Annotated in this window: 47 protein-coding genes, 2 tRNA genes and 1 pseudogene; 41 read left to right on the top strand and 9 right to left on the bottom strand. The window is 49.6% G+C overall.

Features of this window, described 5'->3' with window-relative positions:
• Positions 1 to 174 precede the first annotated feature (174 nt).
• Positions 175 to 951 (top strand): GNAT family N-acetyltransferase, encoded by a 777-nt coding sequence (locus LIZ87_RS16960; RefSeq protein ID WP_178315064.1) that lies wholly within the window; start codon positions 175 to 177, stop codon positions 949 to 951.
• A gap of 56 nt (positions 952 to 1,007) precedes the next feature.
• Positions 1,008 to 2,087, top strand: coding sequence for a DUF3829 domain-containing protein (locus LIZ87_RS16965; protein WP_178315066.1), 1,080 nt, complete (start codon positions 1,008 to 1,010; stop codon positions 2,085 to 2,087).
• Positions 2,088 to 2,144: 57 nt separating this feature from the next.
• Here the strand turns inward: LIZ87_RS16965 and LIZ87_RS16970 are convergent, their stop codons facing one another.
• Positions 2,145 to 2,684 carry a hypothetical protein gene (locus LIZ87_RS16970; protein ID WP_227148562.1) on the bottom strand — a complete coding sequence of 180 codons (540 nt, stop codon included), beginning with the start codon at positions 2,682 to 2,684 and terminating at the stop codon, positions 2,145 to 2,147.
• Between the two features lie 385 nt (positions 2,685 to 3,069).
• On the opposite strand from LIZ87_RS16970, the gene LIZ87_RS16975 reads away from it, so the two are divergent.
• From LIZ87_RS16975 to LIZ87_RS16990, 4 genes are all read left to right on the top strand, one after another.
• Positions 3,070 to 4,311, top strand: coding sequence for a DUF3798 domain-containing protein (locus LIZ87_RS16975; RefSeq protein WP_227148563.1), 1,242 nt, complete (start codon positions 3,070 to 3,072; stop codon positions 4,309 to 4,311).
• A gap of 162 nt (positions 4,312 to 4,473) precedes the next feature.
• The gene (locus LIZ87_RS16980; RefSeq protein ID WP_178316479.1) at positions 4,474 to 6,084 is read left to right on the top strand and encodes a sugar ABC transporter ATP-binding protein; all 1,611 of its coding nucleotides are present in this window, start codon (positions 4,474 to 4,476) and stop codon (positions 6,082 to 6,084) included.
• The gene (locus LIZ87_RS16985) at positions 6,081 to 7,946 is read left to right on the top strand and encodes an ABC transporter permease (RefSeq protein ID WP_227148564.1); all 1,866 of its coding nucleotides are present in this window, start codon (positions 6,081 to 6,083) and stop codon (positions 7,944 to 7,946) included. Before LIZ87_RS16980 ends, LIZ87_RS16985 begins: the two co-directional genes overlap by 4 nt.
• Positions 7,939 to 9,180 (top strand): ABC transporter permease subunit, encoded by a 1,242-nt coding sequence (locus LIZ87_RS16990; protein ID WP_227148565.1) that lies wholly within the window; start codon positions 7,939 to 7,941, stop codon positions 9,178 to 9,180. Before LIZ87_RS16985 ends, LIZ87_RS16990 begins: the two co-directional genes overlap by 8 nt.
• Positions 9,181 to 9,297: 117 nt before the next feature.
• On the opposite strand, the gene LIZ87_RS16995 is transcribed toward LIZ87_RS16990, so the two are convergent.
• A complete protein-coding gene (locus LIZ87_RS16995) occupies positions 9,298 to 10,158 on the bottom strand; it encodes an NAD(P)-dependent oxidoreductase (RefSeq protein WP_178315278.1) in 861 nt (286 codons plus the stop codon).
• Positions 10,159 to 10,346: 188 nt separating this feature from the next.
• Here LIZ87_RS16995 and LIZ87_RS17000 point away from each other — a divergent pair, with 188 nt between their 5' ends.
• The 19 genes from LIZ87_RS17000 to LIZ87_RS17090 all read left to right on the top strand — a co-directional run bounded on the left by LIZ87_RS17000 (position 10,347) and on the right by LIZ87_RS17090 (position 28,481).
• Complete coding sequence (locus tag LIZ87_RS17000) at positions 10,347 to 11,069, top strand: DUF554 domain-containing protein (protein ID WP_227148566.1); 723 nt, start codon at positions 10,347 to 10,349, stop codon at positions 11,067 to 11,069.
• 29 nt (positions 11,070 to 11,098) lie between these two features.
• Entirely contained in the window at positions 11,099 to 12,268 is a 1,170-nt protein-coding gene (locus tag LIZ87_RS17005; protein ID WP_227148567.1) for an aminotransferase class I/II-fold pyridoxal phosphate-dependent enzyme, read from the top strand.
• A gap of 70 nt (positions 12,269 to 12,338) precedes the next feature.
• Positions 12,339 to 12,788, top strand: coding sequence for a VanZ family protein (locus LIZ87_RS17010; protein ID WP_227148568.1), 450 nt, complete (start codon positions 12,339 to 12,341; stop codon positions 12,786 to 12,788).
• Positions 12,785 to 13,534 (top strand): tRNA pseudouridine(38-40) synthase TruA, encoded by a 750-nt coding sequence (truA, locus tag LIZ87_RS17015; RefSeq protein WP_227148569.1) that lies wholly within the window; start codon positions 12,785 to 12,787, stop codon positions 13,532 to 13,534. Before LIZ87_RS17010 ends, truA begins: the two co-directional genes overlap by 4 nt.
• Positions 13,531 to 14,709 carry a cation diffusion facilitator family transporter gene (locus LIZ87_RS17020; RefSeq protein WP_178315832.1) on the top strand — a complete coding sequence of 393 codons (1,179 nt, stop codon included), beginning with the start codon at positions 13,531 to 13,533 and terminating at the stop codon, positions 14,707 to 14,709. Before truA ends, LIZ87_RS17020 begins: the two co-directional genes overlap by 4 nt.
• A gap of 58 nt (positions 14,710 to 14,767) precedes the next feature.
• The gene (locus tag LIZ87_RS17025) at positions 14,768 to 15,310 is read left to right on the top strand and encodes an RNA polymerase sigma factor (protein WP_227148570.1); all 543 of its coding nucleotides are present in this window, start codon (positions 14,768 to 14,770) and stop codon (positions 15,308 to 15,310) included.
• Positions 15,311 to 15,391: 81 nt separating this feature from the next.
• A tRNA-Gln gene (locus LIZ87_RS17030) sits at positions 15,392 to 15,464 on the top strand.
• A gap of 389 nt (positions 15,465 to 15,853) precedes the next feature.
• Positions 15,854 to 17,038, top strand: a complete 1,185-nt coding sequence (locus tag LIZ87_RS17035; protein ID WP_227148571.1) for a M20 family metallopeptidase — start codon at positions 15,854 to 15,856, stop codon at positions 17,036 to 17,038.
• A gap of 2 nt (positions 17,039 to 17,040) precedes the next feature.
• On the top strand, positions 17,041 to 18,474 hold the full coding sequence (locus LIZ87_RS17040; RefSeq protein WP_178313289.1) for a YfcC family protein: 1,434 nt from the start codon (positions 17,041 to 17,043) through the stop codon (positions 18,472 to 18,474).
• A gap of 98 nt (positions 18,475 to 18,572) precedes the next feature.
• A tRNA-Gln gene (locus LIZ87_RS17045) sits at positions 18,573 to 18,645 on the top strand.
• Between the two features lie 101 nt (positions 18,646 to 18,746).
• The gene (locus LIZ87_RS17050; RefSeq protein WP_178314188.1) at positions 18,747 to 19,475 is read left to right on the top strand and encodes an acyl-[acyl-carrier-protein] thioesterase; all 729 of its coding nucleotides are present in this window, start codon (positions 18,747 to 18,749) and stop codon (positions 19,473 to 19,475) included.
• Between the two features lie 45 nt (positions 19,476 to 19,520).
• Complete coding sequence (locus tag LIZ87_RS17055; RefSeq protein ID WP_178314185.1) at positions 19,521 to 20,354, top strand: CvfB family protein; 834 nt, start codon at positions 19,521 to 19,523, stop codon at positions 20,352 to 20,354.
• A 202-nt stretch (positions 20,355 to 20,556) separates the two neighbouring features.
• Positions 20,557 to 21,402, top strand: a complete 846-nt coding sequence (locus tag LIZ87_RS17060) for a YitT family protein (protein ID WP_442912232.1) — start codon at positions 20,557 to 20,559, stop codon at positions 21,400 to 21,402.
• A 335-nt stretch (positions 21,403 to 21,737) separates the two neighbouring features.
• On the top strand, positions 21,738 to 22,850 hold the full coding sequence (locus LIZ87_RS17065; protein WP_178313510.1) for an ABC transporter ATP-binding protein: 1,113 nt from the start codon (positions 21,738 to 21,740) through the stop codon (positions 22,848 to 22,850).
• Between the two features lie 143 nt (positions 22,851 to 22,993).
• Complete coding sequence (locus LIZ87_RS17070) at positions 22,994 to 24,082, top strand: PucR family transcriptional regulator (protein WP_178313508.1); 1,089 nt, start codon at positions 22,994 to 22,996, stop codon at positions 24,080 to 24,082.
• A 13-nt stretch (positions 24,083 to 24,095) separates the two neighbouring features.
• Positions 24,096 to 24,776, top strand: a complete 681-nt coding sequence (ftsE, locus tag LIZ87_RS17075) for a cell division ATP-binding protein FtsE (protein WP_178313506.1) — start codon at positions 24,096 to 24,098, stop codon at positions 24,774 to 24,776.
• Positions 24,776 to 25,684: a cell division protein FtsX gene (locus LIZ87_RS17080; RefSeq protein ID WP_178313516.1), complete on the top strand. Its 909-nt coding sequence runs from the start codon at positions 24,776 to 24,778 to the stop codon at positions 25,682 to 25,684. The genes ftsE and LIZ87_RS17080 overlap by 1 nt, the downstream gene beginning before the upstream one ends.
• Before the next feature lie 25 nt (positions 25,685 to 25,709).
• Positions 25,710 to 26,915: a murein hydrolase activator EnvC family protein gene (locus tag LIZ87_RS17085; RefSeq protein ID WP_442912237.1), complete on the top strand. Its 1,206-nt coding sequence runs from the start codon at positions 25,710 to 25,712 to the stop codon at positions 26,913 to 26,915.
• Positions 26,916 to 27,104: 189 nt separating this feature from the next.
• Positions 27,105 to 28,481: a S41 family peptidase gene (locus LIZ87_RS17090; RefSeq protein ID WP_442912234.1), complete on the top strand. Its 1,377-nt coding sequence runs from the start codon at positions 27,105 to 27,107 to the stop codon at positions 28,479 to 28,481.
• 82 nt (positions 28,482 to 28,563) lie between these two features.
• Here the strand turns inward: LIZ87_RS17090 and LIZ87_RS17095 are convergent, their stop codons facing one another.
• The 3 genes from LIZ87_RS17095 to LIZ87_RS17105 all read right to left on the bottom strand — a co-directional run bounded on the left by LIZ87_RS17095 (position 28,564) and on the right by LIZ87_RS17105 (position 32,369).
• Complete coding sequence (locus LIZ87_RS17095) at positions 28,564 to 30,285, bottom strand: FMN-binding protein (protein ID WP_227148575.1); 1,722 nt, start codon at positions 30,283 to 30,285, stop codon at positions 28,564 to 28,566.
• Between the two features lie 205 nt (positions 30,286 to 30,490).
• Positions 30,491 to 31,861: an MATE family efflux transporter gene (locus LIZ87_RS17100; RefSeq protein ID WP_227148576.1), complete on the bottom strand. Its 1,371-nt coding sequence runs from the start codon at positions 31,859 to 31,861 to the stop codon at positions 30,491 to 30,493.
• Positions 31,862 to 31,940: 79 nt separating this feature from the next.
• Positions 31,941 to 32,369: a MarR family winged helix-turn-helix transcriptional regulator gene (locus tag LIZ87_RS17105; protein WP_227148577.1), complete on the bottom strand. Its 429-nt coding sequence runs from the start codon at positions 32,367 to 32,369 to the stop codon at positions 31,941 to 31,943.
• Between the two features lie 161 nt (positions 32,370 to 32,530).
• Here LIZ87_RS17105 and LIZ87_RS17110 point away from each other — a divergent pair, with 161 nt between their 5' ends.
• Positions 32,531 to 33,676, top strand: coding sequence for a DUF6070 family protein (locus tag LIZ87_RS17110; protein WP_227148578.1), 1,146 nt, complete (start codon positions 32,531 to 32,533; stop codon positions 33,674 to 33,676).
• A gap of 14 nt (positions 33,677 to 33,690) precedes the next feature.
• Here LIZ87_RS17110 and LIZ87_RS17115 read toward each other — a convergent pair whose 3' ends face one another.
• Positions 33,691 to 35,175, bottom strand: a complete 1,485-nt coding sequence (locus tag LIZ87_RS17115) for an AAA family ATPase (protein WP_227148579.1) — start codon at positions 35,173 to 35,175, stop codon at positions 33,691 to 33,693.
• A 249-nt stretch (positions 35,176 to 35,424) separates the two neighbouring features.
• On the opposite strand from LIZ87_RS17115, the gene LIZ87_RS17120 reads away from it, so the two are divergent.
• Together LIZ87_RS17120 and LIZ87_RS17125 are read left to right on the top strand one after the other, a co-directional pair.
• Entirely contained in the window at positions 35,425 to 35,943 is a 519-nt protein-coding gene (locus LIZ87_RS17120) for a nitroreductase family protein (RefSeq protein WP_227148580.1), read from the top strand.
• 332 nt (positions 35,944 to 36,275) lie between these two features.
• Entirely contained in the window at positions 36,276 to 36,599 is a 324-nt protein-coding gene (locus LIZ87_RS17125) for a metalloregulator ArsR/SmtB family transcription factor (RefSeq protein WP_330664668.1), read from the top strand.
• Here the strand turns inward: LIZ87_RS17125 and LIZ87_RS17130 are convergent.
• Together LIZ87_RS17130 and LIZ87_RS17135 are read right to left on the bottom strand one after the other, a co-directional pair.
• Positions 36,582 to 38,483: pseudogene (locus LIZ87_RS17130) on the bottom strand (heavy metal translocating P-type ATPase). The gene LIZ87_RS17125 and the pseudogene LIZ87_RS17130 overlap by 18 nt on opposite strands.
• A 102-nt stretch (positions 38,484 to 38,585) precedes the next feature.
• Positions 38,586 to 38,804 carry a heavy-metal-associated domain-containing protein gene (locus LIZ87_RS17135; protein WP_227148582.1) on the bottom strand — a complete coding sequence of 73 codons (219 nt, stop codon included), beginning with the start codon at positions 38,802 to 38,804 and terminating at the stop codon, positions 38,586 to 38,588.
• Between the two features lie 419 nt (positions 38,805 to 39,223).
• Between LIZ87_RS17135 and LIZ87_RS17140 the strand changes: the two genes are divergently transcribed.
• The 9 genes from LIZ87_RS17140 to LIZ87_RS17180 all read left to right on the top strand — a co-directional run bounded on the left by LIZ87_RS17140 (position 39,224) and on the right by LIZ87_RS17180 (position 48,628).
• Complete coding sequence (locus LIZ87_RS17140; RefSeq protein ID WP_227148583.1) at positions 39,224 to 40,597, top strand: MATE family efflux transporter; 1,374 nt, start codon at positions 39,224 to 39,226, stop codon at positions 40,595 to 40,597.
• Between the two features lie 302 nt (positions 40,598 to 40,899).
• A complete protein-coding gene (locus LIZ87_RS17145) occupies positions 40,900 to 41,853 on the top strand; it encodes an AraC family transcriptional regulator (protein WP_330664667.1) in 954 nt (317 codons plus the stop codon).
• A gap of 430 nt (positions 41,854 to 42,283) precedes the next feature.
• Entirely contained in the window at positions 42,284 to 42,796 is a 513-nt protein-coding gene (locus LIZ87_RS17150; protein ID WP_227148585.1) for a metallophosphoesterase family protein, read from the top strand.
• Between the two features lie 71 nt (positions 42,797 to 42,867).
• A complete protein-coding gene (locus LIZ87_RS17155; protein ID WP_227148586.1) occupies positions 42,868 to 43,023 on the top strand; it encodes a hypothetical protein in 156 nt (51 codons plus the stop codon).
• Positions 43,024 to 43,428: 405 nt separating this feature from the next.
• Positions 43,429 to 43,602, top strand: coding sequence for a winged helix-turn-helix domain-containing protein (locus tag LIZ87_RS17160; protein ID WP_227148587.1), 174 nt, complete (start codon positions 43,429 to 43,431; stop codon positions 43,600 to 43,602).
• A gap of 66 nt (positions 43,603 to 43,668) precedes the next feature.
• Complete coding sequence (locus LIZ87_RS17165; RefSeq protein WP_227148588.1) at positions 43,669 to 43,818, top strand: hypothetical protein; 150 nt, start codon at positions 43,669 to 43,671, stop codon at positions 43,816 to 43,818.
• A gap of 281 nt (positions 43,819 to 44,099) precedes the next feature.
• Entirely contained in the window at positions 44,100 to 45,140 is a 1,041-nt protein-coding gene (locus LIZ87_RS17170; RefSeq protein WP_227148589.1) for a PDDEXK nuclease domain-containing protein, read from the top strand.
• A 199-nt stretch (positions 45,141 to 45,339) separates the two neighbouring features.
• Entirely contained in the window at positions 45,340 to 47,334 is a 1,995-nt protein-coding gene (uvrB, locus tag LIZ87_RS17175; protein WP_227148590.1) for an excinuclease ABC subunit UvrB, read from the top strand.
• Positions 47,335 to 47,446: 112 nt separating this feature from the next.
• Positions 47,447 to 48,628: an N-acetylmuramoyl-L-alanine amidase family protein gene (locus tag LIZ87_RS17180; RefSeq protein WP_227148591.1), complete on the top strand. Its 1,182-nt coding sequence runs from the start codon at positions 47,447 to 47,449 to the stop codon at positions 48,626 to 48,628.
• Positions 48,629 to 48,752: 124 nt separating this feature from the next.
• Here LIZ87_RS17180 and LIZ87_RS17185 read toward each other — a convergent pair whose 3' ends face one another.
• A complete protein-coding gene (locus LIZ87_RS17185) occupies positions 48,753 to 49,517 on the bottom strand; it encodes a type III pantothenate kinase (RefSeq protein WP_227148592.1) in 765 nt (254 codons plus the stop codon).
• Between the two features lie 135 nt (positions 49,518 to 49,652).
• On the opposite strand from LIZ87_RS17185, the gene coaBC reads away from it, so the two are divergent.
• From coaBC to pepV, 4 genes are all read left to right on the top strand, one after another.
• Positions 49,653 to 50,855, top strand: coding sequence for a bifunctional phosphopantothenoylcysteine decarboxylase/phosphopantothenate--cysteine ligase CoaBC (gene coaBC, locus LIZ87_RS17190; RefSeq protein WP_227148593.1), 1,203 nt, complete (start codon positions 49,653 to 49,655; stop codon positions 50,853 to 50,855).
• Between the two features lie 255 nt (positions 50,856 to 51,110).
• Positions 51,111 to 52,715, top strand: a complete 1,605-nt coding sequence (locus LIZ87_RS17195) for a peptide chain release factor 3 (RefSeq protein ID WP_227148594.1) — start codon at positions 51,111 to 51,113, stop codon at positions 52,713 to 52,715.
• 315 nt (positions 52,716 to 53,030) lie between these two features.
• Entirely contained in the window at positions 53,031 to 53,477 is a 447-nt protein-coding gene (locus LIZ87_RS17200) for a GatB/YqeY domain-containing protein (RefSeq protein WP_227148595.1), read from the top strand.
• 159 nt (positions 53,478 to 53,636) lie between these two features.
• The gene (gene pepV, locus LIZ87_RS17205) at positions 53,637 to 55,040 is read left to right on the top strand and encodes a dipeptidase PepV (RefSeq protein ID WP_227148596.1); all 1,404 of its coding nucleotides are present in this window, start codon (positions 53,637 to 53,639) and stop codon (positions 55,038 to 55,040) included.
• The last annotated feature ends 67 nt before the right edge of the window (positions 55,041 to 55,107 follow it).

Consider the following 55,107-nt stretch of genomic DNA (forward strand, 5'->3'; position numbering starts at 1 on the left):
GTGGAGCACCACCTTGCCAAGGTGGGGGCCGCGGGTTCGAATCCCGTCTCGCGCTTTTTAATATGTGAAAAGGCTTTGATTATATCAAGGCTTTTTTCTTTTTTGTGTTTTCCTGGATGGAAGACACCTTGAAGACATGTTTGATCTTGTTTTAAGGAAAGTCTGGTAGATGATATGATTCAAAGAATTTTTCATGGGGATGATGTTCGTTCCGTATTCGGTGATTGGGAGGAGACGATCATCTGGTCCTGTTTAGATGGAACAATGGGTGAGCTGTATGGCAGGGAAAAACGTTCTGTCATGGCGGCTCTGGGAGATTTTATATTCCTTGCAGGGGAGCCGGACAGGGAGCTGGTGCTGTTTAGGCCGGAAGGCAGCAAGAAGGAATTTGTGATCATGGTTCCGCAGAATGAACAGTGGGCCGCACTGATTGAGGATGTTTATGGGGAAAAGGCCAGAAAGATACAGCGCTATGCTACGAAAAAGGAGCCGGAAGCCTTTGACAGAAAAAGGCTTCAGAGATTGGCTGCCAGGCTGGAGGATGGTTATCTTCTAAAGAATATCGATAAAAGCCTGTACGAGGCCTGCAGGTTATCTGATTGGAGCAAAGATCTGGTATCTCAATTTGCGGATTATGAAGCTTTTTCAAAAACAGGCCTGGGTATTGTGGCTTTAAAAGATGGGAAGATCGTATCCGGCGCATCTTCCTATTCCAGATATAAAATGGGGATCGAGATTGAGATCGATACTGATCCGCTTTTCCGCAGAAAAGGCCTTGCCACTGCCTGCGGAGCCAGCCTGATCTTAGAGTGCCTGGACAGAGGCTTATATCCAAGCTGGGATGCACATAACCTATGGTCAATCGCTTTGGCAGAAAAATTGGGCTACCATCGCAGCGAACCCTATATAGCTTACGAGATATTCTCAACATTCTCTTTTACTTTTCGATGATTTGTAGTAATATGGATAGACAGGATATAAAATCCATGTGCGGAGGAGGATATGTAATGAAAAAGCAGGTAATGGCAGCAGTCTGCGCAGCCGCGATGACCGCATCCATGATAACCGGGTGTGGTGGAGATGGAGAATCCAAGAAGGCCTTTCCGGTAGAGGCATTGACCGCCGAGGAGACAAAAGAGAAGAAGGAAGAGGAGGCCGGTACAGAGTCAGCAGAGGAAGCAGAGGCAAGTGCATTGGAGGAAGAGGCAGCTGATCTGGAGCTGTACAATTTATATATTGATATTAATAATATCATGGTGGATCGCTTCAGTGATGTTATCGCAAGCTATTTTAAATATGTGGATTTCCAGGAGGAATTTGTGCCGTTGGATGAGGACTACTGGTGCCTTTCTTCCGTGAGCACCTTTTATACAAAGATGGATGACGCAAAGGAGCTTGCAGAGCAGAAGAAAGAAAAGGATGAGCTGGATGAAATTTTCCTGTCTCTTTATCCCGCGATGTATGAGCTGGCAACGACTCTGGATGAGGTGGAGGAGTACACCGATATGAAGTCCTATCTGGATGATGACTATGCAAAGGGAAAAGAACTCCATGCAGTCATTTGGAAGGATTATGCGGAGTATGAGACTCTGGGCAATGCATTTTTAGATAAGCTGTCAGCAGTTGCAGCGGAGAGGCGTGAGGCCAGTATGGAGCAGCTGAAGGCAGACGGCTATGAAGCAACCTATGCGATCAACAAAATGATCGACACAGCTCAGGAGATCCAGACTGCGATCTATGAGCAGGGTATTGACGATACCTGCATATTGGAGTTGGATATCGAAGCTCTCCAGGAGCTTTATGACCAATATGTGGAGGAGGTACAGATCTGCCTGGACTATCTGGCAGACGAGGACGGCATGTACGAGGAAGGCTACCCGATCAATTCTGGCTATTTCAGCCTGTTTGATGATGCGATCAAGGAGTCCAAAACAACGCTCACTGAGCTGTTCCAGCGAGTAAGGGAACAGAAGCCGGTGGATGAGTTCATGCTGAGGAGCAGTTTCGCAGAAGATGGTACGATCCAGAAATTTAATGAGACGATATCTGAGATCATTGACGACTATAATAAGATGCTCAGCTATTAAAAAGTAAAGATAGAAAGAAGACAGAGAGTGGAAGCCCCGCCCTCTGTCTTTTTGTCATCAGACCGTATCACCACAGAATACAACGATCTCATCCGGCGTTGTCTGAGCCGGGATGCTGCGCGTTGTGGCGCCGTAGATCACTAACAGCAGCTTTCCTGACAGGACTCCGCCAAAGGGCTGGCCGTTGGGCAGAACAAGCTGGGTCTGGTTGGAAAGGTTTAAACGAAGGGTATCGTCAGAATTTACCAGCTGTCTGCCATAAAAGCTCTGGGTGAAAGTATCCAATGCAGCATAAACGCCTGCAGGAGTGTGGACAATGGCAACTCCCTGATATTGGGGAGGATAGATCAGGGGAACAGGTGCAAGAGTAGAATAAAAGCAGGTAACAGTATCACCTGTGTTTAAGGGCGTATTATGGAAAACATAGGTGGAGCCATCCACGAGGATGTTTACAATGCCCTGATCCTGGCTCTGCAGGGTCAGCATCAGGCCACAGCCGATCTCAGCCGGGTTTGTGCTCTGCCAGTTAATATCAACGATCGTACCTGTTGTTGGTGTGTATTGGGACATAGCAGCCTCCATTTGATCTGTTACCATATCTATATGAAAAAGAGAAGTTATTTGCCAATGATTTTCCAATAGCCATTTCTGGAAAAGGGAAAGAACTTTAGAAAATAAAGTAAGACTGCAGTCTTTTAAAATACTGATTTGATGATTTACTTAAATAAAGCACGAAACTTTAGATAAAAAATTTTTTGAAATATTTATAAAAAACAGAAAATATTATCATTTTAGTTATTATTTGGATACAATTTTTATTAGAAAAGTAAGGAAAATGTAAAAATAAAATATTTTTAGTAGACATAAAGTATATTTTTATGCTATAATGTTTACTATGGTTTTTGCCCATTTATCATAACTTTGTGAAATATTCAAAGGGTGGATAATAGCAGGACCGAAGAAAGTAAAAAGGAGAGAGAGAATGAAAAAAAGATTATTAAGCCTTACTCTGGCAGCTGTAATGGCATTCTCCATGGTAGGATGCGGCTCTAAGACAGCAGCAACAGAGGCACCGACAACTGCAGCACCTGCAGCAGAGACAACAGAAGCAGCAGCTGAGGAAGCTGTAACGGAAGCAGCAGAGGCTGCATCAGAGTCCGACGGCAACTGGAAGATTGCTATTTTAACAGGTACTGTATCCCAGGGCGAGGAGGAGTTCCGCGCTGCTGAGAAGGCATTAGCTACTTATGGCCCAGAGCACATTGTAACTGCAACCTATCCGGACAACTTCATGTCTGAGATGGAGACAACCGTTTCCCAGATCGTATCCTTCGCATCTGATCCTGATGTAAAGGCTATCGTTATGTGTCAGGCAGTTCCTGGTGCAAAGGCAGGTTTTGATAAGGTCCGTGAGATGGGCCGTGATGATATCCTGCTGATCGCTGGTACTCCTCAGGAGGATCCGGCCGTTATCGCGGCAGCAGCTGATATTGTTATGTACGCTGACGAGGCTGCGCAGGGCGACACCATCATGGAGAAGTGCGCTGAGTGGGGCATCGATGTACTTGTTCACTATTCCTTCCCACGTCATATGGCGATGGAGCTGATCGTAGCACGTCATGAGCTGCTTCAGAAGAACGCAGATGCTCTTGGCATTGAGCTGGTTGACGTAACTGCTCCAGATCCAACTGCAGAGGCTGGTCTGTCCGCATCCCAGCAGTTCATCCTGGAGGATGTTCCTCAGCAGTTAAAGAAGTACGAGGGCAAGAAGGTTGCTTTCTTCACCACCAACTGTGGTATGCAGCCATCTCTGCAGGCCGCTTGTCTGGATGAGCCGAATGCTTACTATCCACAGCCATGCTGCCCAAGCCCATACCATGCATTCCCGGCAACTCTGGGCCTTGAGCTGGCTATCGGCGGAGATGACGAGGAAGCATTAACTCAGATCGCTGCTAAGCTGCAGGAGCATGATGCAGTAGGACGTTTCTCTACATGGGCTTCTCCAGTTGCTATGACCATCATCGAAATAGGTGTTGAGTATGCAAAGGCTTACATCGAGGGTGAGGTTGCTGAGAAGAATGATTCCGAGAAGCTGAAAGAGATGTTCAACAACAAGGTTGAAGGCGCTAAAATTGGTTTCTACAAGAATGCAGAGGGTACAGAGTTTGACAACTACTACACCATCCTTCTTGCTCCGATCGATTTCAACGATTATCTGAAATAAATCTTCCATGAGTATGCGAACAGGCTCATCCAACCTGACGGATGAGCCTGGTTTTTTAGAGCGTATTCAAGTACGCTCAAGGATAGCTACCGTACCTGCGCCGGAACATGCAGGCGCACGGGCAGGAAAAACCCCTGCCCGTTGAGAGAAAGGGGTTTTGACATGAACAGTGAATATGTTCTTGAAATGAAGAACATTACGAAACGCTACGGTGAGAATACCGTTCTGAGCGATGTTTCGCTCTCTGTGAAAAAGGGTGAGATCCATGCACTGCTTGGTGAAAACGGAGCAGGAAAGTCCACATTGATGAACATCCTTTTTGGTATGCCGGTGATCCATAATACCGGCGGTTTCGAAGGACAGGTCCTTCTTGACGGAGGAGATGCACATATTCTCTCTCCTCATGATGCGATGCAGAAGGGCATCGGCATGGTACACCAGGAGTTTATGCTGCTTCCTGGATTTACCATTACAGAAAATATCAAATTAAACCGTGAAATCACACATCCTAATCCGGTAAGCCGCGTTCTGGGTAAGAATCTGGAAACCCTGGATATGAAGGCGATGTCAAAGGATGCCCGCAAGGCATTAGACAGCGTGGGCATGAACATTGACGAATTTACGATGGTACAGGGACTGCCTGTTGGATATATGCAGTTCGTAGAAATTGCAAGAGAAATTGATAAAACCGGTATCAAGCTGCTGGTATTTGATGAGCCCACCGCTGTTCTGACAGAGTCTGAGGCAACGCAGCTGATCTCCGTTATGAAGAAAATTTCAGAGAGTGGCATTGCCATTATCTTTATTACCCACCGCTTGGATGAGGTTATCGCTGCCTCCAATAGCATCACGATTCTCCGTGACGGCAAGCTTGCAGCGACCCGCAAGACCAGCGAGACTTCTATTGTGGAGCTGGCAGAGCTTATGATCGGACGAAAAGGGGAAGCTGTGGTAGAAGCAGAGGAGCGTCCGGTGCCATGTGAAAAGGTTGCCCTTCGTGTGAAGGATCTCCATGTAGATATGCCGGGAGAGAGCGTGCATGGTCTTTCCATGGATGTATATGAGGGTGAGATCTTCGGTATCGGAGGTCTGGCCGGACAGGGCAAGCTGGGAATCCCCAACGGCGTTATGGGACTTTATGATGTTTCCGGCGAGGTAGAGCTGTTTGGACAGCCATTGAAGATCGGGGACACAAAGGAAGCTTTGAATGCAGGGATCGCCATGGTTTCTGAGGACCGAAAGGGCGTAGGCCTGCTGTTAGACCGTTCTATCGAGGACAATATTGTATTCAATGCTATGCAGATCCGCGGAGAATACTTGCATAAATTCGGGCCGTTTTCCTTAAAGAACAGTAAGGAGATCCGCAAGCTGGCAGAAAAGATGATCCAGGATCTGGATATCCGCTGCTTCGGGCCGACTCAGTTCTCCGGGACGCTTTCCGGCGGTAATCAGCAGAAGGTATGTATCGCGAGAGCGCTGTGTATGTCGCCAAAGTTTTTGTTCGTATCTGAGCCCACCCGTGGTATTGACATCGGTGCAAAGAAGCTGGTGCTGGAGACATTGGTAAAGCTGAACCGTGAACAGGGGATGACAGTTGTGATCGTTTCCTCTGAGCTTCAGGAGCTGCGCAGCATATCTGACCGCATTGCGATCGTATCAGAGGGCAAGCTGGTGGATATCCTGTCACCTCATGCATCGGATGCGGATTTTGGTCTGGCAATGTCCGGTATCAAGCCCTCTGAGCATATAGAGAAGGGAGGAGTGGAAGCATGACAAAAAGTAAAATAAGAAAACTTCTTTCCATACTCCTCGGCCTTGTGGCTGCCGTGTGTCTGGTGCTGGGGGCTGTCAACCTTCCAAAGCAGAACAATGCGGCCGGTGAGGAAATTCTGCAGAAGCTGCGCATCTATACCCTGCTCAATGCAACAGGAGACAGTGTGGTCGAGAGCTATGTATCGATCGCAAAAGCAGAGGCCCAGGAAGCAGCAAGGGCATCAGGTGGCGGTATGGCAGCGATCCGTGAGGCTGTTGCAAAGGCAGAGGAGGAGACACGTGCCCTGTATTCTGATTCCGCGCAGACAGATTATTCTCAGATCGACACAACAGGTCTTTCAGCAGCCGTCACTGTGTACACCGAGGCTGTAAAGGCTTATGCAGATGCAGAGGCTGAGGCACGTGCTGCCTATGAGGAAGCCCATTACGAGGAAGCCCAGGCCGCTTTGGAGGCAAAGCATGAAGAAATGCTTGCAGCCGGAGAGGAGATTCCTGAGGACGAGGAAGTCGTAGTGGATATGTCCGGCTTTGAACCAACACCGGAAATGATCCAGAAGCTGGAGGAAGCCGGAAAGACTTATGAGAATGTTGGCAAAGAGCTGAAGGCAATCTATCCGGTCCTTACCGATGAGGCGTTAGAGACTCTGGAGGATACTGTTCAGGGAATCTTATATCAGTCCGGCGACAGCTTTTCCACTCAGTATGACCGTTATATGGAGCAGAGCAATGCGCCGAAGACGACCGGGAACAGCCTGATCCGCCATGCGGACGATATGATCTATCTGGCAGTGGCGCTGGTGGTTGTTGCGGTACTTCTGCTGTTTTATGAACTGCTGGTTGCAAAGCTTGGTATCCCCCGTGTTATCATTGGAGTATTCTTTATCCTGCTCTGCTTTATGACACTGTGGTATGACCTGTCCCTGCCGACGCTGCTCAGCAACACGGTTGTCCGTATGGGTATGAACTCTATCATGGTACTTGCCATGGTTCCGGGTATCCAGTGCGGTATCAGCCTGAACCTGGGCCTTCCCATTGGTCTGGTAGCAGGATTGATCGGAGGACTTCTGACCATTGAGCTGGGGATCCCTGGCTGGGGAGGCTTCCTGTTTGCCATTGTGGTCGGTTCCCTGCTGGCTGCAGTCTGCGGTTATCTCTATGGACTGCTGTTAAACCGGTTAAAGGGAGATGAGATGTCCGTAACAACCTATGTTGGATTTTCCATCGTTTCCCTGATGTGTATTGCATGGCTGGTACTGCCCTTTACTTCCCTGAAGCTGCGGTGGCCGCTGGGTACAGGCCTTCGTAACACCATCGGTCTGGATTCTACCAACTTCAAACACATTTTGAATAATTTCCTGGCATTTAATATCGGAAGCTTTGCAGTTCCCACAGGACTGCTGCTGTTCATGGTTCTCAGCTGTGTTCTGGTTTGGCTGTTTACCCGCAGCAAGACAGGTGAGGCCATGCAGGCAGTGGGAAATAATCCACGCTTTGCAGAATCCACGGGTATCAATGTGGATAAGATGCGCATCATCGGAACTGTGCTCTCCACTGTGATCGGTGCCATTGGTATCCTGGTTTATTCTCAGAGCTACGGCTTTATGCAGCTTTATACTGCTCCGAGGCAGATGGGCTTCATAGCAGCATCTGCGATCCTGATCGGCGGCGCTTCCACAAGCCGGTGTAAGATCAGCCATGTGCTGATCGGTACATTCCTGTTCCAGGGTGTTTTGACACTGGGTATGCCGGTTGCGAATGTGCTGGTTCCAGGCTCCACGATTTCGGAGACACTGCGTATCCTGATCTCCAACGGTATTATCCTGTATGCACTGACAAAGTCAGGAGGTGATTCACGTGCGTAATAAATTTGATTTTCGTGAGATACTGCAGAATAATGCAGTTACGATCATGTTCATCGTACTGTGTATCATCTGTCTGATCTGTTCCGGACAGACGGTACCTTATGTGATGTATGAACTGTTTGGCCGTCTGAGCCGAAATGCATTTATCGTACTTGCCCTGATCATCCCGATCATCGCAGGTATGGGTATCAACTTCGCCATCACTATCGGCGCTATGGCTGCTCAGATCGCGGCCCTCTGGGTGATCGAATGGGGAATCACTGGTCTTGGCGGTTTCCTTGTGGCAATGGTGATGACAATGCCGATCGCAGCTTTCTTTGGAATGCTGATCGGCAAGCTGATGAATAAAATGAAAGGGCAGGAGATGATCGGCGGCCTGATCCTTGGCTATTTTGCAAATGGATTGTACCAGCTGCTGTTTTTGTTCATCTTCGGCAACCTGATCCCCTTAAATGCTCCCGGACTGGTCATCAAGGGATCCACCGGTGTGGCAAATACCATTGACCTTTCAACAGAGCGCGGCTTTAAGTATGCCCTGGACGGCCTGCTCCGCGTTCCCTTTGGGACAGCGCTGTACATTGTCTGCGGAGCGATTGCCGTTATTACGGTCATCATGGTCCTGATGAAGAAGCTGGATACCAAAAAGGCAGGGATCCGCATTGGAATATGCGTTGCAGCTGTGGTGCTTTATCAGATCCCGGCTGTGGCAGCCCTGTTTAGTATGGTAACGGTTCCCCTTGTGACCTTCCTGGTAGTAGGTCTTTTGTGCCTGTTTAACAATGCGCTCATGAAGACAAGGATTGGCCAGCAGTTCCGCGCAGTGGGACAGAACCGTACGGTTGCCAATGCATCCGGTATCAATGTGGACCGTGTCCGCGTGATCGCGATCATGATCTCCACCGTGCTGGCAGGCTGGGGCCAGCTGATCTTTGTCCAGAATATGGGTTCCTTCCAGACCTATGGCGCTCACGAGCAGGTCGGTCTGTACGCAGGTGCGGCTATCCTGGTAGGCGGCGCTTCCATTAAGAAGGCGACCAATGGACAGGCACTCCTTGGCTGTATCCTGTTCCATCTGCTGTTCATCGTAGCACCATCTGCAGGTAAGAACCTGTTTGGCGATGCAGCGATCGGCGAGTATTTCCGCGTATTCATTTCCTACGGCGTCATCGCCCTTGCACTGGTAATGTATGCTTGGAGCGGTTCACGTAAGAAGAAAAAGACGGAAGAGTCATAAATGTCAAAATACAGGTGCTGAGTGTCTGCAGCAGCTGCGCACAAAGCACTGGAAAGATAAAAGCAGGATCTGCGGGGAGTGATTCCCTGACAGATCCTGCTTTGTTTTACAGAAGATCTATTTCCCATAATATTTCATCAGAGCCTGTGTACCCAGATCACCCATGCCCTGAGCCTCCAGCTTACGGCAGGCTCCCAGGACCTGATCCAGTACATCCAGGCGTGTCCCCGCTGCAAGGGCTTCCTCAGAGGCAAGGGACATATCCTTGATGAAATGTTTTAAGAAAAAGCCTGGTTCATAGTTGTCATCCAGTGTCTTTGCGGCTACATTTGTCATCTGGAAGCTTCCGGCAGCGCCGGTGCTGATGGAATCCAGCATAAGCCTTGTGTCCAGTCCCACGGCCTTTGCATAGGCAATGGCCTCGCAGGCGCCGGAAAGAGCTCCGGCAATGGCAATCTGGTTGCACATCTTTGTGTGCTGTCCATTTCCGGCCTTCCCTTCATAGCGGATCGTCTTTCCCATGGCTTCCAATACAGGAAGGCAGCTGTCAAAGACCTCCTTGTCGCCGCCGGCCAGGATCGTGAGAGTTCCGGCCTTTGCGCCTGCGTCTCCTCCCGTGACCGGGGCATCCAGGGCATGGAGTCCCAGGGCCTTTGCCTCCTCATAGATGCGGACAGCCAGCTTAGGGCTGGTGGTGGTCATGTCGATGATAACAGTGCCCTTTGCGCAGTTCTTTAAAATTCCATTCTCCCCAAAATATACTTCCTCTACATCCTTTGGATATCCAACAATGGTAATGACAATATCGCGTCCGGCGGCACACTCCGCCACGGAATCGCACCATAGTGCTCCCTCTGCCACTACATCCTCGGCTTTCGCCTTTGTGCGGTTGTAAACGGCTACCTCATGGCCGGCCTTCATTAAATTCCTCACCATGGATTTTCCCATGATTCCAATTCCGATAAATCCGATGTTCATTGATCTCCTCCTGATAGTTAGTAATTTTATTGTAATTTAGAAGAAAGGTAAAATCAATGGGCAAGTCCAAAATAGATCCGGTAAAAATATGGAGACTTGCCATATTGATTTTTTCGTGCGATATACTATAATAGAAACAATGGACTTTTTTAGGAAAGAAAAGTCAGAAAAACAGGCAGGTATCAAACATGACAGGATTAGGAACAATTGTAAATATGGCGGCTATCTTGATCGGCAGCGCAGCGGGGCTGCTGTTAAAAGGAGGGCTTCCAAAACGGTTTCAGGACACCATAACAGGAGGGGTGGGGCTCTGCACCATCTTTATAGGGGCCACAGGTGCCCTGAGCGGCCTGCTGTCCGTGAAGGGCGCGGGCTTTGAGACGAGGGACACCATGCTTATGATCGGCTGCATGGTGGTTGGAGCAGCCATAGGGGAGTGGATGAATATTGAAGATAAGCTGGAGCGGACCGGAGAGTGGTGTAAGTCGAAAATCCCGGCAGGCCATGCAAGCTCCACCTTTGTGGATGCCTTTGTCACCAGCTCCCTCATGTACTGCGTGGGGGCCATGGCGATCGTGGGAGCCTTAGAGGACGGCCTAAGCCACAATTACACTACCCTGTTTGCAAAGTCCATCATGGACGGAGTGCTGTCGGTGGTATTTGCCGCGGCAATGGGCATTGGCGTGGCATTTTCTATGATTCCGGTGGGAATCTACCAGGGAGGGATCACGCTGCTTGCAGGCGTGGTGAAGCCGTATCTCACAGAGCTTATGATCGGGCGGATGTCCTGTATCGGCTCTATTTTGATCTTTGCCTTAGGGCTTAACCTGACAACGGGAAGCCGGATCAAGATCGGGAACATGCTTCCGGCGGTGTTTCTGCCCATTATTGTATGTCTGGCAGGATTTTAAATAGATAATCAGGAAATGAGGTTTTTAAAATGAAATTTGCAAAGAGGATGGACCGCTTTGGGGAAGGCATTTTTTCAAAGCTGGCAGAAATGAAAAAACAGAAGCTGGCAGCAGGGGAGGAGGTCATCGACCTAAGCATCGGCGCCCCCAATATCCCGCCTGCGGCCCATATTACAGAGGCGCTGTGCAAAGCAGCGGCAGACCCGAAAAACTATGTCTATGCCATAAGCGATACAAGGGAGCTTTTGGAGGCAGTGTCAGGGTGGTATGAGAGACGTTATGGGGTAGAGCTTGATCCTGAGACGGAGGTCTGCTCCCTTTTGGGTTCCCAGGAGGGTTTGGCCCACATTGCCCTTTCCATCGCAGATGGAGGAGATGTGGTATTGGTTCCGGATCCATGCTATCCGGTATTTGGTGACGGTCCCCAGATCGCAGGTGCAGAGCTTGTCTATATGCCGCAGAAAAAGGAAAATGGCTATATCATCCAGCTCAAGGATATCCCGGAGGATGCGGCGAAGAGGGCAAAGCTCATGGTGGTGTCCTACCCCAACAATCCCACGGCGGCTATGGCGCCGGACAGCTTTTATGAGGAGCTGATCGCATTTGCAAAGAAATACGATATTATCGTGCTCCACGACAATGCCTACAGCGATCTGGTATTTGACGGAAGGACCTGCGGAAGCTTCCTGCGTTTCCCAGGGGCAAAAGAAGTGGGGGTGGAATTTAACTCCCTCTCAAAGACCTACGGTCTGGCAGGGGCAAGGATCGGCTTCTGCCTGGGAAACAAAGAGGTGGTTTCAAAGCTGAAGCTGTTAAAATCCAATATGGACTACGGCATGTTCCTTCCGATACAGAAAGCGGCTGTGGCGGCTATTACCGGGGATCAGTCCTGTGTGGCTGTGACGCGGGCAGCCTACGAGACCAGAAGGAATATTATGTGCGATGGCTTTTCCTCCATTGGCTGGAATATGGAGCGTCCGGCAGCCACCATGTTCGTGTGGGCGGCTATTCCGGAGAACTTCAAGACCTCGGAGGAGTTCGTGATAGAGCTGGTGGAAAAGGCAGGCGTCATGGTAACACCGGGAAGCGCCTTTGGGCCCTCCGGGGAAGGCTTTGTCCGCCTGGCCCTTGTACAGGATGAGGAAATGCTTCATAAGGCCATAAAGGCTGTGAAGGAAAGCGGCATACTGCCGGATTAGAATGTTATGACAGAGGGATTCGCAGAACGGCCTTTCCTGCCGGTCTGCGAATCATAGTATAAAGGAGCCTATGGACAGAAAAAAGGTTTGGTATATTCTTTTGATTGCCTATGTGTGCATGATCTACGGAAATTCTCTGATGCCCGCAGATATTTCCTCTATGGAAAGCGGTCATTTTTTAGAAATGCTGCTTAAGCTTTCCTCTCAGGCAGGACTTGAGCTTTTCTGGCTGACAGAGCATATCGTGAGAAAGTGGGCCCATTTTACCGAGTATGCGGGCTTGGGAATCCTTCTCATTATGAGCTTTTCTGTGTGGAGGAGAGGGGAGAGAAAAGGGCTTCGGGCAGCGGTGGAGCTGGGAGCAGCGGTTCCCTTTGTGGATGAGACCATCCAGCTGTTTGTGAGGGGACGTTCCGGGCAGATATCGGATGTATGGCTGGATATGTGCGGTGTGGCGGCAGGAATGGCTGTGACAATGTGGCTTATGGGCAGAAAAAAAGGGGGTTGGCGGGAAACGTGAACTACAGGATAGAGCTGGCCTATGACGGCAGCAGATACGATGGATGGCAGAAGCAGGGGAATACGGAGAAGACGATCCAGGGAAAGCTGGAGGCTGTTTTGGAGAAAATGGCAGGATGCCCGGTAGAGGTCCACGGCTCCGGCAGAACGGATGCCGGGGTACATGCAGAGGCCCAGGTAGCGAATTTCCATTTGGGACCGGGATCTTCTGCGGAGGATGTTATGGTATATTTAAACCGTTACCTGCCGGAAGATATCTGCATCACAGACTGCCGCATAGCAGCCCCAAGATTTCACAGCCGCTTCCATGCAGTGAGGAAGACCTACCGCTATCAGATCGAGATGGGACCCAAGAAGGATGTCTTTCAGCGGGGATATTATTACGGTCTGGGAAGGGCCCTGGATGTGGAACAGATGAAAGCGGCAGCTGCCAGGCTGGTGGGAACCCACGATTATAAGAGCTTCTGCGGTAATAAAAATAGGAAGAAATCCACGGTGCGCACCATTGAAGAGATACGCTTTGAGAGGCCGGATGACACAAAGCTCCATATACGGTTTACGGGAAACGGTTTCCTCCAGCAGATGGTGCGCATCCTGACGGGGACGCTCATCGAGGTGGGCTTAGGAGACAGGAGGCCGGAGGAGATGGATGTCCTTTTAGTAGCAGGGGACAGAAAGGCTGCCGGATTCACAGCCCCGGCGCAGGGCCTGTTTTTGGAAAAAGTAGAGTACGGTGAGGAAACATGACAGAATTATTGGTTAAGCGTTTTGTAAAGAATTATGAGCAGGTGGAGGACGCCGGAGTGCGGACGTCCTACGGCACCCTCGCAAGCATGGTAGGGATCTTCTGCAATATCCTGCTGTTTTGCGGAAAGCTGTTTATCGGTGTGCTGGTAAACAGTATTTCTGTTATGGCAGATGCATTTAACAATCTGTCAGATGCCGCCTCCTCCATCATAGGCTTTGTGGGCGTGAAGATGGCAGAAAAGCCGGCGGATGATGACCATCCCTTTGGACATGGGAGGATCGAATACATAGCGGCCTTTATCGTGGCCTTCCTTGTCATTCAGGTGGGCTTTTCCCTGTTTAAGACCTCTCTGGGAAAGGTGTTCCACCCGGAGACATTGACCTTTAAATGGGTATCGCTCCTGATACTGGTCCTTTCCGTCTGCGTGAAGCTGTGGCTCTCAGCCTTTAACAGAAGGCTGGGGAACAGGATCAACTCCAAAGTCATGCTGGCTACGGCAGCAGATGCTATGGGGGACGTGGCAACAACCTCCTCCACCATTCTGTCCATTGGTGTGTATGGCCTTCTGGGATGGAATATTGACGGCATTGTAGGTCTTGTGGTGTCTGTGGTGGTTATGATCGCAGGCGTCAATATCGCGAAGGATACCCTGGCTCCTCTGATCGGCGAAGCCATTGATCCTGAGCTTTACAATCAGATCACTAATTTTGTGGAGGGTTTTGACGGGATCGTCGGGACACATGACCTGATCGTCCACAATTACGGTCCGTCAAAAAGCATGGCCTCCATCCATGCAGAGGTCCCCAATGACCGGGATATCGAGATCTCCCACGAGATCATTGACCGGATCGAGCGGGAGGCTTACAGAAGGTTTGGACTGATGCTGGTGATACACATGGACCCTGTGGAGACCCATGATGAGCGGGTGCTCCAGTTTAAATCCATGGTGCTGGAGGTATTAGGGGAAATCGACAGCCGCTTAAGCTTTCACGATTTCAGGATGGTGGACGGAGTGGAGCGCATCAATCTGATCTTTGACCTGGTAGTGCCCAGGGAATATAAGCCGGATATTCTGGGCAAACTGAAGGTAAGGATCAGCGATGAGGTGCGCAGGCGGGATAAGAGGTGCGTCTGCGTTATCACCATAGAAAACAGCTTTTTATCAGGCGCATAGAGCGGGCTGCCAGGGCCCCTCTGGCGTCCGGCAGGCAGGAGAAGGGCTGGTCCCCGGAATGGGGGTGCTTCACGTGTCACAGGAGGAAATGATCAAGGCCATAGGAGAAGGAGACAGGGAAGCCTTCCGCCAGTTTTACCAGGAAACGGCCCGGCCTCTCTACAGCTATATCCTGTCCCTGACCAAAAGCCCCCATGAGGCCGAGGACCTGATGCAGGAGGCATATTTGAGCGTGTGGACAAAGGCAGGCTCCTATGTGCCCCAGGGAAAGCCTATGGCCTGGCTCTTTACCATTGCAAAGAACCTGTGCTATATGCGTTTCAGAGAGCAGAAGAGCCGTTCCCACATTGGATTAGAGGAGCTGGAGGGCCGGGAGGAGGGGATGGTATGCGAGTCCTTAGAGCAGGCAGCAGACCGCCGTGTGCTCTTAGATGCCTTGGAAAAGATCAGCAGGCAGGAGCGCCAGATCGTGCTCCTCCACGCAGCCGCCGGCATGAAGCACCGGGAGGTGGCAAAGGCTCTTAAGCTTCCCCTTGCCACAGAGCTCTCAAAATACAACCGCTCCATGAAAAAGCTCCAAGAGATACTGGGAAGGAGATAGTTGGAAAGAAAAAGGAAAAAACTTGTAAAAAGTGCTTGACGAAAAACCGTTTCTATCGTATAATATATTTTGTTGTGTTAATGGGCTATCGCCAAATGGTAAGGCAACGGACTCTGACTCCGTCATTTTCAAGGTTCGAATCCTTGTAGCCCAGTTTTTAAGACCTTCTCGAAGAGAGAGGGTCTTATTTTTATCCGGGCTTTTGCGTACATCTGTGCAAACCGGAATCTATGTTTTCGCTGATTCAAAGAGTTGTTCTACGGTTTCTTTCTGCATACAGTTCTTTCATTCCCAACGTGTGATAGCGATCTTTACATATTTTCAGATAGTCACTTCCGATATGACGTATTACCAGTTTTACATGAGCATGGCTTCCAGAAATGGAAAAAGGGGCGGAGCCGCTGGCACTGGGAGGCCCAGAGAGAATGTCCGCCGGGCGCATGCAGGTTTGCTATAAAAAAGCTTGCCATTGCTTTTGGGATGCAGTATGATAAAGTGGTAATTTGCTAATATGATATGTCAAAATCAAGAGGAGAGAATGCGATGGAATCATATATGGAGCCAATCCGCCAGTACATTGAAGCCCACAGGGAAGATATGATCCGTTTTTGGGAAAAACTGGTGAATATGCAGGGCAGTTCCAGGGAAAAGGAAAAGGTCAACCGGGTGATGGATTTTCTGAAGGAGAGCTTTGAGGCAGAAGGCCTTGCCTGCCGTCTGGAGGATTCCCAGGGGAATGCCAATGTGCTGATCGTCGTAGACGGCCCTGACAGGCCGGGAAGGCCTGTTATCCTAAGCGGACATGCAGATACTGTTTTTCCGGAGGGCAGCTATCCGGAGGATCCATTCCGCATAGAGGACGGAAAGGCATACGGTCCGGGGGTGATCGACATGAAGGGCGGCATTACCATCATGCTTTATGCAGTCAAAGCCCTCCATTATCTGGGCTATGGGGAAAGGCCGGTCAAGATCATCCTAGTGGGAGATGAGGAGATCGGACATACAGGCTCCATCAGCAGCCGGATCCTGATGGAGGAGGCAAAGGGGGGCCTGTGTGCCTTTAACATGGAGATCGGAAGGCCGGACAACTGTCTCACCACTGGGCGCAAGGGCGGTGTGGACTGTCACGTTACCGTCCATGGCGTAGGCGGTCATGTGGGGAATGATTTCCTGAAGGGAAGGAATGCCATTGCAGAGATGGCTTACAAGATCCCCCTTCTCCAGAACCTTACCAGGTATGAGGAAGGGGTAGTAGTCAGCGTGGATGTGATCCATGGTGGGACAGTGTCCAATGTGGTTCCGGATCTGTGTGAGGCAGAGTTGGATATCCGTTATAACAGGGTCAGTGATATGGATCCCATATGCCAAAAAGTGAGGGAAGTGTGCAGCCGGACATTTATCGAAGGAACCAGAACGGAAGTGGAATTTCTGTCCCCCATGCCGGCCTTTGAGGAGACAGAAGCCAATCACCGCCTGTTAGATTACGTCAACGGAGTGCTTACTAAGAATGGATTCCCGCCCTTTGGCTCCATTTTTGTGGGGGGCAATTCAGACGCCTCGTTTTTGGCAGCGGCAGGAGTCCCTACGGTGTGTTCCTTTGGAGTGGTGGGAACAGGAGCCCACACAAAGGAGGAATGCGCTGTGGTGGATTCTCTGTTTGAACGGACTAAGATGGTCACGGCAGCGATCATGGAGATCAATGATTACGAAGCAAACTGGAGGAAATGAGGATGAGTATCTTTTCATCAAAGAAAAAGCAGGGTCAGCCAAAGGGGGGAAGCTCCTTTAAGGCGCCAAATCCGATCATTATTATTGCGTGCATTATCCTGATCAGTGCGGTTGCGAGCTATATTATCCCGGCTGGTGTTTATGACCGCATAGAGGATCCGGGTACCGGGCGGATGGTGGTGGATCCGTCTACCTTCCATTATACGGATCAGAATCCCACAGGACTTATGGAGCTGTTTACCTCCGTCACCCTCGGTATCCAGGGGGGAAGCAGCATTATCGCCTTTCTCTTTCTTGTGGGAGGTTCCCTGGGCATCCTGTCGGCTACGGGAGCGATCAAATCCGGCCTGGGCACCCTTGTGAAAAAAATGAAGGGTCGGGAGCTTTTGATGATCCCGGTCATCATGATCGTCTTTTCCATCTGTTCTACCCTGGCGGGCTGTAATGAGGAATATCTGGCCTTCCTGCCTCTTCTCATTACAGTGTGCATGGCTGTGGGCTTTGATTCCATCACTGCCCTGGCCCTGGTGTTCTGTTCTGTGGGAGCAGGCTATGGGGCGGGCTGCACCAATGCCTTTACCGTAGGTGTTGCCCAGGGGATCGCAGGACTTCCCACCTTTTCCGGGCTGGGATACCGCATGCTCCTTTTCGCAGTGCTTGTGGTTATCAATATCGCCTATGTGATGCGCTATGCCCTGAAGGTAAAGAAGGATCCCCGGTCCAGCGCGATGTATGAATACGACCAGACCAGGACGTTAGAGCTGGATATGACGGAGATCGAGCCTCTGACTGCCAGGCAGAAGGTCTGTCTGGCAGCCCTGGCAGTTACCTTCATCTGCCTGATCGTGGGCGTTATCAAGTTCGGATTCTACATGGATGAGATCTCCGCCTTGTTCCTCATCATGGGGATCGTCACAGGGGTCATCGGAGGCCTGAATGCGCGGGAAATGGCAGATAGCTTTGTCTCCGGCTGCAAGGGCATGATGCTCCCCTGCCTGATGGTGGGCCTCTGTAAGGCAGCCACCATTCTCTTGACCGATGCAAGTATCATGGATACCATCGTACATGCCCTTGCAGGGATTCTGAACCACTTCCCGTCTTCCCTGACTGCCTTCGGCATGTTTATCGTACAGGACCTGTTCAATATCCTGGTGCCCTCCGGCTCCGGCCAGGCGGCGATCACCATGCCGATCATGGCGCCTCTGGCAGATCTGGTAGGCGTTACCAGGCAGACAGCTGTATTTGCCTTCCAGTTCGGCGATGCATTTACTAATGCGGTCACCCCGGCCAGCGGTATGACCATGTCCTGTCTGGCTTTGGCAGCGGTCCCATATAAAAAATGGTTTAAGTTCATCATTCCGCTGATCGGCCTATGGTGGATCGTGGCATTCTGCTTTCTTATGTATGCCACTATGACAGGGATCGGGCCATTTTAATTTCATTGGATATAAAATTAAAAAAGTGCTTGACGAATTGCCATAATATGAGTATAATAATCTTCGCAGTCGCAAGTAAGGCTGCGAAGAATAAACAATGGGCTATCGCCAAATGGTAAGGCAACGGACTCTGACTCCGTCATTTTCAAGGTTCGAATCCTTGTAGCCCAGCTTAGAGATATCCCGCAGGTAAAGCCTGTGGGATTTTTTTCTAGCTAGTCTTGCGTGAGAGGGAAAGGACATGGTATCATAGCGTCAGGAGGCCGGAGAATATGTATACATTTAACAGCAGGGTGCGCTACAGCGAGACAGATGAATACGGACGCCTCAGCGTGCTGGGCATCATCAATTATATGCAGGACTGTAGTACGCTGCAGTCAGAGGATGCAAAGGTGGGCGTGGGATTTTTGGATCAGAATCACAAGGCCTGGCTTCTGTCCTCCTGGCGGATCAACATTGACCGGTATCCAAAGCTGGGAGAGGCGATCACCGTAGGTACATGGCCCACTTCATTTAAAGGGATCTACGGCTACCGGGATTTCGTACTCAGGGACAGAACCGGGGCTGATCTTGTGAGAGCCCATTCTATCTGGTTTTTATATGATACAGAAAGGCAGACACCCATCCGGGTACAGCCGGAGGATACAGCGCCCTATGGCAGGGAGGAAGCGCCTCTGGCGTTAGACCCGTCGCCCAGAAGGCTGTCTGTCCCTGAACACTTTAGGGCAGGAGAGCCGGTCCAGATCGCACGCCATCATTTGGATACCAACCACCATGTGAACAATGCCCAGTATGTGGATATGGCAAGGGAAGCCATCCCCCAGGGTCTGACGATAAGAGAGATCCGGGCGGATTACAAAAAGGCAGCGCTGCTGGGAGACATCGTCCTCCCGTCCGTCACAGAGGAGGAGGACGGCTGGTGGACCGTGGCGTTGAAAAATACGGCAGGGGAGGCCTATGCGGTGATCCAGCTCTTGACAGAGCCGGTGCAGTGCATGTAGGAACCGCCGCCATTGCCGGAGATGATAAACAGAGGGAGTAAATATATGATCGAATTAGGAAAGATACAGGAGCTGGAAATAGTCAGAAAAAAAGAGTTTGGCGTATATTTAAGCGAAAAGCCGGGAGATGAGGCAGCTGTCCTCCTGCCCAGAAAGCAGGTGCCGGAGGGTGCTGACATTGGGAGCAGAGTGACCGTGTTCATCTATAAGGATTCTGCAGACAGGCTGATCGCTACCACCAGCACGCCGAGGCTGCAGCTGGGAGAGACGGCCAAACTGGAGGTCAAGGAGGTTTCCAGAATAGGGGCATTTCTGGACATGGGTCTGGAGAAGGATCTTCTGCTTCCCTTTAAGGAGCAGACACATCCCGTGCGAAAAGGGGAAAAATGCCTTGTAAGCCTCTATGTGGACAAGAGCCACAGGCTGGCAGCCACCATGAGGGTGTATTCCCACATGAGCAGCCAGTCACCCTATAAGGCCGAGGACTGGGTGGAAGGTACGGTATATGAGATCAATCCGTCCATAGGTGCCTTTGTGGCGGTGGATAACAGATATTACGGCCTGATCCCACAGAAGGAGATTTTCGGCAAGGTGCGGGAGGGCGAGACCGTACAGGCCAGAGTCGTGCGGGTGAGAGAGGACGGGAAGCTGGATCTGTGCCTGCGTCAGCGGGCCTATGTGCAGATGGGAGCAGATGCAGAGGCCGTTCTGAAGGTGCTGGAGGAATTTGACGGGGTGCTCCCGTTCAATGACAAGGCAAAGCCGGAGATCATCCAGAGAGAGTTCGGCATCAGCAAGAATGCTTTTAAACGGGCCGTAGGACGCCTGCTGAAGGAAGGAAAGATAAGGATCACGGAAAAGACCATTGAGCGCGTATAAGCATTTTTGAAACGCACAGGGGGACGTATAGAACAGGCCCGCAGGAAGCATACTTTATACACGGATAAGCTGCCGCAAAAGGTGTCAGGGGCCTTTGCGGCAATTGCTTTTTTGTTGCGCCAGGAAACTCCTCTGAAGCATCCGGTGCAACAAAAAAACAGACAGAACAGAAGCGGCAGAGTGCCGGGAAAGGACGAAAGACATGAAAATGAAAAGTACATTCAGGGAGTATATGGCCATTATTGCGGGTACATTTCTGATCGGCTTTGCCATTAAAAATATTTTTGATCCGGTGAGTATGGTAATAGGCGGAGTGTCAGGCGTTTCCATCATTGTCAAGGAGCTGTGGGGACTCCCGCTGTGGCTTACGAATACGGCCCTCAATATCCCTCTGTTTCTAGCGGCTTACTTTATTATGGGATGGACGTTTATCAAGCGCACCCTGTTCTCCACCCTGACATTGTCCTTTTCTCTCTATGTGCTCCCGGAGGTTTCCTGCATTGGCGGGGATATTCTCCTTGCCGCGCTGTTCGGAGGGATCTTAAGCGGCCTGGGAACAGGACTTGTGCTCTTAGGCGGGTGTACTACAGGAGGCACGGACATGCTGGCGGTGCTGATACAGCGGCGGCTGCGCCACTACACCATGGCTCAGATCATGCAGGTTTTGGATGGCTTTATTGTGGCTGCGGGTGCCGGTATATTTGGGATTCCCACGGCTCTCTATGCCCTCATTGCGATCTTCTGTAATTCTAAGGTGACAGACGGCCTGATCGAAGGATTGAAATTCTCCAAACAGGCCTACATTATTTCTGACTGCTACCAGGAGATCGCAGGTGCCATCATGGAGCGCATGGGAAGAGGTGTCACCAGCCTGGAGGCCAGAGGAATGTATACTAATCAGGAGAAAAAAATGCTTTTCTGCGTTGTTTCCAAGAAGGAGATCGTGCAGATCAAGGAGATCGCAGCGGAGTTTGACCCCAGGGCCTTTGTGATCGTCAGCGATGCCCGTGAGGTTTTCGGCGAAGGCTTTATTACTGCGAAGCAATAATTGAGCGGGGATGAAAATAGTTGTGTGTGGGACAAGATTGATAAAAAAATAGGAGTATTTCAGCGAAATCCGGGGGTTATTTTCATAAAATAGCCAAAAATAACCTCCCCTCCCATGGGATGAAGGGGAGGTCTTAACAGTTTCAACAAAAACAAAAGGAAAAAAATTGCGAAACTTTGTGATTTCCAGCATTTTTTTTTGGCGGTATACAATTTAGCTAAAACCAAAAAATGTATTTTGTGGATTTACAATATGGAAAGAAAATGGACTTTCAGGTATGATATAGACAGTTACAAATGAGGCACAATGAAAGTGTATTAGGAGGAAAAAACAGAATGTCTAGTTTATCTTTAAGGAATGTTACTAAGAAATACCCCAACGGTTTCGTTGCAGTGAAGGAATTCAATCTGGAAATCGCTGATAAGGAATTCATCATCTTCGTAGGTCCTTCAGGATGTGGTAAGTCCACCACTCTTCGTATGATCGCAGGTCTGGAAGATATCTCCTCCGGCGAATTATACATTGACAATAAGCTGGTAAACGATGTTGAGCCTAAGGACAGAGACATCGCAATGGTATTCCAGAACTACGCTCTGTATCCACATATGTCCGTATATGATAACATGGCATTCGGACTGAAATTAAGAAAGACTCCAAAGGATGAGATCGACAAGAAGGTGCATGATGCAGCTAAGATCCTTGACCTGGAGCATTTGTTAGACCGTAAGCCGAAGGCTCTTTCCGGTGGTCAGAGACAGCGTGTAGCTATGGGACGTGCTATCGTCCGCAGCCCCAAGGTATTCCTGATGGATGAGCCGCTGTCCAACCTGGATGCTAAGCTGAGAGGCCAGATGCGTGTTGAGATCTCCAAGCTTCATCAGAGACTGGAAACCACCATTATCTACGTTACACATGACCAGACAGAGGCTATGACCCTTGGTACCAGAATCGTTGTTATGAAGGATGGTATCGTTCAGCAGGTAGACAGCCCACAGAACCTGTATGATAAGCCATGCAACAAGTTCGTTGCCGGATTCATCGGAGCTCCTCAGATGAATATGATCGACGCTCAGGTCGGCAAAGCAGGCACAGACATCACCCTGACCTTCGGCGGACACACGGTAGCACTGCCGGCTGACAAAGCGAAAAAGCTGGAAGCAGCAGGTTATGTAGGCAAGGTTGTTACCCTGGGTATCCGTCCGGAAGATCTGCATGATGAGGATGCATTCTTAGCTTCTTCTCCAAAGAGCGTATTTGATGCAACCATCCGTGTATATGAGATGTTAGGTTCTGAGGTTCTTCTGTACTTTGATATTGATGATGCAAACTTCACCGCCAAGGTAAATCCGCGTACCACCGCAAGACCTGGTGATACTGTAAAGCTGGCTATGGACCTTGAGAAGATACATATTTTCGACAAGGACACCGAGAATGTTATCCTGAACTAATCCTTTGGGATCAGAGCTCAGACTGCTATTGTAAAAAAGGGCAAGAGAGGTTACAACTCTCTTGCTTTTTTTGTAAAATTGCATTAAAATATGAAAATAGGGATAATGGAAACTCCGAATACATCAAAAAAGGAGAGTAGAGAATGATTTCAAATCAGATACTTCAGACGACACTGGACGGATTAAAGGCAATTACAAGAATTGATTTAGGTATCTGTGACACAGAGGGAAAGGTGCTTGCGTCCACTTTTACAGATGCAGAAGAATCAGAGAGTTCGATTCTGGTATTCGTGGATTCTCCGGCAGACAGCCAGGTGATCCAGGGCTATCAGTTCTTTAAGGTATTTGATGAACACCAGCTGGAATACATCCTTCTTGCAAAGGGAGCCAGCGATGACGTATATATGGTTGGAAAGCTGGCGGCCTTCCAGATCCAGAACCTTCTTGTTGCATATAAGGAGCGCTTTGACAAGGATAACTTTATTAAGAACCTGCTGCTGGACAACCTGCTGTTAGTTGACATTTACAACCGTGCGAAGAAGCTCCACATTGATACCGATGTGAAGCGCGTGGTATTTATCATCGAGACACACAATGAAAAGGATGCCAATGCCCTTGAGACAGTCAGAAGCCTCTTCGCAGCAAAGACAAAGGACTTCATCACAGCCGTGGATGAGAAGAATATCATCCTGGTAAAGGAGGTCCGCCCAGGGGAATCCTACGGTGATCTGGACAAGACAGCCAACACGATTCTGGATATGATGAACACAGAGGCCATGACGAAGGTACGTGTAGCCTATGGTACTGTGATCGGCGACATCAAGGAGGTGTCACGCTCCTACAAGGAGGCGAAGATGGCCTTAGATGTAGGCAAGATCTTCTATGCCAGCAAGAATGTGATCGCATATAACAACTTAGGTATCGGACGTCTGATCTACCAGCTTCCGATCCCGCTGTGCAAAATGTTCATCCGCGAGGTGTTTGACGGCAAGTCACCGGATGAGTTTGACGAGGAGACACTGGCTACCATCAACAAGTTCTTTGAGAACAGCCTGAACGTATCCGAGACCTCCAGGCAGCTCTACATCCACCGCAACACCTTAGTATACCGTCTGGACAAGCTGCAGAAGAGCACCGGACTGGATCTGCGCGTGTTTGAGGATGCCATTACCTTTAAGATCGCCCTTATGGTTGCCAAATACATGAAGTATATGGAAAGCCTGGACTATTAAGAGGTTGTGACAGATGATAGAATTGACTCATGTGAGCAAGACCTACGGCCCTGGAAGCAGGGCCGTAAAGGACTTAAACCTCACAATAGAGGACGGCGAGTTCGTATTTATAACGGGCAGGAGCGGCTCTGGAAAGAGCACCCTGCTTAAGCTTCTTTTGAAGGAGCTTGAGCCCACAAAGGGGCGGATCGTTGTCAACGATATGGATCTGGGCAGGATGCCCAGGAGATTTGTTCCCAAATACCGAAGAAAATTAGGCGTGGTCTTTCAGGACTTCCGGCTCCTGAAGGACCGCACTGTGTTTGAGAATGTTGCCTTTGCTCAGAGAGTGATCGGTGTGCCGGGGCGCACCATACGGGAGACAGTGCCTGAAATGCTCAGGCTGGTGGGACTGTCCTCTAAGTACAAGGCTTATCCCAGCCAGCTTTCCGGCGGGGAGCAGCAGAGGGTGGCCATTGCCAGGGCTTTGATCAACAATCCGGAGGTCCTGTTGGCAGATGAGCCTACGGGGAATCTGGACAGCTTTAACACCCATGAGATTATGAATCTTCTGGAGGAGATCAACCAGAGGGGGACGACTGTGGTTGTGGTAACACACAGCCAGGAGATGGTGGCCGAGATGAATAAGCGTGTCATCACGATGGACCGGGGGTCGATTATCAGTGACGTGGGAGGAGAAGCAGATACCCAATGATGAGGATTAGTACATTTTGGTATTGCCTGAAACAGGGCGTGATCAATATATGCAGAAATATTTTGTTTTCGCTGGCTTCCATAGCGACTATTTCTGCATGTATTTTTTTATTTTGTCTTTTTTTTGCCCTTATGGCAAATGTGGAGCATGGGGCGCAGATGGCGGAGAATACCGTAGGGATCACGGTATTTTTTGATGAAGGCATGTCCGAGGAGGATATCGGGGCTGTGGGCAGCGAGATCGGAGGATGGGGTGAAGTGCGGGAAATGCGCTATATTTCTGCCGACCAGGCCTGGGAGAGCTTTAAGGCCCAATATTTTGAGGGCATGGAGGAGCTGGCAGAGGGCTTTGCAGATGATAATCCCCTGGCTGGCTCTGCCTCCTATGAGATATTTTTAAGGGATATCTCCTCTCAGCAGGAGGTGGTGAACCGTCTGAACGAGCTTGCAGGTGTGCGCCGGGTAAGGTATTCCAGCGCCCTTGCAGCAGGATTTACAAGCATGGGCAAGATCATCGGCGTGATATCAGCTATGATCATCGGCGTGCTTTTAGCTGTGGCGGTTTTCCTGATCAGCAATACCATTTCCGTGGCAGCGGCCTTCCGCAGGCGGGAAAATGAGATCATGCGCTATATTGGAGCCACCAATTACATGATACGGGCGCCCTTTGTGGTGGAGGGCGTGCTGCTGGGCTTTTTCGGCGCTGTCATCCCATTGGCGGCCATCTATGTTCTCTACCAGGAGGCCATTTACTATCTGAATGAAAGATACCAGATCATCGCAGGGCTCTTTGAGCCTCTGGCCCTCCATGAAATCTTTCCCTCCATGGCAGGCTTTGCCATGGCCTTGGGAGTGGGGATCGGCTTTGTGGTAAGTTTCTTTACCATCCGCCGCCACTTAAAGGTCTAGGGGGTGAGGTTCTATGAAGAGAACGATGGAAAAGAAGCGGTTCAGGGTCCTTACCCTATCTCTGTCTCTGATGATCGGCATGGCAGCTGCATTTTCCTCCTATGCCACAAGCACCCAGATGGAGGATGCCAAAAAGAAGGTGTCTGCTCTGGAGGAGGAGAAGAAAAAGATGGAGGGAACCCTAAAGGAGCTGGAGGGATTAAAGTCGGATGCGGCTGCCTATGTAAAGCGGCTGGATGCAGACCTGTCCTCCCTGGCAGCGGAGCTCACCCAGCTGGAGGGGGAGATCAGCCAAAAGGAGGAGGAGATCGCCCAGGCCCGGGTAAGGCTTCAGGAGGCAAAAACTGTGGAGGCCCACCAGTACGATACTATGAAGCTGCGCATCAAATATATGTACGAGAATGGCGAGACCAGCTTTATGGATTCCATTGTGAGGTCCCAGAGCATTTCTGAGCTTCTTAACAGGGCAGAGTATGTGAGCCAGATCGCAGAGTATGACCGCAGGATGCTGAGGGAATACGCAGCAGCCAAGGAAGCCGTGCGCGCAGAGGAGGAAACGCTCTCTAAGGAGCATGAGGCCCTTCTGGGAATGCAGGAGTCCACAGAGGCAAAGCAGGCCTCTGTGCAGAAGCTCTTAAGCACGAAGAAGGCAGAACTGGCAGCCTTCCAGACAAAGATCGCATCGGCACAGAGTGAGATCGACCAGTATGAGGCGGACATCAAGGCCCAGGAAGATGAGATGAAGAAGATCGAGGCCGAGATGAAGCGCCGGGAGGAGGAGGCCAGGAAGAAGGCGGCGGAAGCGGGGAAAACGTATACCGTGTCAAATTTGGGGAATATTAGTTTTAAGTGGCCCTGCCCTTCCAGCAGCCGTATCACCTCCCGGTTCGGAGACAGGGAGTCGCCCACAGAGGGAGCCTCCAGCAATCACAAGGGGATCGATATCGGAGCCAGCACAGGCTCTGCCATTGTGGCGGCAGCTGACGGCGAGGTGGTAATCTCTACATACAGCTATTCCGCAGGCAATTATATCATGATCGACCATGGAGGTGGGGTGAGCACGGTATACATGCACTGCTCCCAGCTGTTAGTGAGCAAGGGGGCGAAGGTCACAAAGGGACAGACCATTGCAAAGGTGGGCTCCACCGGGTATTCTACAGGGCCTCACCTGCATTTTGGGATCCGTTCAGGAGGATCTTACGTGAACCCGCAGAAGTATGTAAGCCCCTGACCATAACCGGGACAGCAGGGGATATCTGGATGGTATTTCATACAGGGGATAAGGGCACGCGGTACTGGCATAAAAGAAGAGCCCGGCGACTATGATGTAGGGATAAGGGCGTATTCATAAAAAGATGTGTAATTCAGCCTTGCGGCGCTGGAGGCCGGGCCGCGGCTGTCAGACAGATAGGAGACAGAAGTGGAAAATCGCAGAATGGATGAACAATGGAACAGGGATGAAAAGGAGAGGGAAAACACCCCGGGCAGGGGAGGAAAAAGCCGTTTTTGGATGGGTGCTCTTGTGGGAGCCCTTGTCACTGCCTTTGCAGGGCTGATCATTGTGGGAATGTCCGCTGGCATTTACCTCTTTGGAATGCGTGTGATGAGCCGCCAGCCGGGGCTGGGCACAGAGAAGGTGGCGCCTTCTGTTACAGATGGGAAGGCAGCGGCAGCGGGCGTGGATTTCAGCCAGGTTTTAAATAAAATGAACCTGATCGAGCAGATCATCGGCCAGTATTTCCTCTATGAGCCGGATGCGGGGCAGGTGGAGGACTATATTTACCGCGGAATGATGGCAGGCCTGGACGATCCCTATTCCTCCTATTATTCGGAGGAGGATTATAAGCTCATGCGGGAGAGCACCAGCGGAACCTATTCCGGTATCGGTGCGATGCTGAGCCAGAACAGGAATACGGGGCTGTGCACCATTGTAAAGGTATTTGAGGGCTCCCCGGCCTTTGAGGCAGGGCTGAAGCCTGGGGATATTATTTATAAGGTGGAAGACCAGCTGGTGGCCGGTGAAAGCCTGGATGTTCTGGTGAGCACCTACATCAAGGGCGAGGAAGGCACCATGGTGGATATGACGGTCTACCGCGCAGACAAGGACGAATATGTGGATTTCACGATCGTGCGCCGCAAGATCGAGGTGCCGACCGTAGAGTACCGGATGCTGGCAGATAAGACAGGATATATTGCTGTCAGTGAGTTTGACCTGATCACAGTGGAGCAGTTCACGACGGCCATTGACTCCCTGACAGAGGAGGGCATGAAGGGTCTGCTGATCGATTTGCGGAATAATCCCGGAGGCGTTCTGGACGGGGCCATCAAGATGGCGGATTACATTCTTCCCGATGACCTTTCCACCTATGAAAAGGGAAAGGGAAAGACTCTGATCGTGTACACTGCAGATAAGAACGGAAAGGGAGACACCTATGTAGCCTCTGACGGCCATGAGCTGGATATCCCCATTGTCATCCTGGTAAACGGTGATTCAGCCAGCGCTTCCGAGGTATTTACAGGAGCTCTGAAGGATTATGACAAGGCGGCTGTGGTGGGAACTACCAGCTATGGCAAAGGAATCGTGCAGAATCTCATCCCTCTGGGAGATGGTTCTGCGATCAAGATCACAACAGCCCACTACTATACACCCAGCGGCTTTGACCTTCACGGAAAGGGCATAGAGCCGGATGTGGAGGTTGAGCTGTCAGAAGAATTAAAGACCCAGGCAGTGGTGGAGCCTGAGGAGGATAACCAGATACAGAAGGCATTGGAAGTGCTGAAGGAAAGACAGAAATAAATGATGTGAGGGATGAACGCAGAAAAAGGGCAGGAACCGGAGATGTGATACGGTTCCCGCCCTTTTGGACATTTTGGGGATATTATTTGCTCACAGAAATGTTGGAGCTCTTTGCATTCTCCCAGGATTTTACAATAGCGCCTAAGATGTCGCCATGGGCATCCTTAAGGCTCATGGTAGCGCCGGAGATAGCATCCATTTCACCTTTCTGCTCATCGGAAAGAGCCTCGTACTTCTTGACATCCTCCTCCTTATCAGAGGTGCCGTGGAGGGGCTTGCCGTTTAAGTCAGAGCAGTAGGTGTCAAACCAGGTGCTTACCTCATCGGCTGTCAGGCCCTTGAAGGCTTCCTCAAAGATGTTCATCTCATCCTGCCAGGTGCCGGAGCCCAGCTTATAGGTGCTGCCGCGCTCACGCTTTGTCTTCCAGCCCTCGATCTCTGCCAGGAAGGTGTCATCTGTCTGCTCAAGCACGGTATCCACTTTTTCGTCATGGTCCTCATCCGCATTGTAGCTCTGTCCGGGGAAGCCGGTCAGATGAGGCATATGCTCGCCGTCGTAGTTTGGTGTGGCGATCTCCATCACATCTGTGTAGAGAGCAACGATCTTGCCGTCTGCATCAAAGCATGCGCCTGCAGCCTGGGTGTTGAAGCTGTAGACACCTGTGTCTGTGTCATCTTTTCCAGGTCCTAAGCGGCCGGTATTGGTAAAGCCCAGGCCGATCTTTGCAACGCTGTCAGCATCCACTGGCTTTCTTGACTCATAAGCCCGCTCCAAAGCCCCAAGAATGTTGCCGTGGGCATCATTTAAGGACATGGTAGCGCTGGAAATGGCATCCAGGCCAGCCTTTGCCTCATCGGAAAGAGCCTCGTACTTCTTGATATCCTCTTCCTTATCAGAGGTGCCGTGGAGGGGCTTGCCGTTTAAGTCAGAGCAGTTGTCTGCATACCACTGCTTCACTTCCTCTATGGTCATGCCTTTGAAGGTCTCCTCGAATACATCCATTTCCTCTTCCCAGGTGCCGGAGCCCAGCTTGTAGGTGCTGCCGCGCTCACGCTTTGTGGCCCATCCGTCTACCTCAGCTAAGAAGGTGTCCTCTGTCTGCTCCAGAACAGCGTCAACCTTTTCATCATGATCCTCATCGGCATTGTAGCTCTGTCCGGGGAAGCCGGTCAGGTGGGGCATGTGCTCGCCGTCATAATTTGGTGTTGCCACCTCTAACTGGTCTACCTCCAGATCAAGGATGCGTCCCTCTTCGTCAAAGAGGACATAAGCGACCACCTCGTTGAAGCTGTAGACGCCTGTGTCTGTGTCATCCTTCCCAGGGCCTAAGCGGCCATTTGAGAAGAAGCCCAGGCCGTGGTAAAGGCCGGAGGCTGTGACTGCCTCTTCGGAAGCGTCAGAAGCAGGCTCCTCTGCTTTTTCGATTCCCATAGCAGATTGTACGGCGGCAAAAACGCCTTTGGAAGTCCAGGTAGCTCCGGATACTGCATCCACTCCCTCCAGGCTTCCCTTTTCCAGGATGGCTTCCTTCAGAGTATTTAAGGCAGCGCCTCCGATCTCCGGTGTCTCCTTGTCGCCGGAAAGCTTCAGATCAATGATCTTGTCCCCGGCCAGAGTCAGCTCTGCCAGGATGGGGCCGCCATAGCCCTCTGCCTCTCCTGCAGCGGTGGTAGTCTCCTGTCCGCCGGCAGCAGCCTTCAGGCGTGACTCCTGAATGGCATTGTAGGCAGGACCTGATACAGCAATCACCGCAGCAGAAGCCACTGCCATAATGGCCAAGCCGGTCATATTGCTTTTGTTCATGATGATCTCCTCCATCTGTTCTATTTATTTACCAGATTATCCTATCATTTCAAATAACCATTGTCAATTTATTCACAGTTTTTATGCGATAAGAATGAGAAAAATTAGTTATTCGTTTTTTTAGATAGAGGCGATGCTGCCATACCGGATCACCTTAGTGGCTCTGTTGGGCTCCGTTGGGAAGAATCACGGGCCTGGGGGCCTGTCAAAGCCTTATATCCGAGGTGCCGGATAGGTTTTCCGAGCCTTCCATTTTATGGAAGATGTGCATACACAGTACAACAGAAAGGACAATGGAAAGGAAGTCCGCTGTGGGCTGTGCATAGATCACGCCGTCCAGCCCGAATATGCGGTTCAGGAGGCAGACAGCGGGGATGAAGATAAGGCCCTGGCGGCAGATGGTCAGAACCAGGGAGGGAAGCGCCTTTCCCATGCCCTGAAGAGTGTTGATGCACAGGAACAGGATACCGATCACGGGACCGGAAAGCTGCAGGGCGATCACCATCTGGATACCGTAGGAAATGACATCCGCGTCATTGATGAAGGCCTGGATGACAAATCTCCTTGCTACTACCATGAGGAGAGTGAGAGCTGTTCCCATAATAACAGCGCACAATCCTGTGAACCAGAACACCTGCTTTAACCGCTTTTTATTCCCTGAGCCATAATTGTAGCCGATCAGGGGCTGAATGCCGGCGCAGAGGCCGATTTGGAGCAGGACAACCAGCATGTTGCTTTTTAAAGCCACGCCCATGGCAGCCACAGGAGTGTCGCCATAGCTTACAAGGACCAGATTCAGGACAATATTGGCACAGCTCATGAGGATATTGTTTAAGGAAGCAGGAATGCCGATAGAGGCAACGCTGAAGGGGATTCTGCCTGCTGTGGAGAAATCCTGAAAGCGGATGGAAAGGCTGGATCTCTTCCGAAGGAAATAGCAGACATAGTAGGCACTGGCGGCGATGTTGCCGATCACGGTGGCAATGGCAGCTCCCGCTACGCCCCAGCCCAGGAACAGGATCATAATGGGGTCCAGGACAATGTTGGTGACAGTGCCGATCATATTACCGATCATGGATTCCTTTGCAGCGCCCTCGCCGCGCAGGATATTGCCAAAGGCAGTGCCGAACATGATAAATGGCCCGCCAAAGGCGATGTAGGTCAGATATTCCCTGGCAAAGCCTACCGTGTATTCACTGGCTCCTATCAGCTTCAGGATGGCATCCATGCCTATGAGGAAAAGAACAGCCATCAAAACCCCCAGGCCGAGGGAACTGTAGCAGCAAAAGGATGAGATATTGCGGGCGCGTTCCAGCTTTTTTTCACCCAGAGAGCGGGAGATGGCAGAGCTTCCTCCGATACCAAACAGGTTGCCCAGGGCCATAAATACCATGAAAACAGGTGTTGCCAGCGATACCGCTGCCACCTGCATGGGATCGCCTGTCTGGCCGATGAAAAAGGTGTCAGCCATATTGTAGATGACTACCACCAGCATGGAGATCATGGTAGGGACCGCCATGACAGCGACAGCCTTTGGAATAGGGGCATCTTCAAAAAGTGCTTTGTTTTGATTCATTCGTACTCCTCCTCGCTTTAAAAAGTTAGCTAACTTACAATTTTGCCAAAATAAATACCAACAAAGGTTCTGTTGGCATTTACTGGATATTCTGTTTTAGACGTTCAATGATCTGGGAAAAAAGGGAAAGCTCCTCCTCGGACAGGCCTGCCTGGAGCAGCCTTTCAAAGCGGTCCAGCCGCTCCCTCATGCGTGCCCTGGCCTCCAGGCCCTTCTCTGTGATGACTAGCCGTTTCATCCTGGCATCCTCAGGTACGGAAAGGCGTTTGATATAGCCGTTCTGCTCCATCAGCTGCAGCATATGGCTGGCAGTGGAGCGGCGGATGGAAAACTGAGCTTCAATATCCCGCTGCATCACATCGGAATCCTGATGTGTATACAGATAATGCAGTACCCAGTTTTGATGGGCAGTGAGATTGTCCTCCTCCTCAGACACCATTTGGTTGATCTTGCGGTGGATCAGATTAGAGAGAGTGCGTATTTCCAGACCGATATTTTTTGGATCCATGGGTTTTTCCCATCCTTTCAGGTCTTTTCATAAGATTTAAATGTAAGCATGCGAACATTCTAGCACGGAGCCAAGGGAATGTCAAGGCTCCTTTTGCTTGACTTTTTCAGGGGATAGACATACGATCTGTTTATAATGATAGAGATGACAGGAGAAACGGAATGAAAAAGGGGAAAATGGCCATAGGCTTTTTGGGATTGGCGGCCCTTCTGGCAGGCTGTTTTTACAGTCCGGGGGAACAGAAAAAGGCGGTCAATGAGGAGCCTTTGATAGAGGAGAAGATCGAGAAAGCCTGCAGGGACATCTATGAATATTATGAGGAAAGCCGTGGAATGGAGAGTTTTGAGCGGATCGGAGAGACCGTAAAAAAGCTGGGAGAGGAGGGATGGCCTGTAGTGGATCAGGGCAACCAGTTTAATATGGAAAATCCGGCGCCGGTGAAGGCGTTCTGTGAAAAGGTAGAGAAAAAGAAGGACGGCGGGCTGGACATGATCATAGCCCTGAACAATGGTGGATTTGTCCGGTTTTCTTTTGTCACAACAGAGGGCCGGGTGGAGGTCACAGCGGATAGCTTAGCCTGGGAGGACGGCAGTCTCAATGTCATGTATACAGAAGCGTTTCCGGCATATGAATGGGTATACCCGGAGAATGGATACCTGTTTTTCGGAAAGCAATATATGGCAGGCTTTTCCGGCCCCTACAGCCATGTGGCCGTCCGGGTGGAGCCGCTGGACGCGGTCTGCCGGGAGCTCAACAGGACGTATATCCTGCCCTGGGGCTATGGCTCCAATAACGTATTTATTACGGATTGGAGTGAACATGATTACCGGGCCCTGGATTTTTATGACATATTTGAAAAGCGGTATAACAGGTATCCTCTGGATATTTCAGGGATGCTTACCGCCGAAGCAGAAGACGGAAGTGCAGTATACCAGATTCCGGAGAGAGATTTTGAGCAGGTAGTCACAGAGTATTTTCCTGTGGACAGCCAGGAGCTGAAGGCAGATACAGACTATGTACAGGCCTCCTCAGCCTATGAATTCAGGCCGAGGAGCCTGTATGACAGCGGACCGGGGGCTGAGGCCCCGTATCCTGAGGTCGTTGCTTATGAGATGAGGGAGGATGGCACCATCGAGATGACGGTAAATGCGGTCTGGCCGGAGCAAAACCAGGGGGCAGCTCTCAGCCACAGGACCGTGGTGCGCCCGCTGTCAAATGGGAGCTTCCAATACATTGAAAACCAGGTGATCTCCTCCGGGTATCATGCAGCAGAATGGTATAAACCCAGACCGGCGAAAGGGGAGTGAGAGCAGTGCGAGGCTTATGCCAGCAGAGCCCGCACCATTTCCGCATCAAAGACGACCTCAGACACATGGTTTACCTCGATCTGATAAAGGGCATTGGCCGCCATATGCTCCGCTGCCTGCTCCAGATCGCGGATACCGGAGGTATTTGCAAAGTTTTCAATGACAGCCTCCAGGGCCTCTTCTGTCACTACACACTCATTTTCATGGAGTCCCATGCGTTTTAAGACCTTAGGCAGAGCGAATTTTGAAAAGATGATCTTCTTTTCCTCCGGTGTATAGTCCGGGATATCGATCACCGCAAAGCGGGACATGAGGGGAGCGCTGATCTGGCTCTTATCGTTGGCAGTGGCAATGGGGTATACACCCACAGTCGGTATGGTACACTCGATATAATTGTCCGTAAAGCCAAGATTATCAAGAAGGGTCAGAAGGACGTCCGCGGGATTGCCATTTCCCTTTCCGGCAGCCGCCTTGTCCAGCTCATTGATGATAAAGACCAGATTGGACTCTCCGGCCATGGAGAAGGCCTCCATGATGATTCCCGGCTTTGCATTAGAATAGATCCGGGAGCTTCCGGTGAGCTGCTCCGGATCGTTGATGGAGCTCATGTCCAGAGTGGTCCAGGGGAGCTTTAAAATGCGGGCAACAGCATAGGCGATCTGGGATTTCCCTGTTCCCGCAGGACCGATCAGAAGAAGACCGTATGCAGGCAGGGTATGAGTCCGGTTGATCTGGATGATGGTCTCGATGATCCTCTGCTTCACCCGCTCCATTCCATAGAGTTCCTCATCCAGGATGCGGCGGGCCTCCTGGGGATCAATGGATTCAAAATAATTGGATTTCCACTGAATATTCGTCATAATAGAGAGAGCCCGCTGGGCATGGCGCCGTTCCTCCGGGGTAACCTCATGGGAGCGGGCAACGGCCAGGTTTCTCCGGGCCCAAAGCCTGATATTGTCCGGCAGGGTCCTTCCGGCGCAGGTCATAAAGTCCGTGATGCTTTGAAGGCTGGTAAGCTTCATATCATCGCCGGCCTCGGCCAGCTCCTCGTCCTCCGCCTCTTCAGCCGGAGCGCTGCTTGCAAACAGCCTTTCGATCATAAACTGAAGAAAACCGTCCTCCGCAGAGAGCTTCGTCCCGCCGCCAAAGGCGATCTCACGGATCCGGTAAACCGCATAGCCATCCACCCTGTTTTCACCGGACAGCCTCACATTGATATGATTTTCTCCCAGCCATCGGATCAGGCTGACAAAACGGGCATCGATCTGCAGGATATCCGCACTGACTGTCTCTTTCTCCTCCTTAAATTCAAAGGCCGTCCGTTTGCTCTGATTGGCAAAAACCCCGCAGGAATGATGCTTCCACCGTTGCTTCTGATTATCCAGCAGCAGGATGGGCTTTTCAGCAGAAGCCCCCGACTCATTGGAGCGAAAGGTGGTATAGGTACATTCAGGATCTTTTTTCATATCCGGCGTGTCGCTAAAATCAAAAACTGGCATGATAGATACTCCTTTTGTAAAATTCGATACAAATATACTGTCACGGATATCATACCATATTTTTGGGATTTGTGTGGAAATTTATGAAAATAGAAAGGGGAGCAATGCTCTCTTTCCTGCAGGGTGCTATCTTTTTGGGAAGTATCTTCCGAAAAAGTGCATTCTTGCGGTTTTGTTTTCAAGTGCTACAATTAGGTCGATGGTTGATTTGATATGCTCAAAATAAAAATACTGAAAGGACGTTATATTATGGATTTTATCACGATTGCAAAGCAGCGTATGTCGGTACGCGATTACAAAGAAACGAAGGTGGAGCCTGAGAAGCTGGAGAAAATTCTGGAGGCTGCTCATGTGGCCCCTACCGCTGCCAACCTTCAACCGGTTCACCTGATTGCTGTTCAGAGCGAGGAAGGTCTTGCGAAGATCAGCAAAGCGGCTAATATTTACAGTGCGCCCCTGGCCATTATCGTTTGTGCCGACCACAATAAGGCGTGGGTGCGGCCTTTCGACCAGAAGCAGACCGGCGATATTGACGCCTCCATCCTGGCCGACCACATGATGCTCCAGGCCACGGAGCTGGGCCTTGGAACGGTGTGGGTATGCTACTTCGATCCTGATGTTCTGCGTAAGGAATTTGACCTTCCGTCCAATCTGGAGCCGGTCAACATTCTGGTTGCCGGCTATTCTGATGCGGAAGCTGCTGACCCCAACCGTTTTGATAAAAAGCGCATCCCGATGAGCCAGCTGGTTTCCTACGAAACCCTGTAATGGAATACCCCAAGCAGCCCCTGCAAAACAGCACAGGGGCTGCGTTTTGTATCATAGGAAACTCCTCCCAAGCCTCCTATGATGCAAAAAAGCACGACCGGCAGGATGCACACGCCGCACGGAGGCTCCTCATCCGTGTGTAATCGCCCATTGCTCTGTGAAGCTCAGCCAGTTGTTCCAATTCACCAGGGCTTGGAAGGGAAAAGGTTATTTTCTCGTTTGACAGACAAGAATTATATCAGTATCATAGTCACAGGAAGGAGCTGAGCTTTATGCCGCATTATGATCTGCCTCACAACCACGGACAGAATATTGAAAAGGTTCTAAATAAAATGCCCTCGGCGGAAGGGTTTAGGGATATATCGTTTTTATTTCAGCAGCTTGGTGATCCGACCCGGCTGCGGATCCTATGGCTGCTCTGCCATTGTGAAGAATGTGTATGCAATCTTGCGGCGGCTGTGGATATGAGCGCCCCTGCTGTGTCGCATCATCTGCGTATATTAAAAAAGAGCGGGATCATTTCAAGCCGGAGGGACGGAAAAGAAGTCTATTATTCTCTGGCGGATACGCTGCAGGCAAAGCTCCTGCACCGATCCATAGATGCACTATTTGAAATATCATGTCCGGCTGAAATGCAGTCAAATTCCCCTGAATGATTGGGAAATTTGATCCTCGCTGCCCGCAGGCATATCAGGCAGCTTGACCCGCATGGCGCGGATCGCATTGAGAATAGCAATAATAGAAACGCCTACATCAGCGAACACAGCCGCCTACATATTCGCATAGCCCAGCGCACCTAAAATCAGAACCAGGAACTTAACGCCCAGGGCAAAGACGATATTCTGATTTGCAATGCGGATCGTCTTGCGGGCAATCTTCATAACTGCGGCAATTTTGGACGGTTCATCTGTCATAAGAACAACATCGGCAGCTTCAATGGCTGCATCGGAACCCAAGCCGCCCATAGCAATACCTACATCGGCCCGCGCCAGTACGGGAGCGTCATTGATACCATCCCCGACAAAGGCCAGCGTACCTTTTTCGCTTTTCTGCTTCAGCAGGCTTTCCACACGGTCAACCTTATCAGCCGGAAGCAGCTCGGTGTAAGCCTGATCCAGTCCCAGCCGACCTGCGACTTTCTTACCAATTGCATCTGCATCGCCCGTCAGCATGACCGTTTTGCGGATACCGGCAGATTTCAGCAGCTTGATTGCTGCCGGAGAGTCGCTCTTGATCTCGTCCTCAATGACAATACATCCGGCGTATTTTCCGTCACAGGCCAGGTAGACCACAGTACCGACAGCGGTGGAGGGCGCGTACTCAATATGTTTCTTCTGCATCAGCTTGGCGTTTCCGGCCAGAATCGTTTTCCCGTCAATCACGGCCTGTACGCCATGACCGGCAATTTCCTGAATATCGCAGATCCGGCTGTTGTCGATTTTCTCTCCATAGGCTTTCCTGATAGAGAGTGAAATCGGATGGTTGGAGTAATCCTCTGCATATGCAGCCAGCTCCAAAAGCTGTGAATCCTCCATGCCGACAGGGTGGATCTCGCTGACCGCAAAGGAGCCTTTTGTCAGTGTACCAGTCTTATCAAAGACTACCATCTCGGTGTGCGCCAGGGCCTCCAGGTAGTTGCTGCCCTTTACCAGAACACCGATCTTGGACGCGCCGCCGATGCCGCCGAAGAAACTAAGCGGAATGGAAATGACCAGTGCACAAGGGCAGGAAATAACCAGGAAGGTCAAGGCCCGGTAAATCCAGGTGCTAAACGGCTGCCCGGTAATCAGCGGAGGCAGGGCTGCCAGCGCCAGAGCAGCGAATACCACCACAGGGGTGTAGTATCTGGCAAAGCGTGTGATGAAATTCTCAATTTGGCCTTTCTTGTCACTTGCATTTTCAACAAGGTCAAGAATTTTTGCTACGGTAGATTCCCCAAATTCCTTTGTGGTCCGTATGGTCAGGATGCCGGTCTGGTTGATGCAGCCGCTGATAACTTCCATTCCCGGCCGGGCCTCGCGTGGCATGGCTTCGCCGGTCAGCGCCGAGGTGTCCAGAGCAGATAATCCTTTGAGAATCTTACCGTCCAGCGGGATGCGCTCTCCGGGCTTTACAACAATGGTGTCTCCGATCTGAACTTCGTTCGGGTCAACAGAAACCAGCTTTCCGTCCCTTTCAATGTTAGCATAGTCCGGGCGAATATCCATCAGGCTTGCAATGGATCTTCTGGACTTGGACACCGCATAGGACTGGAACCATTCGCCCACTTGATAAAACAGCATCACGGCGACGCCTTCTGAATGTTCTCCCAAAATCAATGCGCCGATGGTGGCAATCGTCATCAGAAAGTTTTCGTCAAACACCTGTCCATTCAGGATGTTTGTGATTGCTTTCCATACAATATCCCATCCGACAACTGCATAGCAGACAAGAAATACGATCATCTCCGCCAATTCGGGAAGATGGAGGAAACTGCCTGTAAGAAACAGCACTGCCGTTATGATAATGCGGGCGAGTAAGTGCTTTTGTTTTCGTGTCATAGTATGTTCTCCTTTCGCTGCAGCATAAGCGTGTCACGCTTCTGCTGTGTATTGATGAAAAAAACACCGGCTACCAGTGGGCAGCCGGTGTCCAGCTTTTCATTACGCCTTAACAGTTACATCCGGCTCGATCTTCTTGATCAGCGTCTTTGCTTCGGCCAGAACAGCGTCAAACTTATGGTCCGGCGCTTCCAGGATCATCTTCTGGCCCAGGAAATTGACGGATACGCTGGTCACGCCATCAATCTTCTTTACGGCGTTCTGGATTTTGTCAGCACAATGGCCGCAGTCCAGGTCAATTAGTTTAATGATCTTTTTCATGGAGAAAGCCCCCTTTCATTTTGGTATTTGGTTGGTTTGATATGGCTGAACGATTAAATGATTGTTTAATCGTTCGTGCTGCCAGTATATTCACGAACACTCTCAAAGTCAATGGATTCGGGAGCGGTTCTGCTCATTGGATCGGAAAACCTGCTGATTGGATTTTCGGCAAAAGATCCGTTTCTCATGACCGGCGCTTTTGCCATGAGCTTCAGCTTGGTATTTGTGGTGTCAAATACCCTGGGGCTGCGGTGGTTTATTTCAGATTGGATTGCAAATCCTGCGATTAGGAGCGTACAAAGAATCCTGGATTTTATATACTTTATATGGTTGGTTAGATGAGGCTAATCCGACAAAATGCGTTACTGGAGCGTTTTGCTGGATACTTCGTAATAAAATAGACCAGGAGGAATAGAGTGATGAAACAGGCACTTGATACAAGAACAAAACTTTTAACAAAAAGTCCCTGGCCCCTTATGATTGAACTTAGCATCCCTGCGGTTCTCGGTATGGTGGTCGTTGGGCTTTATAACATGATGGATTCCATCTTTGTCGGCCAGATGGTTGGTGATGTGCAGATGGGAGCCATATCGGTATCTTATCCATTAACTCTGATAAATGCCGGATCAGCGGCCATGCTGGGCGTTGGCTCCGCATCGGTGCTGTCCCGCGCTATCGGCAAGAAAGACGAAAACACGATGAAAAAGATCATGGGCAACCTGGTTGCGATGGTTCTTCTATTGTCCGTCATTTACACCGCCCTCGGTATGGCGTTTACCCGCCAGCTCCTGTCACTGACCGGTGCCAGCGATAACATCCTGAACTATGCTGAAAAGTATCTGCGCATCGTGTTCGCCGGATCTTTGTTCGTAAACTTCTTCCAGAGCGCCAACATGGTAATCCGCGGAGAAGGCCAGCTCAAAAAGGCAATGACGATTATTGCCAGCGGCGCTATCTTGAACATTATCCTTGACCCCATTTTTATCAGCATCCTGAATCCTTATGGCATGGGAATTGAAGCCGCTGCATATGCAACGATTTTCTCCCAAATTGTCCAGGCCGCGATTACTCTGTGGTATTTCAAGAAGAAAAGCCCCCATGTGAAGATCGGACGCGTCCGCATGGACAAAGAGCTGCTTCCCCAGGTTCTTTCCATTGGCGTATCTGCCCTGTTAATGCAGATTTTGACTCTGGTACAGCAGACGGTAATCTATCGTGTAGGCTCAGATTATGGCGGTGAAACTTCGCAGCTCCTGTTGGGCGCGGCACTTCGCTTCTGGAATTTCTCTTTTGTCCCGCTGTGGGGTATCAGCCAGGGCTTCCAGCCTGCTGCCGGTACAAACTACGGCGCAAAGGATTATGACCGCGTAAAGACGCTGACCAGAGTTTTCATTGCCGCTGCGACGTTGTTATCTCTGGTATTCTATATCCCTGCCGAGCTGTTCCCGGAAAAGATTTTGTCCATGTTCCTGACAACCCCGGGTATCGCTGCGTCAGGGGCAGCCAACTTCCGTATCATGTTCAGCACCTACGTTCTGCAAGGCAGCTTTATGATTGCCGTAACCCTGTTCCAGTCTTTAGGTAAGGCGAAAAAGGCGACCTGGCTGGTGTTGTTCCGCCAGATCATCCTGTTTATCCCGCTCTGCGTGGTTCTGCCGATGATCGGCAGCATGGGTATCCGTGGTGTCTGGCTGGCGATTGCTCTGACTGATGCAATCCTGGTTGTCATTACTGTTTCCATGATGCTTTATGAGTTCTGTAAGATGCCGGCGGCTTCTTCCGTGAACCGGTAAGGAGGAACGTCTATGTACCTTTGCGGTAGCCCTGGGGATGACCCGCAGAACCTCCCTCGCTGTTCTGAACAATAGAAATCACGGTGTCTTGATTGTGAAAGTAAAGGGGACACGCCTGAAGATCCGCCCGGTCGGTCTCCTGGGCACTTACAGCCTGACCTCCTGCACGAATAATCTAATTTGATTTCAGATCGGATTGCAAATCCTGCTGATTGGATCGGAGTAAAATGAGAAAAGACTATATAATAAAAGATGCCGGGAGAATCCTGGCAGAACAAATACAAGAGAACGGAAGGAATACTATGAACGAAAACCCTATTACCAATGCTGCGGGGGTGTCTGCGGTAATTCCAAAAGATAATGACGGATATTGTACCGTCTATAAAATGGACTGTGCAGATGGCCTGGGGCTTATGACGGTCTATCAGGTTTATCCCGCTATTCAGCTGATTTACAATGATTTTGAGGCGACAAGCTGTTATTGGGATGGAAATCTCGGTAAAAACATATTGGAGATCAATTACTGCCGGGAAGGGAGCAAATTGCAAAGCGGCTCTTGTCTGTATCTTGGAGAGGGCGACCTTTCGATTCACGCAATGGATAACTGTGCATCTGAAATGTCCTTTCCATTGAAGCATTACCGTGGAATTTCTGTTGTACTTGATCTGGAGATCGTTTCGCAGAACCCGCCCGGAATCCTAGTGGAGAGCAGTGTTGCGATTGCGGATTTCAAAGAGAAATTCTGCAAAGATGGAGTTTGCTTTGTCATGCGGGCAAAGGATGAGATTGAGCATATCTTTTCTGAGCTTTATTCTGTGCCGGATTGTCTGCAAAAACCATATTTCATGCTGAAAGTGCAGGAACTGCTATTATTCCTGTGCATGGTGGATGTGAGGAAAGAAAAACAGAGGGAATTATACACTTCTCCTCAGGTTGAAATTGTACGGGAGATTCATAAACGGTTGATTTCCAACCTGCAGGAGCGTCCAACGATCGATGAGCTTTCCAAAGAATACCTTATCAATACTGCATCGTTAAAGAATACATTTAAGGGGATCTATGGACAGCCTATTGGAACCTATATGAAAACGTATCGCATGAAACAGGCCGCTGTGCTGCTTCGGCAGACACAGGCGACCATAGCGGAAATTGCGAACCAGGTTGGATATGAAAATCAAAGCAAGTTTGCAACGGCATTTCGAGATGTCTTGAAGATTGCACCGGCTGAGTACCGGAAACAAAATAGTGGCGGCTGATCTTCCAAGCGGAATAGCGAATGTCTTTCATCATGGGGAAATGAAGCCGGCTGAATTTGTTCCTCCGAATAGTTTCAATCATTCCCATGATCGGATAGGATTAGATAAGGCATTAGATAAGGCTGCGTACCAAAGATAGTCACAATCAAAACTTACGTTCGATTGTGGCTATACTTTTTTATGGGGCTGTGTTATAATTTTCAGTAACTTAAATGCATGCTTAAATACATTTTTAAATTACGCACGCTCTAATTTTATAAATGAATGAGCGCTTTCTGTTATGCTATTTTCACTTGCTGCCATCTGGTGCTATGGCTCTTCAAAAAGCGGGTTTTAGTGACTTTTTCCGGGTCACTGGAAAGGGAAAATGTACTTATAAAAAGTGGTTATTGCAGAAATTGTAATATTCATGTATTTGTGGGAGAACAAAATGGTATATTTCACAAGTGATTTACATTTGGGACATTATGGGATCATAGAGATGCAAAATCGTCCTTTCAAAAATGTGGAGGAAATGAATCATATTTTGATTGGTAATTTTAATGCCGTTGTACAAAAAAATGATACGGTGTACATTTTAGGTGATATCTGCCATCATATGTTAGTTGAACAGGCAAATGAGTTGATTGGAAAAATGAAAGGAAAGAAAATTTTGGTTAAGGGTAATCACGATAAAATGTATGACATGAATTTATTTGATGAAATCTGTGACTTTAAGACAGTATCATTGAATGGTGTTTATTTTGCATTGATGCATTATCCAATGTTGTCATGGCCAAAGAAAAGTAGCGGCAGCATTCAATTACATGGGCATATTCACGCACGAGAAGAATACAACTTGCAGAATAAGGAAGATGGAATCAGAAGATATGATGTAGGTGTGGATGCGAACAATTATTATCCGGTATCTGTGAAGCAGATTATTGGGTTTTTAGGGATATAAGCCGATGTGATTTAATTTGGTACTGGAGATAAGGTAAGATTATGATATTGTGGCATATTATGAGGAGGTAAGTGATTGAAAAGGAAGCCTTGTTCAAAGGCTTTCAAGAAGACAACCAATTCGAGACTTTACTTGGTGTCACCGGTTCCGGCAAACCCTTCACCATGGCAAACGTCATCCGGGCAGAATGTGGGAAGAATCGGCAGTTATTCGAAATTTTCGAATAACTATGGGTAGATTATAATAAGGGATATTTGAAATAAAATGTTGAAGATGAGGTGAATGCATTGATTTTTGATATTTCAAGATTTGATTCATATAGAGAAGATAATCGTCGGGAGGTTAAGAAAGCGAGAGGGGGATTGCCACATTCTTTGTGGATACCTACTTAGCTTTTGCGAATTTCCAGAGTATTTCCTTGATTATCGAGAGATGCTGGATCCATCCATGATTGGTATTGGAGAACGCGCTGGAAGTGGAGTGCCGGATATATTTCAGTGTGAGAACAAGAAGGGTGGAAAGAACCGGAGATCGAAGAACAGTATGGACTGGATCGGACAATTCTGACATTACCGCTACTAAAGAAAGTAGCGATAAGTAGCGATAAAGTAGCGATAAATGGTGACGGGAAATTGACAGAACATGAAAAGAGAATTCTGGAATACTTGCAGGAGAATAAAGAAATATCAAATGGAGATGCAAGAGAGATAATTGGGTTATCTGCGGCGGGAGTAAGGAAGATATTAAGAAAGATGGTGGAAAAAGAAATCTTATCTGAAACTGGGGGAAATAGAAATAGGAGATAGATGAATTGTAAAAAAATTTAAAAATAGTTTATAATAATTTGGAAATAAGAGAGCGGGAGGTACAAAATGATTCCAAGGCTTAAAGCAGAGGATGTATGTTCAATAATTCCTAATTGTCAGGTAATAGGAAAAGAAATGCGTGGGGGACAAAAAATAGTTTTTCCATGTGAAATCAATAAAGGAAGGAGTGCTAATAAAACAGTTAGAATTATTTAAAGAGTTAAATGTCGGCATTCTGCTATTTGATGCAACTAATGAAGAACTAAAATTTTTATTACATCCTCAAAAAGAGAAATCTTCTTCAAAGTGGCATACATTATTTACATTAGGACAGTTGGTACATCAATACAGCTCTGAAGAACATGTAATTTAATACTTGTTAATTAGAATGCTGAAGGTGTGGAGTTAAACGGTTTCAAAATTTTGTCGTTGTTAGCTTGATGAATATAAAGAGGATAATGGAAGAAAAATCAGGAAAGCAATAGGGAGGAAAGTGTTTGGAAATTAAAATGAGTAAATCTGAGATATATTTATCTTCAACAAAAGAAGAACAACAATTTTATGATGATGTTCGACATATTTTACAAACAGCAAGAAATTCGGCATATAAAAGTATTAATTCCATTATGTCTAAAGCTTATTGGGAGATAGGCGAAAGAATTGTGCAACAGGAGCAGCGAGGAACTGGCAGAGCAAAATATGGTGATTATATTATTCGTAACTTGTCAAAAGAACTTTCTGGAGAGTTTGGTACGGGATTTTCTATTGCTAATTTGAAAAATTGTCGTCAGTTTTATCGTACTTTTCCAAAAGATTCAATTGGCTACACGGCATGTAGCCAATTGTCGTGGTCACATTTAAGAAGTATTATGCGTCTTGATTCAGAAGAAGAACGCAATTACTATATCCAAGAGGCAATTAAAGGAAGTTGGTCAGTAAAGTTGCTTGAACGTAATATAAAAAGCGGATTTTACAGAAGAATGCTCTCTACACAGTTGGAAAATTCATCAGTGGAAAACTATGAATTTGTAAAAGATTCCTATGTACTTGAATTCATGGGATTGCCAGAGAATTATGAGTATAAAGAGAGCGAGCTTGAAAGAGCGATTCTTAGTCATATACAGAAATTCTTATTAGAGTTAGGAAGAGGTTTTTCATTTGTGGCAAGGCAGATGAGAATCAGTACAGAAACTAGTGACTTCTTTTTAGACCTAGTTTTTTACAATTATATTCTGAAATGTTTTGTAATTATTGATTTGAAAACCGATAAACTGACGCATCAGGATATTGGACAGATGGATATGTATGTCCGAATGTTTGATGACTTAAAACGGGCGCAGGATGATAATCCGACAATTGGAATTATTCTTTGTACTGATAAGGATGAAACGATTGTAAAATATTCCGTATTGAATGACAGTAAACAGATTTTTGCTTCGAAATATATGACAGTATTACCTACAGAGGAAGAATTGGCATATGAACTGGAAAAAAATCAAAACATGCTTATAAATAATATAAGCCAGACAAAAGAGTAAAAAATCCATCATAGCATTTTATATGATGTTATTTTGTGTTGTTAAGTAGTAAATGATATTGTTTTTTCAGTAGCTAAATCTTGAAATTCGAAAGTTCGCCTATTAGCCAGCCATATGAACACCTTATTTCGAATATTTTACGAATTTCTGGCCTATACTCGAACCTTTTTTTGGGTTACTTGGAGGTGAAAAACACGCTATGAAGTTTAAATTGCACGCAGAATTTCAGCCCACCGGCGACCAGCCACAGGCCATTGAAGCATTGGTCAAAGGCTTCCGTGAAGGCAATCAATTCCAGACTTTACTAGGGGTTACGGGGTCTGGTAAGACTTTTACCATGGCGAATGTGATCGAACAATTACAAAAGCCGACCCTGGTAATTGCACACAATAAAACCCTTGCCGCGCAGCTCTACGGTGAATTTAAGGAGATGTTCCCGGAGAACGCGGTAGAATATTTTGTTTCTTACTACGACTACTACCAACCCGAAGCCTACGTCCCCTCCACTGACACCTACATCGAAAAGGACTCCGCCATTAACGACGAGATCGACAAGCTGCGTCACTCCGCTACGGCAGCCCTCTCAGAGCGGGAGGACGTGATCATTGTTGCCTCTGTTTCCTGCATCTATGGTCTGGGAAGTCCCATTGATTATAAGGAGATGGTGATTTCCCTGCGACCGGGGATGATGAAGGACCGGGATGAGGTGATCCATAAGCTGATCGACATCCAGTATGAGCGCAATGACATGGATTTTAAGAGAGGAAGCTTCCGGGTGAAGGGGGATGTGCTGGATATTTATCCGGCTTACTCAGACGGAGCAGCCTACCGGGTAGAGTTTTTTGGGGATGAGGTTGACCGGATCATGGAGATCGATACGGTGACTGGAGAGGTGAAGGCACAGCTGGGCCATGTGGCCATTTTCCCGGCCTCCCATTATGTGGTGCCGAAGGAGAAAATGATGGAGGCCACCGAGAACATTTTAGAGGAGCTCAAGGAGCGGGTGGCGTATTTTAAGAGCGAGGACAAACTGTTGGAAGCGCAGCGCATCTCGGAGCGCACGAATTTTGATGTGGAAATGATGCGGGAGACGGGTTTCTGTTCCGGCATCGAAAACTATTCCCGTCATCTGACAGGGACGCTGCCGGGAGAACCGCCCTGCACCCTGATCGATTACTTCCCGCAGGATTTTCTGATCATAGTGGACGAGTCCCATATCACCCTTCCGCAGGTGCGCGGTATGTACTCCGGGGACCGCTCCAGGAAAACAACACTTGTAGAGTATGGCTTCCGTCTGCCTTCCGCCCTTGATAACCGGCCCTTGAACTTTACGGAGTTTGAAGGGAAGATCAATCAAATGCTGTTTGTATCCGCCACGCCCTCTGTGTATGAGGAGGAGCATGAGCTTCTGCGTACAGAGCAGATCATCCGGCCTACAGGGCTTCTGGACCCGGAGATCAGCGTAAGGCCTGTGGAGGGACAGATCGATGACCTGATCTCTGAGGTGAATAAAGAGACAGCAGGCCATAACAAGGTGCTCATCACCACCCTTACAAAGCGGATGGCTGAGGATCTGACGGATTATATGAGAGAGGTGGGGATCCGTGTAAAATACCTCCACTCCGACATTGATACGTTGGAGCGTGCAGAGATCATACGCGATATGCGCATGGATGTATTTGATGTGCTGGTGGGGATCAATCTTCTGCGGGAAGGACTGGATATTCCGGAGATTACGCTGGTGGCCATTCTGGATGCAGATAAGGAGGGCTTCTTAAGGTCAGAGACCTCCCTGATCCAGACAATAGGCCGTGCGGCGAGAAATGCAGAGGGCCATGTCATTATGTATGCTGATACGGTGACGGACTCCATGCGCGTGGCTATTGAGGAGACCAACCGCCGCCGCCAGATCCAGCAGCGGTATAATGAGGAGCATGGGATCACCCCTACGACCATTAAGAAGGCGGTGAGAGATCTGATCGCCATCTCCAAAGCAGTAGAAGCGGATGAGAGCGCCCGCCAGAAGGATCCGGAGTCCATGGATGAGAAGGAATTAAAGGCGCTTGCAAAGGAGCTGGAGAAGAAGATGCGCCAGGCGGCAGTGGAGTTGAATTTCGAGGAGGCTGCACGTCTTCGTGACAGGATGATCGAGATCAAAAAAATGCTTTTGGATATGGATGGAATGAATGTTTGAAAAATGTAATATCTTCTTAAGGATAAATAAATTGTCTAAATCTATCCTCTTTACTATAATAAAATCAGGAAAATAAATGAAATTTTGAGAAAAGATGTAAGGAGGACAAATTATGAGAGGAAAGAAATTTGCAAGTCTGTCATTAGCGGTAATCATGGCTGTCACTGCTGCATTTCCTGCGTTTGCAGCAGATACAAAGATCAATACGGTAAAATTAACGTTCAGATATGATAAGGCTCCGGCCAGCGGAGATGATATCGGCGATATCACCGTAACTGCAGGGGGCAGCACTTACACAGTAGAGTCTGCTGAATATACAAATGCAGACGATAAGGATACCTGGACGGTAGGAGATGTACCGGAGGTAAAGGTTGAGCTGTCAGCAGAGGATGGATACAAATTTTCCTACACGACGAAGAGTCATTTCAGCCTGTCAGGCTGCAGTGCCGAATTTGAAAAGGCGAAGATCTATGACAGCGGAAGTACCATTGAGGTCTATGCACAGCTGAAGAGGGTAGGAGGCAAGCTGGAGAGTGCTTCCGGTATTGAGTGGGAAGACAGCACTGCACGCTGGGATGAGATCGAGGGAGCAAAGAGCTATGATGTAAAGCTTCTTCGGGATGAAAAGACGGTTACCACAGTGAATACAACGGGAACCTCCTTCAATTTTGCAGGATACTTTAACAAAGAAGGAGATTACACCTTCCGGGTAAGAGCGATTTCCAGCTACAACAATAAGGCGGGAGAGTGGTCAGACGATTCTGATACATTCACTGTTTCCGAAGATGAGATCGGAACCTACTCCGGCAGCGGCCGTTGGACCCAGGATGGAAATGGATGGTGGTATGCATACGATACAGGCGGCTATCCGGCTGGATGCTGGAAGCAGATCGATGGTGCATGGTATCATTTCGATGCCTCCGGTTACAGGCAGACTGGCTGGCAGAGAGTTGACGGAAAGTGGTATTATCTTCATATCAACGGAGTGATGCTCACGGGCTGGCAATTTATCAATAACCAGTGGTATTATATGAACGGCAGCGGAGAGATGCAGACTGGCTGGCAGGCTGTAAACGGAAAGTGGTACTATATGAACAGCAGCGGTGTGATGCTGACAGGCTGGCAGCAGGTTGGAAACCAGTGGTATTATCTCGATGCTTCCGGTGCCATGACAACCGGCTGGCAGGCCGTTGACGGAAAGTGGTATTATCTTGGCACCAATGGTGCAATGTATGCCAATACATGGACGCCGGATGGAAGATATGTAGATGGCAACGGTGTATGGACGCAATAAGAGATCTTCGTAAAGAAAAAGGACCGGATTTCCGGACCGCTGTATGGGCGGAAGGAACGAAGGATAGGAAGTGTATAAAAACAGGGGCTGCAGCACTACGCAGCCTCTGTTTTTGTCAATCATTCTATGCGTTTTTCCGGTAAAGGATCAAGAGCCCCTTTAACAGCAGGGCATCGTCATAGATAATGTGATGCCTGCAGAGCGGCGTGATGAATCTTGACAGGCCGCCGGTTGCAATGACGGAGGGAGTTTCTCCAAGCTCCCGCTCCATGCGGTCCAGGATGCCGTCGATCATATCCACATTGCTGAAAATAATGCCGGCCCTCATGCAGTCGATGGTGTTTTTGCCGATGACCTTGTCCGGTACCTCCAGGCTGATATAGGGAAGCTGGGCTGTCTTGCCGCTTAAGGAGTCCAGGGACACACGGAGTCCTGGGAGGATGACGCCGCCGATGTAGTTGCCTTTTTTATCCGCTACACTTAAGGTGGTGGCAGTGCCCATGTCAATGACAACTAATGGGAGGGGATGCTCATGGATGGCAGCTACCACGTCTACGATCATATCGCTGCCAACAGCCTTAGGGTTGTCCATGATAATGTTCATTCCGGTCTTCATGCCGGAGCCGACTAATAGAGGACGGATGCCAACGGCCTTTTTTACAGCGGAGAGAATGGTAGCGTTTAAGGGAGGCACCACGGAGGAAAGAATAGCGCCCTCAATGGAGTCAGTGCTGATCTGGTGCATTTCCAGGATATTTTTAAAGCTGATGGCGTACTCGGTATCTGTCCGTCCCTGGTCTGTAGTAACGCGCTCAATAAAATAAGTCTTTTCTTCATCAATACCGCCTATGACGGTGTTGGTATTGCCCATGTCGATTGCCAAAATCATTGGGTGGAACTCCTTTCAATCGTGGAAAATATATGGTATGATAATAATGTTTGCCGAAAGCATTTCAATTGTATCACAGACGAACTGGAAAAACAATCATCCGTTAGAGGGAAGATCGATATTGGGAGGTACTATATGCTGAAAGGAAAAACCATACTTTTAGGGGTGACAGGCAGCATTGCTGCCTATAAAATTGCTTATCTTGCCAGTGCATTGGTGAAAAAGGGAGCACAGGTCCATGTGCTTATGACAGAGAATGCAGTGAATTTCATCAACCCCATAACCTTTGAGACATTGACAGGCCACAAGTGCCTGGTGGACACGTTTGACCGCAATTTTGAGTTCAGCGTGGAGCATGTGGCGCTTGCAAAAGCGGCGGATGTGGTGATGATTGCTCCGGCCTCCGCCAATGTGATCGGAAAGATCGCCCACGGCATTGCAGATGACATGCTGACCACAACCGTCATGGCCTGCCCATGCAGGAAGATCATTGCCCCGGCAATGAATACCAGGATGTATGAAAACCCGATCCTCCAGGATAATCTGAGGATCCTGGAGCATTACGGGATGGAGGTCATAAAGCCTGCTACCGGCTACCTGGCCTGCGGAGATACGGGGGCAGGGAAAATGCCGGAGCCGGAGGTGCTGTTTGAATATATCCTCAGGGAAGCAGGCTATCCCAAGGACCTGACAGGAAAGAGGATCCTGGTGACGGCGGGACCAACCAGGGAGGCCATTGACCCGGTGCGCTACATCACCAATCATTCCACGGGGAAAATGGGCTATGCCATTGCAAAGACAGCTGCCTTCAGGGGAGCAGAGGTGACCCTTGTGAGCGGTCCGGTGGATATCACGCCTCCGCCTTTCGTGGATATGGTAAGGATAGAAAGCGCCAGAGAGATGTTTGACGCAGTGACAAGCCGCAGCGAGGCTCAGGATGTGATCATCAAGGCTGCGGCTGTGGCTGACTACAGGCCTGTAAATGTGGGCACGGAGAAGATCAAAAAGAAAGACGGCGACATGTCCATTGCCTTAGAGCGGACAGATGATATCCTGGGATGGCTGGGAAACCACCGCCGGGAGGGGCAGTTTTTGTGCGGCTTTTCCATGGAAACTCAGAACATGCTGGAGAATTCCAGGGCAAAGCTTGCAAAAAAGAACATTGATATGATCGTTGCCAATAACCTGAAGGTGGAGGGAGCCGGCTTTGGCACAGATACCAATGTGGTGACCATTATCACAAAGGATGCAGAGAAGGAGCTGCCCATGATGAGCAAGGAGGCAGTAGCAGATGCGCTGCTGACGGAGATCATGGGACGGATGGAAAAAGGAGCATAAAGCCCGGAGGCCGGGCAGGGCAAAACCCTTGACTTTAAATACCAATCATAATAGAATACCCTCAGTGGACAAGGGCACGCACGCCCCAACCGTCGTCTTTTGGCGGCTGGCCGCGTTAACGTCAGTCGGCGTACGTCCAGTACGCCTCCATCCGTTGCCTTGCCAGCTGTCAAAAGACGACGATTGAGGCGCAGAACCGTGTGTTCCCTTGTCCACTGAGGGTATGTTAACAAAAAGAGAACGGAGGATAAACCCTTGTCACAGACAGATCACCAGATGACAGAAGAAATAAAAAAGCGGAGAACATTTGCTATCATTTCCCACCCAGATGCAGGTAAGACCACACTGACAGAAAAATTCCTTCTTTACGGCGGCGCCATCAACCTGGCAGGAACGGTAAAGGGCAGGAAGGCTGCGAAGCATGCTGTTTCCGACTGGATGGATATTGAGAAGGAGAGAGGTATTTCTGTCACCTCATCTGCCATGCAGTTTAATTATGAAGGCTTCTGCATCAACATCCTGGATACTCCCGGACACCAGGATTTCTCCGAGGATACCTACCGTACATTGATGGCTGCGGATTCTGCGGTCATGGTAATTGACGGCTCCAAGGGCGTGGAGGCCCAGACCATTAAGCTGTTTAAGGTATGTGTGATGCGCAACATCCCTATTTTTACTTTTATCAACAAATTCGACCGTGAAGCGAGAGATCCTTATGAGCTGTTGGATGAGATCGAGGATGTACTGGGCATCCGCACCTGCCCGGTGAACTGGCCTATTGGCTGCGGAAAGAGCTTTAAGGGCGTTTACGACAGGTTTACAAAGAAGATCACGACCTTCACTGCTGCCATGGGCGGCGCAAAAGAGGTGGCAAGCCGGGAATTCGGCGTGGATTCCCCGGAGGTGGATTCTGTGATCGGACAGGACTACCACAGTCAGCTGCTGGACGACATTGAACTCCTGGACGGGGCCAGCGATGAGCTGGACATGGAGCGGGTGCAGAAGGGCGACTTATCACCGGTATTCTTCGGATCTGCGCTGACAAACTTCGGCGTTGAGACATTTTTGGAGCATTTCCTGAAAATGACCACCCCGCCTCTTTCCAGAAAAACGCTGACAGGGGAGATCAATCCTATGAGGCCGGACTTCTCTGCCTTTGTCTTCAAGATCCAGGCAAATATGAACAAGGCCCACAGGGACAGGATCGCGTTTATGCGAATCTGCTCCGGTAAGTTTGAGGCCGGCATGGAGGTCAACCATGTACAGGGCGGCAAGAAGATCCGCCTGACCCAGCCCCAGCAGCTGATGGCCCAGGACCGCAAGATCGTGGAGGAGGCCTATGCGGGGGATATCATCGGCGTTTTTGACCCTGGTATCTTCTCAATTGGAGATACCCTGTGCACTTCCAATGAAAAATTTGAATTTGAGGGCATACCTACCTTTGCACCGGAGCATTTCGCCAGAGTGCGCCAGGTGGATACCATGAAGCGCAAGCAGTTCATCAAGGGCGTCAACCAGATCGCCCAGGAGGGCGCGATCCAGATCTTTCAGGAGTTCAACTCCGGTATGGAGGAGATCATTGTGGGAGTAGTGGGAGTCCTGCAGTTTGAGGTACTTACCTACCGTCTCCAGAATGAGTATAACGTAGAGGTCATCTTAGAAAAGCTGCCCTTTGAGCATATCCGCTGGGTAGAGAATCCGGAGGAGATCGATGTAGCCAGGATACAGGGTACATCCGACATGAAGAGGATCAAGGACTTAAAAGATAACCCGCTGCTGCTGTTCATTAACAGCTGGAGCGTTGGTATGGTCCTGGACAGAAACCCAGGATTGAAATTAGCGGAGTTTGGCAAAAACTAAGCCGCGCAAGGCTGTGCCGCAGAGCGCGTCAGGGAAAGCCCGTTTCCCCTGACGCGCTCGGTGACACAGCCTTATGGGGCTCAGCCCCCCGGACCTGGAAAGCCTTCGGATTCCCAGATCTGGTAGCGCGGCGGGACGGAAGCGATTTCCCGGCAATACGCGCACCAGCCGCAATCCTTCAGCAGATATCGCAGCTGGCCAGCCGCACCGAAACAGCGAATACCGCGTCCGCACAGCCGCAATCCCGCAACTCATAACCCATCCACAAAAACCAATCAACAAGCAAGATACCATATACAAGGAGGCAACAAAAATATGAGCAAGATCGACATCGTAAGAGCAGCCATGGTAGAAGCCATGAAGGCAAAAGACAAAGCGAGAAAAGATTCCCTTTCCATGCTCCTTTCCGCTCTGAAAAATGCCCAGATCGATAAGCGTGAGCCGCTGACAGAGGCAGAGGAGGATGCCATTGTAAAGAAAGAGATCAAGCAGACGCAGGAGACCTTTGATCTGGCTCCTGCAGAGCGCCAGGATATCCGCGATGAGGCAGCTGCCAGGATCGCGGTTTACAAGGAATTTGCGCCGGAGGACATGAGTGTGGAGCAGATCAAAGAGGTGATCGCCTCCGTTCTCACCGAACTGGGCATCGAGACCCCTACGCCAAAGGACAAGGGAGCGATCATGAAGGTGCTCATGCCAAAGGTAAAGGGCAAGGCAGACGGAAAAGTAGTAAACGAGACCCTGGCTTCCATACTGAAATAAAGCAAAGTTTCCTGTAAAGCTCCGCCGCAAAGAGGCGGTGTCCCGCTCACCAGACGTTCATGGTGCGGTGGCGCGTCCGCTGCTGGGCGCCTGCAGGTTTCCTGTGAGAGCCCGCTGCCGGACGCATGCAGGTTTTAGAAGAAAAGGAGAAGAAATATCATGTACAAGGAACAGATCACACAATTCATAGACAGCCACAAGGAGGAGATGATCAAGGATATCTGTACGCTCTGTTGCATCAACAGTGAGCGTATGACTCCCAGCGAGGGAAAGCCCTATGGGGAAGGCCCTGCTGCCGCTTTGGAGGCGGCGATCGAGATGGCAAAGGGCTATGGCTTTGCTGTGCGCAATTATGACAATTACGTTATGACAGCCGATTTAAATGCTGGAGAGAAGCAGCTGGATATCCTGGCCCATCTGGATGTAGTTCCGGCAGGCGAGGGCTGGCAGGTAACAGCGCCCTTTGAGCCTGTGGTAAAAGACGGCAGGCTCTATGGCCGCGGCACAGCAGACGATAAGGGCCCGGCAGTGGCGGGACTTTATGCCATGAGGGCAGTAAAGGAGCTGGGACTTCCGATCAAGAAAAATGTGCGCCTGATCCTGGGTACAGACGAGGAGTGCGGAAGCTCTGACATTGCAGAATATTACAAGGTGGAGAAGGAAGCTCCCATGACCTTTTCACCGGATGCCGAGTTCCCTGTGATCAATACAGAGAAGGGACGCCTTCCGGGAAAGTTTTCCGCCTCCTTTGAACCTTCAGAGGCTATGCCCAGACTGGTGAGCCTGAATGCCGGAATCAAGGTGAATGTAGTGCCTGGAAAGGCAAAGGCAGTGGTAGCAGGCCTTTCCGTGGAGGAAATGGAAAAGACAGCAAAGGCAGTTCAGGAGGAGACCGGCATTTCCTTTACCTTTGAGAAGGCAGAGGACGGCATCCGGATCACTGCCCAGGGAGCCGGGGCGCACGCTTCCACACCTCAGGAGGGAAAGAATGCCCTGACAGGACTGGTAGCCTATATCATCCGCCTGCCCCTTGCTCCCTGCCCGCAGCTTGAAGCCATGAAGAGCCTGGCGGAGCTTTTCCCCCATGGAGATACCTGTGGAAAAGCCCTGGGCATTGACATGGAGGATGAGATATCAGGAGCCCTGACTCTGGCCTTTGACCTGCTGGAGGTGAAGGCTGACAGCTTAGAGGGCGTGTTTGACTGCCGCAGCCCGCTTTGTGCCAATGAGGACAATGCCCTGAAGGTAGCAAAGAAGAGGATGGCAGACAAGGGGCTTATCCTTCATGCGGACGCTATGGGAGAACCACATCATGTAGCAGGGGATTCCCTTTTTGTGAAAACGCTGTTAAAGGCCTATGAGGAATATACGGGCCTGGAGGGCAGCTGCCAGTCCACAGGCGGCGGCACCTATGTACATCATCTGAAGAACGGAGTTGCTTTCGGCGCAGCTATGCCGGGAACAGACAACAGGATGCACGGTGCAGATGAGTTTGCTGTGGTAGATGAGCTTCTCACAAGCGCGAAGATCTTTGCCCAGGTGATCGTAGATCTCTGCTCATAAGTGAGATGGGGCAAAAATGTAGGTTTGTCAAACATTTGTTACACTGACTGCAAATAATTCTTTAGCA

Source organism: Lacrimispora sp. 210928-DFI.3.58 (assembly GCF_020554865.1).
Lineage (GTDB): Bacteria > Bacillota > Clostridia > Lachnospirales > Lachnospiraceae > Enterocloster.

Coding starts and splice junctions, on each gene's coding strand:
- LIZ87_RS16960 (WP_178315064.1), top strand. CDS start 175: ATGATTCAAAGAATTTTTCATGGGGATGATGTTCGTTCCGTATTCGGT.
- LIZ87_RS16965 (WP_178315066.1), top strand. CDS start 1,008: ATGAAAAAGCAGGTAATGGCAGCAGTCTGCGCAGCCGCGATGACCGCA.
- LIZ87_RS16970 (WP_227148562.1), bottom strand. CDS start 2,684: ATGGTAACAGATCAAATGGAGGCTGCTATGTCCCAATACACACCAACA.
- LIZ87_RS16975 (WP_227148563.1), top strand. CDS start 3,070: ATGAAAAAAAGATTATTAAGCCTTACTCTGGCAGCTGTAATGGCATTC.
- LIZ87_RS16980 (WP_178316479.1), top strand. CDS start 4,474: ATGAACAGTGAATATGTTCTTGAAATGAAGAACATTACGAAACGCTAC.
- LIZ87_RS16985 (WP_227148564.1), top strand. CDS start 6,081: ATGACAAAAAGTAAAATAAGAAAACTTCTTTCCATACTCCTCGGCCTT.
- LIZ87_RS16995 (WP_178315278.1), bottom strand. CDS start 10,158: ATGAACATCGGATTTATCGGAATTGGAATCATGGGAAAATCCATGGTG.
- LIZ87_RS17000 (WP_227148566.1), top strand. CDS start 10,347: ATGACAGGATTAGGAACAATTGTAAATATGGCGGCTATCTTGATCGGC.
- LIZ87_RS17005 (WP_227148567.1), top strand. CDS start 11,099: ATGAAATTTGCAAAGAGGATGGACCGCTTTGGGGAAGGCATTTTTTCA.
- LIZ87_RS17010 (WP_227148568.1), top strand. CDS start 12,339: ATGGACAGAAAAAAGGTTTGGTATATTCTTTTGATTGCCTATGTGTGC.
- LIZ87_RS17020 (WP_178315832.1), top strand. CDS start 13,531: ATGACAGAATTATTGGTTAAGCGTTTTGTAAAGAATTATGAGCAGGTG.
- LIZ87_RS17025 (WP_227148570.1), top strand. CDS start 14,768: ATGGGGGTGCTTCACGTGTCACAGGAGGAAATGATCAAGGCCATAGGA.
- LIZ87_RS17035 (WP_227148571.1), top strand. CDS start 15,854: ATGGAATCATATATGGAGCCAATCCGCCAGTACATTGAAGCCCACAGG.
- LIZ87_RS17040 (WP_178313289.1), top strand. CDS start 17,041: ATGAGTATCTTTTCATCAAAGAAAAAGCAGGGTCAGCCAAAGGGGGGA.
- LIZ87_RS17050 (WP_178314188.1), top strand. CDS start 18,747: ATGTATACATTTAACAGCAGGGTGCGCTACAGCGAGACAGATGAATAC.
- LIZ87_RS17055 (WP_178314185.1), top strand. CDS start 19,521: ATGATCGAATTAGGAAAGATACAGGAGCTGGAAATAGTCAGAAAAAAA.
- LIZ87_RS17060 (WP_442912232.1), top strand. CDS start 20,557: ATGAAAATGAAAAGTACATTCAGGGAGTATATGGCCATTATTGCGGGT.
- LIZ87_RS17065 (WP_178313510.1), top strand. CDS start 21,738: ATGTCTAGTTTATCTTTAAGGAATGTTACTAAGAAATACCCCAACGGT.
- LIZ87_RS17070 (WP_178313508.1), top strand. CDS start 22,994: ATGATTTCAAATCAGATACTTCAGACGACACTGGACGGATTAAAGGCA.
- ftsE (WP_178313506.1), top strand. CDS start 24,096: ATGATAGAATTGACTCATGTGAGCAAGACCTACGGCCCTGGAAGCAGG.
- LIZ87_RS17080 (WP_178313516.1), top strand. CDS start 24,776: ATGAGGATTAGTACATTTTGGTATTGCCTGAAACAGGGCGTGATCAAT.
- LIZ87_RS17085 (WP_442912237.1), top strand. CDS start 25,710: ATGGAAAAGAAGCGGTTCAGGGTCCTTACCCTATCTCTGTCTCTGATG.
- LIZ87_RS17095 (WP_227148575.1), bottom strand. CDS start 30,285: ATGAACAAAAGCAATATGACCGGCTTGGCCATTATGGCAGTGGCTTCT.
- LIZ87_RS17100 (WP_227148576.1), bottom strand. CDS start 31,861: ATGAATCAAAACAAAGCACTTTTTGAAGATGCCCCTATTCCAAAGGCT.
- LIZ87_RS17105 (WP_227148577.1), bottom strand. CDS start 32,369: ATGGATCCAAAAAATATCGGTCTGGAAATACGCACTCTCTCTAATCTG.
- LIZ87_RS17110 (WP_227148578.1), top strand. CDS start 32,531: ATGAAAAAGGGGAAAATGGCCATAGGCTTTTTGGGATTGGCGGCCCTT.
- LIZ87_RS17115 (WP_227148579.1), bottom strand. CDS start 35,175: ATGCCAGTTTTTGATTTTAGCGACACGCCGGATATGAAAAAAGATCCT.
- LIZ87_RS17120 (WP_227148580.1), top strand. CDS start 35,425: ATGGATTTTATCACGATTGCAAAGCAGCGTATGTCGGTACGCGATTAC.
- LIZ87_RS17125 (WP_330664668.1), top strand. CDS start 36,276: ATGCCCTCGGCGGAAGGGTTTAGGGATATATCGTTTTTATTTCAGCAG.
- LIZ87_RS17135 (WP_227148582.1), bottom strand. CDS start 38,804: ATGAAAAAGATCATTAAACTAATTGACCTGGACTGCGGCCATTGTGCT.
- LIZ87_RS17140 (WP_227148583.1), top strand. CDS start 39,224: ATGAAACAGGCACTTGATACAAGAACAAAACTTTTAACAAAAAGTCCC.
- LIZ87_RS17145 (WP_330664667.1), top strand. CDS start 40,900: ATGAACGAAAACCCTATTACCAATGCTGCGGGGGTGTCTGCGGTAATT.
- LIZ87_RS17150 (WP_227148585.1), top strand. CDS start 42,284: ATGGTATATTTCACAAGTGATTTACATTTGGGACATTATGGGATCATA.
- LIZ87_RS17165 (WP_227148588.1), top strand. CDS start 43,669: ATGATTCCAAGGCTTAAAGCAGAGGATGTATGTTCAATAATTCCTAAT.
- uvrB (WP_227148590.1), top strand. CDS start 45,340: ATGAAGTTTAAATTGCACGCAGAATTTCAGCCCACCGGCGACCAGCCA.
- LIZ87_RS17180 (WP_227148591.1), top strand. CDS start 47,447: ATGAGAGGAAAGAAATTTGCAAGTCTGTCATTAGCGGTAATCATGGCT.
- LIZ87_RS17185 (WP_227148592.1), bottom strand. CDS start 49,517: ATGATTTTGGCAATCGACATGGGCAATACCAACACCGTCATAGGCGGT.
- coaBC (WP_227148593.1), top strand. CDS start 49,653: ATGCTGAAAGGAAAAACCATACTTTTAGGGGTGACAGGCAGCATTGCT.
- LIZ87_RS17200 (WP_227148595.1), top strand. CDS start 53,031: ATGAGCAAGATCGACATCGTAAGAGCAGCCATGGTAGAAGCCATGAAG.
- pepV (WP_227148596.1), top strand. CDS start 53,637: ATGTACAAGGAACAGATCACACAATTCATAGACAGCCACAAGGAGGAG.